56 protein-coding genes (2 of these 56 only partly in view) are annotated in these 55,200 nt (G+C 63.7%); 28 read left to right on the forward strand and 28 right to left on the reverse strand.

The window, feature by feature from the left end:
* The 3 genes from LMTR3_RS02395 to LMTR3_RS02405 form a co-directional block, all read left to right on the forward strand.
* On the forward strand, nucleotides 1-828 hold the 3' portion of the coding sequence (locus tag LMTR3_RS02395; RefSeq protein WP_065743489.1) for a FecCD family ABC transporter permease. It extends 264 nt beyond the left edge of the window; 828 of the gene's 1,092 nt are visible here — the last part of the coding sequence; its start codon lies off the left edge, out of view; its stop codon occupies nucleotides 826-828.
* Nucleotides 825-1,625 (forward strand): heme ABC transporter ATP-binding protein, encoded by an 801-nt coding sequence (locus tag LMTR3_RS02400; protein WP_065743490.1) that lies wholly within the window; start codon nucleotides 825-827, stop codon nucleotides 1,623-1,625. The genes LMTR3_RS02395 and LMTR3_RS02400 overlap by 4 nt, the downstream gene beginning before the upstream one ends.
* A 114-nt stretch (nucleotides 1,626-1,739) precedes the next feature.
* On the forward strand, nucleotides 1,740-3,092 hold the full coding sequence (locus LMTR3_RS02405) for an esterase-like activity of phytase family protein (RefSeq protein WP_065743491.1): 1,353 nt from the start codon (nucleotides 1,740-1,742) through the stop codon (nucleotides 3,090-3,092).
* 115 nt (nucleotides 3,093-3,207) lie between these two features.
* Here LMTR3_RS02405 and LMTR3_RS02410 read toward each other — a convergent pair whose 3' ends face one another.
* The 11 genes from LMTR3_RS02410 to LMTR3_RS02460 all read right to left on the reverse strand — a co-directional run bounded on the left by LMTR3_RS02410 (nucleotide 3,208) and on the right by LMTR3_RS02460 (nucleotide 14,914).
* Nucleotides 3,208-4,863, reverse strand: coding sequence for a mucoidy inhibitor MuiA family protein (locus LMTR3_RS02410; protein ID WP_065743492.1), 1,656 nt, complete (start codon nucleotides 4,861-4,863; stop codon nucleotides 3,208-3,210).
* A 159-nt stretch (nucleotides 4,864-5,022) separates the two neighbouring features.
* Nucleotides 5,023-6,612 (reverse strand): phosphoglycerate dehydrogenase, encoded by a 1,590-nt coding sequence (serA, locus tag LMTR3_RS02415; protein WP_065743493.1) that lies wholly within the window; start codon nucleotides 6,610-6,612, stop codon nucleotides 5,023-5,025.
* Nucleotides 6,613-6,780: 168 nt separating this feature from the next.
* Entirely contained in the window at nucleotides 6,781-7,953 is a 1,173-nt protein-coding gene (locus LMTR3_RS02420) for a phosphoserine transaminase (RefSeq protein WP_065743494.1), read from the reverse strand.
* 80 nt (nucleotides 7,954-8,033) lie between these two features.
* A complete protein-coding gene (locus LMTR3_RS02425; protein ID WP_065743495.1) occupies nucleotides 8,034-8,228 on the reverse strand; it encodes a hypothetical protein in 195 nt (64 codons plus the stop codon).
* A gap of 259 nt (nucleotides 8,229-8,487) precedes the next feature.
* On the reverse strand, nucleotides 8,488-8,958 hold the full coding sequence (locus LMTR3_RS02430; protein ID WP_065743496.1) for a GNAT family N-acetyltransferase: 471 nt from the start codon (nucleotides 8,956-8,958) through the stop codon (nucleotides 8,488-8,490).
* A 17-nt stretch (nucleotides 8,959-8,975) separates the two neighbouring features.
* Nucleotides 8,976-9,566 carry a glutathione S-transferase family protein gene (locus LMTR3_RS02435; protein WP_065743497.1) on the reverse strand — a complete coding sequence of 197 codons (591 nt, stop codon included), beginning with the start codon at nucleotides 9,564-9,566 and terminating at the stop codon, nucleotides 8,976-8,978.
* Nucleotides 9,567-9,629: 63 nt separating this feature from the next.
* Complete coding sequence (locus tag LMTR3_RS02440; protein WP_065743633.1) at nucleotides 9,630-10,445, reverse strand: outer membrane protein; 816 nt, start codon at nucleotides 10,443-10,445, stop codon at nucleotides 9,630-9,632.
* Between the two features lie 212 nt (nucleotides 10,446-10,657).
* Complete coding sequence (locus LMTR3_RS02445; RefSeq protein WP_065743498.1) at nucleotides 10,658-11,488, reverse strand: outer membrane protein; 831 nt, start codon at nucleotides 11,486-11,488, stop codon at nucleotides 10,658-10,660.
* 289 nt (nucleotides 11,489-11,777) lie between these two features.
* The gene (locus LMTR3_RS02450; protein WP_065743499.1) at nucleotides 11,778-13,037 is read right to left on the reverse strand and encodes an MFS transporter; all 1,260 of its coding nucleotides are present in this window, start codon (nucleotides 13,035-13,037) and stop codon (nucleotides 11,778-11,780) included.
* 144 nt (nucleotides 13,038-13,181) lie between these two features.
* Nucleotides 13,182-14,528: a phosphoglucosamine mutase gene (gene glmM, locus LMTR3_RS02455; protein ID WP_065743500.1), complete on the reverse strand. Its 1,347-nt coding sequence runs from the start codon at nucleotides 14,526-14,528 to the stop codon at nucleotides 13,182-13,184.
* A gap of 206 nt (nucleotides 14,529-14,734) precedes the next feature.
* On the reverse strand, nucleotides 14,735-14,914 hold the full coding sequence (locus tag LMTR3_RS02460) for a hypothetical protein (protein ID WP_065743501.1): 180 nt from the start codon (nucleotides 14,912-14,914) through the stop codon (nucleotides 14,735-14,737).
* Nucleotides 14,915-15,018: 104 nt separating this feature from the next.
* On the opposite strand from LMTR3_RS02460, the gene LMTR3_RS02465 reads away from it, so the two are divergent.
* The gene (locus LMTR3_RS02465) at nucleotides 15,019-16,155 is read left to right on the forward strand and encodes an alpha-hydroxy acid oxidase (RefSeq protein ID WP_065743502.1); all 1,137 of its coding nucleotides are present in this window, start codon (nucleotides 15,019-15,021) and stop codon (nucleotides 16,153-16,155) included.
* A gap of 107 nt (nucleotides 16,156-16,262) precedes the next feature.
* Here the strand turns inward: LMTR3_RS02465 and LMTR3_RS02470 are convergent, their stop codons facing one another.
* The 3 genes from LMTR3_RS02470 to LMTR3_RS02480 form a co-directional block, all read right to left on the reverse strand.
* Nucleotides 16,263-16,892: a single stranded DNA-binding domain-containing protein gene (locus LMTR3_RS02470; protein WP_065743503.1), complete on the reverse strand. Its 630-nt coding sequence runs from the start codon at nucleotides 16,890-16,892 to the stop codon at nucleotides 16,263-16,265.
* A gap of 127 nt (nucleotides 16,893-17,019) precedes the next feature.
* A complete protein-coding gene (locus LMTR3_RS02475) occupies nucleotides 17,020-17,859 on the reverse strand; it encodes a shikimate dehydrogenase (RefSeq protein WP_141686450.1) in 840 nt (279 codons plus the stop codon).
* Nucleotides 17,860-17,985: 126 nt separating this feature from the next.
* Nucleotides 17,986-20,034: an elongation factor G gene (locus LMTR3_RS02480; protein WP_065743504.1), complete on the reverse strand. Its 2,049-nt coding sequence runs from the start codon at nucleotides 20,032-20,034 to the stop codon at nucleotides 17,986-17,988.
* Between the two features lie 483 nt (nucleotides 20,035-20,517).
* Between LMTR3_RS02480 and LMTR3_RS02485 the strand changes: the two genes are divergently transcribed.
* The 5 genes from LMTR3_RS02485 to LMTR3_RS02505 are packed head-to-tail and all read left to right on the forward strand — an operon-like array spanning nucleotide 20,518 to nucleotide 26,660.
* Entirely contained in the window at nucleotides 20,518-22,881 is a 2,364-nt protein-coding gene (locus LMTR3_RS02485) for a TonB-dependent receptor family protein (protein ID WP_065743505.1), read from the forward strand.
* A gap of 44 nt (nucleotides 22,882-22,925) precedes the next feature.
* Complete coding sequence (locus LMTR3_RS02490; protein ID WP_065743506.1) at nucleotides 22,926-23,894, forward strand: ABC transporter substrate-binding protein; 969 nt, start codon at nucleotides 22,926-22,928, stop codon at nucleotides 23,892-23,894.
* A gap of 5 nt (nucleotides 23,895-23,899) precedes the next feature.
* On the forward strand, nucleotides 23,900-24,709 hold the full coding sequence (locus LMTR3_RS02495) for an ABC transporter permease (RefSeq protein WP_065743635.1): 810 nt from the start codon (nucleotides 23,900-23,902) through the stop codon (nucleotides 24,707-24,709).
* Entirely contained in the window at nucleotides 24,706-25,449 is a 744-nt protein-coding gene (locus tag LMTR3_RS02500; RefSeq protein ID WP_065743507.1) for an ABC transporter ATP-binding protein, read from the forward strand. Before LMTR3_RS02495 ends, LMTR3_RS02500 begins: the two co-directional genes overlap by 4 nt.
* Nucleotides 25,446-26,660 carry an NnrS family protein gene (locus LMTR3_RS02505; protein WP_065743508.1) on the forward strand — a complete coding sequence of 405 codons (1,215 nt, stop codon included), beginning with the start codon at nucleotides 25,446-25,448 and terminating at the stop codon, nucleotides 26,658-26,660. Before LMTR3_RS02500 ends, LMTR3_RS02505 begins: the two co-directional genes overlap by 4 nt.
* Before the next feature lie 27 nt (nucleotides 26,661-26,687).
* On the opposite strand, the gene LMTR3_RS02510 is transcribed toward LMTR3_RS02505, so the two are convergent.
* Nucleotides 26,688-27,167, reverse strand: a complete 480-nt coding sequence (locus LMTR3_RS02510) for a DUF992 domain-containing protein (RefSeq protein ID WP_065743509.1) — start codon at nucleotides 27,165-27,167, stop codon at nucleotides 26,688-26,690.
* A 452-nt stretch (nucleotides 27,168-27,619) separates the two neighbouring features.
* On the opposite strand from LMTR3_RS02510, the gene LMTR3_RS40180 reads away from it, so the two are divergent.
* Both LMTR3_RS40180 and LMTR3_RS02520 read left to right on the forward strand, forming a co-directional pair.
* A complete protein-coding gene (locus LMTR3_RS40180; protein ID WP_502686597.1) occupies nucleotides 27,620-27,742 on the forward strand; it encodes a hypothetical protein in 123 nt (40 codons plus the stop codon).
* Nucleotides 27,739-28,080, forward strand: coding sequence for a helix-turn-helix domain-containing protein (locus tag LMTR3_RS02520; protein WP_176721807.1), 342 nt, complete (start codon nucleotides 27,739-27,741; stop codon nucleotides 28,078-28,080). Before LMTR3_RS40180 ends, LMTR3_RS02520 begins: the two co-directional genes overlap by 4 nt.
* A gap of 69 nt (nucleotides 28,081-28,149) precedes the next feature.
* Here LMTR3_RS02520 and LMTR3_RS02525 read toward each other — a convergent pair whose 3' ends face one another.
* Together LMTR3_RS02525 and LMTR3_RS02530 are read right to left on the reverse strand one after the other, a co-directional pair.
* Nucleotides 28,150-28,662 (reverse strand): DUF992 domain-containing protein, encoded by a 513-nt coding sequence (locus tag LMTR3_RS02525; protein ID WP_065743511.1) that lies wholly within the window; start codon nucleotides 28,660-28,662, stop codon nucleotides 28,150-28,152.
* A gap of 223 nt (nucleotides 28,663-28,885) precedes the next feature.
* Entirely contained in the window at nucleotides 28,886-30,088 is a 1,203-nt protein-coding gene (locus LMTR3_RS02530; protein WP_057842306.1) for a pyridoxal phosphate-dependent aminotransferase, read from the reverse strand.
* Nucleotides 30,089-30,280: 192 nt separating this feature from the next.
* Here LMTR3_RS02530 and LMTR3_RS02535 point away from each other — a divergent pair, with 192 nt between their 5' ends.
* From LMTR3_RS02535 to LMTR3_RS02545, 4 genes are all read left to right on the forward strand, one after another.
* Nucleotides 30,281-31,510, forward strand: coding sequence for a glycosyltransferase family 87 protein (locus LMTR3_RS02535; RefSeq protein ID WP_065743512.1), 1,230 nt, complete (start codon nucleotides 30,281-30,283; stop codon nucleotides 31,508-31,510).
* 201 nt (nucleotides 31,511-31,711) lie between these two features.
* Entirely contained in the window at nucleotides 31,712-32,365 is a 654-nt protein-coding gene (locus LMTR3_RS02540; RefSeq protein ID WP_065743513.1) for a glutathione S-transferase family protein, read from the forward strand.
* 191 nt (nucleotides 32,366-32,556) lie between these two features.
* Nucleotides 32,557-32,730 carry a hypothetical protein gene (locus tag LMTR3_RS38310; protein WP_176721808.1) on the forward strand — a complete coding sequence of 58 codons (174 nt, stop codon included), beginning with the start codon at nucleotides 32,557-32,559 and terminating at the stop codon, nucleotides 32,728-32,730.
* 71 nt (nucleotides 32,731-32,801) lie between these two features.
* Complete coding sequence (locus LMTR3_RS02545; RefSeq protein ID WP_065743514.1) at nucleotides 32,802-33,962, forward strand: PQQ-dependent sugar dehydrogenase; 1,161 nt, start codon at nucleotides 32,802-32,804, stop codon at nucleotides 33,960-33,962.
* Nucleotides 33,963-33,983: 21 nt separating this feature from the next.
* On the opposite strand, the gene LMTR3_RS02550 is transcribed toward LMTR3_RS02545, so the two are convergent.
* On the reverse strand, nucleotides 33,984-34,334 hold the full coding sequence (locus LMTR3_RS02550) for a DMT family protein (protein ID WP_065743515.1): 351 nt from the start codon (nucleotides 34,332-34,334) through the stop codon (nucleotides 33,984-33,986).
* 203 nt (nucleotides 34,335-34,537) lie between these two features.
* Here LMTR3_RS02550 and LMTR3_RS02555 point away from each other — a divergent pair, with 203 nt between their 5' ends.
* The 3 genes from LMTR3_RS02555 to LMTR3_RS02565 all read left to right on the forward strand — a co-directional run bounded on the left by LMTR3_RS02555 (nucleotide 34,538) and on the right by LMTR3_RS02565 (nucleotide 37,120).
* Nucleotides 34,538-35,350 carry a PAS-domain containing protein gene (locus tag LMTR3_RS02555; protein WP_065743516.1) on the forward strand — a complete coding sequence of 271 codons (813 nt, stop codon included), beginning with the start codon at nucleotides 34,538-34,540 and terminating at the stop codon, nucleotides 35,348-35,350.
* A 105-nt stretch (nucleotides 35,351-35,455) separates the two neighbouring features.
* Nucleotides 35,456-35,917, forward strand: a complete 462-nt coding sequence (locus LMTR3_RS02560; RefSeq protein WP_065743517.1) for a GNAT family N-acetyltransferase — start codon at nucleotides 35,456-35,458, stop codon at nucleotides 35,915-35,917.
* Between the two features lie 264 nt (nucleotides 35,918-36,181).
* Complete coding sequence (locus tag LMTR3_RS02565; protein WP_065743518.1) at nucleotides 36,182-37,120, forward strand: aldo/keto reductase; 939 nt, start codon at nucleotides 36,182-36,184, stop codon at nucleotides 37,118-37,120.
* Nucleotides 37,121-37,191: 71 nt separating this feature from the next.
* Here the strand turns inward: LMTR3_RS02565 and LMTR3_RS02570 are convergent, their stop codons facing one another.
* Both LMTR3_RS02570 and LMTR3_RS02575 read right to left on the reverse strand, forming a co-directional pair.
* The gene (locus LMTR3_RS02570; protein WP_502686594.1) at nucleotides 37,192-38,436 is read right to left on the reverse strand and encodes a DUF1501 domain-containing protein; all 1,245 of its coding nucleotides are present in this window, start codon (nucleotides 38,434-38,436) and stop codon (nucleotides 37,192-37,194) included.
* Nucleotides 38,433-39,998: a DUF1800 domain-containing protein gene (locus LMTR3_RS02575; protein ID WP_065743520.1), complete on the reverse strand. Its 1,566-nt coding sequence runs from the start codon at nucleotides 39,996-39,998 to the stop codon at nucleotides 38,433-38,435. The genes LMTR3_RS02570 and LMTR3_RS02575 overlap by 4 nt, the downstream gene beginning before the upstream one ends.
* Before the next feature lie 98 nt (nucleotides 39,999-40,096).
* Between LMTR3_RS02575 and LMTR3_RS02580 the strand changes: the two genes are divergently transcribed.
* The 3 genes from LMTR3_RS02580 (at nucleotide 40,097) to LMTR3_RS02590 (ending at nucleotide 41,321) form a co-directional block, all read left to right on the forward strand.
* Nucleotides 40,097-40,294, forward strand: coding sequence for a cysteine-rich CWC family protein (locus LMTR3_RS02580; RefSeq protein WP_065743521.1), 198 nt, complete (start codon nucleotides 40,097-40,099; stop codon nucleotides 40,292-40,294).
* Entirely contained in the window at nucleotides 40,291-40,977 is a 687-nt protein-coding gene (locus tag LMTR3_RS02585) for an HAD family hydrolase (protein ID WP_065743522.1), read from the forward strand. The genes LMTR3_RS02580 and LMTR3_RS02585 overlap by 4 nt, the downstream gene beginning before the upstream one ends.
* 164 nt (nucleotides 40,978-41,141) lie before the next feature.
* Nucleotides 41,142-41,321 carry a hypothetical protein gene (locus LMTR3_RS02590; RefSeq protein WP_176721809.1) on the forward strand — a complete coding sequence of 60 codons (180 nt, stop codon included), beginning with the start codon at nucleotides 41,142-41,144 and terminating at the stop codon, nucleotides 41,319-41,321.
* 988 nt (nucleotides 41,322-42,309) lie between these two features.
* Here the strand turns inward: LMTR3_RS02590 and LMTR3_RS39035 are convergent.
* The 7 genes from LMTR3_RS39035 to LMTR3_RS02625 form a co-directional block, all read right to left on the reverse strand.
* Entirely contained in the window at nucleotides 42,310-42,477 is a 168-nt protein-coding gene (locus tag LMTR3_RS39035; protein WP_245319710.1) for a hypothetical protein, read from the reverse strand.
* 120 nt (nucleotides 42,478-42,597) lie between these two features.
* Nucleotides 42,598-43,365 carry a DpnI domain-containing protein gene (locus tag LMTR3_RS02600; RefSeq protein WP_065743525.1) on the reverse strand — a complete coding sequence of 256 codons (768 nt, stop codon included), beginning with the start codon at nucleotides 43,363-43,365 and terminating at the stop codon, nucleotides 42,598-42,600.
* A gap of 160 nt (nucleotides 43,366-43,525) precedes the next feature.
* Nucleotides 43,526-46,675, reverse strand: a complete 3,150-nt coding sequence (gene uvrB / locus LMTR3_RS02605; protein ID WP_084029382.1) for an excinuclease ABC subunit UvrB — start codon at nucleotides 46,673-46,675, stop codon at nucleotides 43,526-43,528.
* 117 nt (nucleotides 46,676-46,792) lie between these two features.
* Nucleotides 46,793-47,020 carry a hypothetical protein gene (locus LMTR3_RS02610; protein WP_245319711.1) on the reverse strand — a complete coding sequence of 76 codons (228 nt, stop codon included), beginning with the start codon at nucleotides 47,018-47,020 and terminating at the stop codon, nucleotides 46,793-46,795.
* Nucleotides 47,021-47,022: 2 nt separating this feature from the next.
* The gene (locus LMTR3_RS02615) at nucleotides 47,023-47,235 is read right to left on the reverse strand and encodes a hypothetical protein (RefSeq protein WP_065743526.1); all 213 of its coding nucleotides are present in this window, start codon (nucleotides 47,233-47,235) and stop codon (nucleotides 47,023-47,025) included.
* Between the two features lie 277 nt (nucleotides 47,236-47,512).
* Nucleotides 47,513-48,733, reverse strand: coding sequence for an NAD(P)-binding domain-containing protein (locus tag LMTR3_RS02620; RefSeq protein WP_065743527.1), 1,221 nt, complete (start codon nucleotides 48,731-48,733; stop codon nucleotides 47,513-47,515).
* Nucleotides 48,723-49,628, reverse strand: coding sequence for a LysR substrate-binding domain-containing protein (locus LMTR3_RS02625; protein ID WP_065743528.1), 906 nt, complete (start codon nucleotides 49,626-49,628; stop codon nucleotides 48,723-48,725). Before LMTR3_RS02625 ends, LMTR3_RS02620 begins: the two co-directional genes overlap by 11 nt.
* A 90-nt stretch (nucleotides 49,629-49,718) precedes the next feature.
* On the opposite strand from LMTR3_RS02625, the gene LMTR3_RS02630 reads away from it, so the two are divergent.
* The 3 genes from LMTR3_RS02630 (at nucleotide 49,719) to LMTR3_RS02640 (ending at nucleotide 51,504) form a co-directional block, all read left to right on the forward strand.
* Nucleotides 49,719-50,480 carry a sulfite exporter TauE/SafE family protein gene (locus LMTR3_RS02630; RefSeq protein ID WP_065743529.1) on the forward strand — a complete coding sequence of 254 codons (762 nt, stop codon included), beginning with the start codon at nucleotides 49,719-49,721 and terminating at the stop codon, nucleotides 50,478-50,480.
* A gap of 13 nt (nucleotides 50,481-50,493) precedes the next feature.
* Complete coding sequence (locus LMTR3_RS02635) at nucleotides 50,494-50,742, forward strand: hypothetical protein (protein ID WP_065743530.1); 249 nt, start codon at nucleotides 50,494-50,496, stop codon at nucleotides 50,740-50,742.
* 69 nt (nucleotides 50,743-50,811) lie between these two features.
* Nucleotides 50,812-51,504: a glutathione S-transferase family protein gene (locus LMTR3_RS02640; RefSeq protein ID WP_065743531.1), complete on the forward strand. Its 693-nt coding sequence runs from the start codon at nucleotides 50,812-50,814 to the stop codon at nucleotides 51,502-51,504.
* A 25-nt stretch (nucleotides 51,505-51,529) separates the two neighbouring features.
* Here the strand turns inward: LMTR3_RS02640 and LMTR3_RS02645 are convergent, their stop codons facing one another.
* Nucleotides 51,530-52,378: a metal-dependent phosphohydrolase gene (locus tag LMTR3_RS02645; protein ID WP_065743639.1), complete on the reverse strand. Its 849-nt coding sequence runs from the start codon at nucleotides 52,376-52,378 to the stop codon at nucleotides 51,530-51,532.
* Between the two features lie 374 nt (nucleotides 52,379-52,752).
* Here LMTR3_RS02645 and LMTR3_RS02650 point away from each other — a divergent pair, with 374 nt between their 5' ends.
* The 4 genes from LMTR3_RS02650 to LMTR3_RS02665 all read left to right on the forward strand — a co-directional run.
* Nucleotides 52,753-52,971, forward strand: coding sequence for a hypothetical protein (locus LMTR3_RS02650; protein WP_065743532.1), 219 nt, complete (start codon nucleotides 52,753-52,755; stop codon nucleotides 52,969-52,971).
* Between the two features lie 346 nt (nucleotides 52,972-53,317).
* Nucleotides 53,318-53,767, forward strand: coding sequence for a nuclear transport factor 2 family protein (locus LMTR3_RS02655; protein WP_057842225.1), 450 nt, complete (start codon nucleotides 53,318-53,320; stop codon nucleotides 53,765-53,767).
* Between the two features lie 345 nt (nucleotides 53,768-54,112).
* On the forward strand, nucleotides 54,113-54,547 hold the full coding sequence (locus LMTR3_RS02660; protein ID WP_065743640.1) for a nuclear transport factor 2 family protein: 435 nt from the start codon (nucleotides 54,113-54,115) through the stop codon (nucleotides 54,545-54,547).
* Nucleotides 54,548-54,701: 154 nt separating this feature from the next.
* Nucleotides 54,702-55,200 carry the 5' portion of a hypothetical protein gene (locus LMTR3_RS02665; RefSeq protein WP_245319713.1) on the forward strand. The gene runs 404 nt beyond the window's last position, so the window shows 499 of its 903 coding nt (coding positions 1-499); the start codon lies at nucleotides 54,702-54,704; its stop codon lies beyond the right edge, outside the window.

The raw sequence follows: 55,200 nt of genomic DNA on the forward strand, positions 1-55,200 counted from the left end.
ATCGGCGCGCTGCTCGCTGCATCGGGCGCCATCATGCAGGGGCTGTTTCGCAATCCCCTCGCCGACCCTGCATTGGTCGGCGTTTCCTCCGGCGGCGCGCTGGCGGCAGCGGCTGCGATCGTCTTCACCGACAGCCAGATCGGCCAGAACTTCCGCTTCATGCAGCATCAGTTGCTGCCGATCGCGGCGTTCGCCGGTTCGCTCGCGACCACCGTCATCCTTTATTCGATCGCGAGCCGCTCCGGGCGGACGTCGATCGCGATTTTCCTGCTGGCCGGCATTGCCATCGCCGCCATCGCCAATGCCGGCGTCGGGCTCCTTGTGTTTATCGCCGACGATCGCCAGTTGCGCGACATCACGTTCTGGCTATTGGGCTCGCTGAGCGGCGCGACCTGGCCCAAGCTCGCCACGCTGGCGCCGGTGCTGGGGTGCGCCGCGATCGCCTGCCTCTCGATCGCGCGTGGGCTCGACGTGCTGGTGCTCGGCGAGGCCGAGGCGTTCCATAGCGGCGTCGACGTCGAGCGGCTGAAGCGGATTTCGATCGTGCTGGTGTCGGCGATGACGGGCGTGGCGGTTTCGGTCTGCGGCGTCGTCGGCTTTATCGGCATCGTGGTGCCGCATCTGTTGCGGCTGGTGATCGGACCGGCGCACCGATTGCTGCTGCCCGCTTCCATGCTGCTGGGCGCGGTGCTGCTGGTGGGTGCCGATACGCTGGCCCGCACCATCGTGGCGCCCGCGGAAATGCCGATCGGCATCCTGACGGCTGCGATCGGAGCGCCGTTCTTTCTGGCGATGCTGCTCCGCCAGCGCGGGCTGGTTTCGCTATGACCGCCATTCTCGAAGCGCAATCGGTTTCAATGGTCGTTGGCGGCGCCACGCTGGTCGATGGCATCGATCTTTGCGTTGCCCCCGGCGAGATGGTCGCGATCGTCGGCCCCAACGGCGCCGGCAAATCGACGCTGCTGCGGATGCTGTCCGGCGATCTCCGCCCGACGCGCGGCCAGATCAGGCTGAACCAGCGCGACATCCAAAGCTATCCGCCGCGCCTTCTCGCTTTCCACCGCGCGATGCTGTCGCAGCATGTCAACGTCACCTTCCCGTTCACGGTCGAGGAGATCGTTCATATGGGCGCGGGTGATGCCGGCCGGGCCGCCGCGCAACGGCTGGTCGATGCGGCGCTCGGTGAGGTCGATCTGGCCCATTTCAGCCAGCGGCAATTGCCGACACTCTCGGGCGGCGAACAGCAACGCGCGCATTTCGCCCGCGTGCTGGTGCAGCTCGCCTGCGGCGAGGCGCAGCACGGGCCTGGCCTCTTGCTGCTGGACGAGCCGACCTCGAGCCTCGATATGCGCCACCAGATCGACCTGGTGGAAACGGCGAAGCGGCGCGCGCAGAACGGCACGGCCGTCATCGCCGTACTGCACGACCTCAATCTCGCCATGCGCTTCGCCGATCGCATCGTGCTCTTGCATCGCGGTAGGCTCGCCGTCGATGGCGGCCGCAACGATGCGATCACGGCCGAGACCATCCGCCGGATTTTTGAGGTCGATGTGAAGATCGACTATACTGACGCCGGCGTGCCGTTCCTGCTGCCGCAGACCATGCGGCCGGCTGCAGCGCAGTAACACCGAAGCCGCAGCCTTATCCAACGCCGTTACGCGGCTTTCACAAAACTGTCAGCCGGCTGTAACAGCCGCTGCGCAAGACACACCGCATCGCTATTCAACAGGAGATCCGCCATGCGCGTGTCATTGCTCTGCTCCGTCGCGTCCATGTTTCTGGCCGGCGCCGCCTTCGCTCAAGGCGAAGGCGAGTTTCCCGCCACGCTGAAGGGCCACGCCGTCCTGCCGGCGCAGACATTTATCGATGCGCCCGCTGATGCGCCTGACGATCTCAAGACATCAGGCAAATACACGACCGGCCGCCGCGTCGACGCTGCGGGCACCGTGATGGGCAAGTCCTACGAACGCCCGACCGGCGTTTCGCTGCCGTTCAAGGGCCAGCCACTGCAGGGCCATTCCGGCATCAAGATGATGCCGGACGGCTCGTTCTGGGTGCTCACCGACAACGGCATGGGCTCGCGCTACAACTCGGCCGACTCGATGCTCTATCTCAACCGGCACAAGATCGACTGGGCGAACGGCAAGATCGAGCGACAGGAAACCGTCTTCCTGCACGACCCCGACAAGAAGGTGCCGTTCCGCATCCTCCATGAAGACACCGCCAAGCGCTATCTTACCGGCGCGGATTTCGACACCGAAGGTTTTCAGATCATCGGCGACACCTTCTGGATCGGCGACGAGTTCGGGCCCTACGTGCTGAAGGCCGACAAGACCGGCAAGGTCCTGGCGGTGTTCGAGACCACCGCCGACGGCAAGCCGGTGCGCTCGCCCGATCACTGGTCGGTGCAGTCGCCTGCAGCTCCAGGCGCCAGCTACACCACCGTCAACCTCCGCCGCTCCAAGGGCTATGAAGGCTTTGCCGGCTCGAAGGACGGCAAGTTCCTCTATGGCCTGCTCGAGGGCCCACTGTGGAATGCCGAGAAGAAGGACTTTGAAAAAGTCGACAACAAGGAAGCCGCGCGGATCCTCGAATTCGACGTCGCGGCCGAAAAATTCACCGGCCGCTATTGGCACTATGTGTTCGAGCAGAACGGCCACGCCATCGGCGATTTCAACATGATCGACGCCTCAAACGGCCTGATCATCGAGCGCGACAATGGCGAAGGCACCCCCGACAGGGCCTGCCCGGCCGGCCAGCGCGGCGAGAACTGCTTTGCGGACCTCGCGAAATGCAAGCGTGTCTACAAGATCGAGCTCTCCGACGCCAATGTCGGCAAGCCGGTGCGCAAGATCGCCTATATCGACCTGATGAAGATCAAGGATCCCGACAAGAAGGCGCGCAAACCGCTCAATGACGGCGTGCTGACCTTTCCGTTCTTCACCATCGAGAACGTCGAGCGCGTCGACGAGGCGCATATCATCGTCGGCAACGACAACAATCTGCCATTCTCGTCGAGCCGCGATCCCAACAAGGCTGACGACAACGAGTTCGTGCTGCTGGAGGTGGGGGAGTTCTTGAAGGCGAGGTGAGACAAACCCTCCCGTCATTGCGAGGAGCGAAGCGACGAAGCAATCCAGTCTTTCTTCGCGACTCTGGATTGCTTCGCTACGCTCGCAATGACGGCTCCTTCGTTATCCGGTAACCTCAGCCCGCAGGCACCATCACCACGCCCTTGTCCTTGGGCCAGCGTATCCGCCACGCGAAACTGATATCCCTCACCTCGCTGGGCTTGGCCTCGAATGCCCATTCCAGCACGCCGCGTCTGTCGCGGATGTTGCTTGCCGTCGGCGGCGTCGTGGACGACAGCATTTCGACCTGGATTTGCTCGTTCTCGCTGACCGGCAACTGGTCCTCGATCGCGATCCGGATCGGGAAATCATGGCCGTTGCGAACGGTGGTCTTGAACGCGCGTTCGTCGGTCTTCGACGTCGTCACGATCAGGCCGGCCGATCCCTCGTTGCGCTTGAGAACTGCGCGTTCGATCTTGATCTTGTCGTCGCCCCCGAAGCCGAGCCGCACGGTCTCGTCCTTGCTTGCTGCGGCCATCTGGCCGCGGCCGACGAACACGCCGTCGCGGTAGATCGAGACGCGTCCCGGCAATAGCGGCGCGTCCTCGTTCTGCTTGAAGCTCGCTTCGAGGAATGCGGTCGGGTCCTTCACCGGCGCGGCGCGGACCGCGAGGTCGGGCGCGAGCGTTACGGTCGAAACGCGCAGGCTCTTGGCACCTTCGCTCGCACCGAGGCTGACGCGGCCAGGAATTTTGAACACCACCTGGAAGCCGCTGACATCGGCCGCGGCCTGCTGTTCGTCGGCACGTTCGGCGAGGGATTCCGCCACCTTCGCGGCAGGCGCCGCCGAGCGGAACCTATTGTCCATCGCGCCGCTGACCGACGCCTGAGGCCGCGGCGGTTGCGGGTACTGCACGATCAACGGATTGAGCTCGGGCGCGTTGCCGCCGCGCGCGGTTCGCACGGTCGACACACTGAGCGCCACGTTCGACCAGTCCTCGCCGGTGGCCTGCGTGATTTCGGCGCGGCGCACCAGTTCGAGCGCGGGCTTGCGGTCTTTCGCGCCGGTATCGAGACGGGCATCATAGAGCGGCGTCCAGCGCGCACTGCGCACCGCATAGGTCACCCGCAGCGTCGCCTTGGTCGCGGCAGCCGCTGCGAGCTCGATCCGCACCTCCAGCTTGTTCGGCGGCTTCTGGGCCTTGTCCTGCTCGAGGCGCGCGATTTCACGGTCGAGGTCGCGCTGCTTGCGTTCGGCATCGCGGATCGCGGCCTCGGTGCTGGCGACTTCTTCGCCAACCGCGGCAAAGGCCGCGCGCCATTCGGATATCGGCCGCGCCTCGCCCTTGTCGCCGATCCCGACCGGCGCGATATCCGCAAATCGTTCGGCGAACTTGCGCCGCGCTCTCGCCGCATCGATTGCGCCCTGCAGGTTGACGCGCTCGTCCTTCAGCGCCTCGATGCGCTTGTCGAGTTCGGGCAAATTGACCGGCGGCGCCGCGCGCGGCGGTTTTGCGTCGATCGCGCCGATCGTGAGCTTTGCGCCGGCCTCGCCTTCGACCCTGAGCGAGGACGGATCCAGCGTGAGCGGAAAATCCTTGAGAACAGCGGAATTCTCGCCGGCCGGCAGATCGAGCGTGACGAGGCGCGTTACGCTGGCGCCGTCGGGATAGACGGTGACAGCATCCACCGCCGAGCTCGCGGCGATGTCGGCGGCCTGCGCCTCACCGGCGGCAAGCGCCGTCAGAACGACGAGGCTCGTCGTCAAAAAGCTGTTCGCAATCAATCGCATGGATACCCTCCTGAACCGCCCGCCGGATGGCGGCGGACAAACAACGCCCACCACTTCCGGTCATGAGACGCAGCGAGGAAGGAATCGGTTCGATCGGGATTTTCGCCGCGGCCGCACCGCGGCGAAGGACCTTCCCCGGAAGGAAGGGGGATGCGCGTCTTAAAACGCCAGCGCCTTGGCCTGCTTCACCTGCGGCAGCGCCTGCACCTTGGCAAGCACATCGGCCGGCACGGGGCCGTCGATCTCGACCAGCGCGATGGCGTCGCCGCCCTGCTTGACGCGACCGAGATGGAAGGTGGCGATGTTGATCTTGGCATCGCCGAGCAGGCTGGCGAAGCTGCCGATGAAGCCGGGCTTGTCCTCGTTGGTGACATAGATCATCGACTTGCCGAACTCAGCATCGACCCGGATGCCCTTGATGTCGACCAGCCGCGGCTTGCCGTCGTGATAGACGGTGCCCGAGACGGAACGCTCCTGCCGTTCGGTGGTGACCGTCACCGTGATCAGGCTTTCGTAATCGCTCTGCGCCGCGCGTACGATCTCGTCGACCACCATGCCACGCTCCTTCGCGACGACCGGCGCGGAGACCACGTTGACCTCGCCCAGCATCGGGCGCAGCAGGCCCGACAGCACCGCCGAGGTGATCGCCTTGATCTTCATCTCGGCGACGTGTCCCTCATAGGTGATCTCCGTCTTGAGGATGCCGCTCTCGGTGAGCTGGCCCGCGAACGAGCCGAGCTTTTCGGCGAGCTCGATGAACGGCTTCAGCTTCGGCGCTTCCTCCGCCGTGATCGAGGGGAAGTTCACCGCGTTCGAGATCGCGCCGGTGAGAAGATAGTCCGACATCTGCTCGGCGACCTGCAGCGCGACGTTCTCCTGCGCTTCGGTAGTGGAGGCGCCGAGATGCGGCGTGCAGATCACGTTCGGATGGCCGAACAGCACGTTCTTGGTAGCGGGCTCTTCGACGAAGACGTCGAAGGCGGCGCCGGCGACATGCTTGGAATTCAGCGCATCGAGCAACGCCTGCTCGTCGACCAAACCGCCGCGCGCGCAGTTGATGATGCGCACGCCCTTCTTCATTTTCGCGAGCGCCGCCGCGTCGATGATGTTCCTGGTCTTCTCGGTCAGCGGCGTGTGCAGCGTGATGAAGTCGGCGCGCCTGAACAATTCGTCGAGCTCGACCTTCTCGACGCCGATATCCTTGGCCCGCTCCGGCGACAGGAACGGATCGAACGCGACCACCTTCATGCGCAGCCCCAGCGCGCGGTCGGCGGCGATCGAACCGATATTGCCGCAGCCGACCACCCCTAGCGTCTTGCCGGTGATCTCGACGCCCATGAAGCGGTTCTTCTCCCACTTGCCGGCCTGGGTCGAGGCGTCGGCCTGCGGAATTTCACGCGCAAGCGCCAGCATCAAGGTGATCGCGTGTTCGGCGGTCGTGATCGAATTGCCGAACGGCGTGTTCATCACGATGATGCCCTTGGCGGTCGCCGCGGGAATCTCGACATTGTCGACGCCGATGCCGGCGCGGCCGATCACCTTGAGCTTCTTCGCCTTATCGATGATTTTCGCGGTCGCCTTCGTCGCCGAGCGGATAGCCAGGCCATCGTAATTGCCGATGATCTCGGCGAGCTTGTCCTTGTCCTTGCCGAGATTGGGCTGGAAGTCGACTTCGACGCCGCGATCCTTGAAGATCTGGACGGCGGCGGGAGATAGCGCGTCGGAAATGAGAACTTTGGGTTTGGTCATTGGAGTGATCCTTCACACCTTCCCCTGGAGGGGGAAGGTCGGCGCGAAGCGCCGGGATGGGGTGAAACTGTCGATGCGAATTCTGCGTGCGTCGGATGCGGAGAGGTCACCCCACCCCGACGCATCCTTCGGATGCGTCGACCCTCCCCCTCCAGGGGAGGGTGACGATCAAGCCGCCTTTGGCAGCGCGGCCTTGGTCTCGGCAAACGCCCAGTCGATCCACTGCGTCAGCAACGCGACGTCGGAGGCCTCCACCGTGGCGCCGCACCAAATCCGCAGGCCCGCGGGCGCATCGCGGTAATAGGCGAAGTCGTAACCGGCGGCTTCCTTCTCCACCAGCGCAACCAGCTTCTTGGAAAATTCGGCCTGCGCGTCGGCGGTCAGCGAGGTGATCGCGGGATCGACGAACTTCAGGCACACCGAGGTGTTGGAGCGGATCGACGCATCCTTGGCCAGGAAGTCGATCCACGGCGTCTTCGCCTTCCAGTCCGACAGCACCTTGGTGTTGGCGTCGGCGCGCGCGATCAGGGCTTTCAGGCCGCCGATCGATTTCGCCCAGTTCAAGGCATCGAGATAGTCCTCGACGCACAGCATCGACGGCGTGTTGATGGTCTCGCCCTCGAAGATGCCCTGGTTGAGCTTGCCGCCCTTGGTGAGGCGGAAAATCTTCGGCAGCGGCCAGGCCGGCTTGTAGGTCTCGAGCCGCTCCACCGCGCGCGGTGAGAGGATCAGCATGCCGTGCGCGGCCTCGCCGCCCAGCGCCTTCTGCCAGGAGAACGTCACCACATCGAGTTTTGCGAAATCGAGTGCTTGCGCAAACGCTGCCGACGTCGCGTCGCAAATCGTGAGGCCTTGGCGGTCCGCGCTGATCCAGTCGGCGTTCGGCACGCGCACGCCTGAAGTCGTGCCGTTCCAGGTGAAGACGATGTCGGAAGCCGGATCGGCCTTGCTCAAATCGGGAAGATCGCCATAGCCGGCGTGCAACTTGGTGACGTCCTTGAGCTTCAATTCCTTGACGATGTCGCTGACCCAGCCCTCGCCGAAGGATTCCCAGGCGATCGTGGTGACGGGGCGCGCACCGAGCAGCGACCACAACGCCATTTCGACCGCGCCGGTATCGGACGCCGGCACGATGCCGATCTTGTAGTCATCAGGCACTTCCAGTACTTCGCGCGTCAATTCGATCGCGAGTTTGAGCCGCGCTTTACCGATCTTCGCGCGGTGCGAGCGGCCGAGGGCTGCGTCCTTGAGATTTTGGGGATTCCAGCCGGGGCGCTTGGCACAGGGGCCGGAGGAAAAATGCGGCACGTTCGGCCGCGAAGCGGGCTTCGCTACGGTCATGAATCTATCCTTCCAGATAGTAAGCCTCCCGTTGGGGGGAGGTGTCCCGCCGCGGTCATTAGGGGAATCGGGCCCGATCGTCAAGAAGCATCGGGCGCTTCACGCTCGATTGATGGCTCCTCGTCCGCGCAGGGAGCCGGCTCCTGCTGCAGAAGTTCGGCGGCATCAGTGACCAGTTTGGCGGCCTCTTGCCGGCTCGAGACCTTCAAAATGCTGGTCTCCCCTGCCTGTACGACATATTCGCTTCCGATCCGGACAATCGAATATTTCTTCATTGGAAAATCCCCAAGCTGCCCAAAGCCCCCATGGGAGAGCCCGGCATAGCGGAGACGTTTCGGTCCGTAAAATCACGGACGTATGCGTAGTTTATCGGTTGTTAACCGGATCGCACAGTGACGACTACCTCAGGCATTCGTCGCAAGGACGCTTCAACCGCGGTTGGCTGACCTTTATTCTGACGCGCTTTCTTTACGCGAACCGGATGCCATCCCGCATCAAGTGCGGGACGGGCTTCGCTCGAAAACGCTGCGGCGATCAAAATCGCAAGGTCATGCCGACATGGCTGCGCGCAAAGCCGAGCCGCTCGTAAAACCGCTGCGCGTCGACGCGGGTGTGATGCGTCAGCAATTCGACCAGTCTGCATTCCCTCGCGCGCGCTTCCACAACCGCCCACTGCACCATTTGCTCGCCGATGCCGCGGCTGCGGCAGTGGCTGGCGACGCGGACATCCTCGATCAGGCCACGCGAGGCGCCCTGCGAACTCAGCCCGGGCAGAATGCATAGCTGCAGGCAACCGACCACGGCGCGTTCGCCGTCCTCGGCGACGACGAGAAGGATGTTCGGGTCGAGCTGCAGCCTTTCAAATGCCGTGAAATAGGATTGCGGCAGTGGGTCTTCGATCCGCTCACGCGCACCGCCGAGCGGATCGTCCGCCAGCATGGCGATGATGGTGCCGACGTCCTCGCGGCGCGCGGGGCGGATGGTGACCTCTGGGATGGCAGACATGACGATTTCCGGTGAAGTCAGCGTGCCGACGGCAGGCCGAGAACTTTTTCGGTCTCGGCGATCCAGCGGCGCACCGCGGCACAGCCGTCGAGGTGAAAGCCGCCTTCGTGCGCCACGCGGGTATAGGCCAGGAGCGAGACGTCGGCGAGCGTGACTGCGTCGCCGACCAGGAACGGCGTCAGCGCAAGCTGGTGCTCCATCCGCGCCAGCGCCGCATAACCGCGCTTGACCTTTTCAGGATCGAGATCGGAGGCCGGCTTCTTCAGGTAGAACATCTGGAAGCGGCATACGGCGATGTAGGGCTCGTGACTGTATTGTTCCCAGAACAGCCACTCGTCCATCTTCGCTTCCGCGAACGCATCCTGCGGAATGAGACGAGAACCGCGGGCGAGATAGCGGATGATGGCGTTGGATTGCGCCAGCGTGCGACCGTCGTCGAGTTCGATCGTCGGCACCTGGCCGGCGCCATTGCGCTTGAGAAATTCCGCCGTCCGCGTCTCGCCCTTGAGGGTGTCGACCGCCATCCAGGTGTAGGGCAGCGCGAGATGGTCGCACACCCACTTCACCTTCAGGCAGTTGCCGGAATTGGTATCGCCGTAGACCTTCATGCGCCGCCCTCGTTAGGGCGATAGTGCAACAGGCGGCGGCAACTCTGTCAACGGCGCAGCAACTCAGAATTTATAGCCGAGGCCGGCCCGCACCGTGTTGATGCTGGTGTCAACCGAAGAGGCAAAGCGCACGTATTCCCATTCCGCGCGCATGAACAGGCCCGCTATCAGCATCACTTCCGTGCCGAGACCGAACGAATAGCCGTAGATCAAATGGCTGTACTGGCCGTCGGTCGCGCTGACATCGAATGGTACGTTCTGGAATCCCGGCGCGGCGGCCGGATTGACCTGAGTTCCGTAAACACGCGCGCTACGAATGATGTCGGCTTGCCCCAGCGCTATGCCGGCAAACATATAAGGGAGGAACGAGCCATACGCATAGCCGCCCCGGACCCGAAGCGTTCCCATGTCGGAAATATTCATCTGCGCTGACCCTTCATAGGTCGCGCCGACCGTGTACCCGGAAGGAAGCCCGAAGAACCGCGACATCCTGCCGGTCTGCGAACCGCCGAACTTGCCGTGCGTGTAATTCATTTCAACGCCCACGACGACGTCGGTCCACTGGAAATTGTAACCGACGAATCCGCCGAACCCCTCTCCGTGAGCCGAAACCTTTCCCATGACCGGCCACTCCGATATTCGCTGGACCTGCTCCATCTCCGTGCCGTCCAGGAGGCGCGCCGCGATGGTACTCGTCGAATTCGCAAAATTCATATTGGAAGTGCCATAGGCGGCATGTCCGCCGATGTAGCCGCCTTGCCAGTTCACTGTGCTGCTGCTCGGCCCGTCGATGAAGCCGCCGCGGAGATATGGCATGTCAGCCGCCTGCGCACCGCTCACCGCTCCACACATCACCGCCACCAACAAAAGACGACGCATCGCAACGCTCCATCGGAAAACTCTGAACTTGGCGCTGATCATCGCCTGTTAACCTTAACCAATGGTTGTCGCGTCTTCCGATTGGCGCAATCTTGCCGAAAAGCAGGCAAACATTATTCGCGGTCGCAGCTCTGCATCGCGATCCGTCAAAAGCAAACGGCGCGGGAAGAGCTCCCGCGCCGTCTGCAAATGTTAACGAATGAAGGTCGCGATTAACCTTTGCGGATCAGCGGCGGCGGTGCGTAGACCTGCGGAGATTCCAGATTCCAACGCACGCCGAGCTTCAGATCATGCGAGGTGATGTCCTTGATCTTGATCGACGATGCACCTGAGATGCTGTTGTCGAACGCACGGTAGTTGCCGGGGGCTGCATCGCCGAGATTCATGTAGCTGTAAGCGAGTTCGACGGTAAACCCTGGAGTGACATTGTAGGCGAGACCGGCATGGGCCGCCCAGGCCAAATTCCACTTCCCATTGTCGGCGAAGTAGGTAACGCTGTTGGTCAGGGCGCCTGCGGTGTAGCGAACGCCATCGTCGCGGAAGCCGCTGAGCTTGTTGTACGACCCACCGACACCGGCACCGATGAACGGCGTGATGCACCACCAGGTTCCGAGGTCGACATAGGCATTCGCCATGACAACCCACTCGGATTTGCTGCCGGTGTAGTTGTTGACTCCGATGTCGTCGAGACCGAGGACAACTGTGTCCGAGCCGTGAAGGTTGGCGCGACCGCGGTATTGGCCGATCACGTCCGCACGGAACCAGTTGTTGAAGCGATAGCCGACACCGAGGTCGAACAGCATCGAGCTGTCGAAGCCGAGACCCGCCGTCGTGGTTGGGAAGGTCTGCGCAGTCAAGCTGTCGATCGTCTTCGCACTCTGATTGGTCATGCCGATGTCGCCGCGCAGATACCAACCGCCGAAATCCTCGACCACCGGGGCCGGAGCGTACGGAGGCGGCGCAATCGCCATGTCGGCGGCAAACGCCGCCTGGGACAACAAAGTGGCCGCACCGGCGGCAATGAAAGACTTAACGCTACGCATGGGTTCGTCCTTTTGTCCGGTGAGGCTGACTGCAAAGGGCCCCACTTCAAAAACTCACGGACGGACGATGGCATTAAATGCTTAAACGGCGCTTAACCCTAATTTTTAAGGTTGACAATCTATGACTTTTTTCACGGCGCTGTTTGCGGACGCGCCTCACGATGCATCGCACACGACACATGAGGCGAAAGCGCCATACACCCTAACGATATATTGAGAATCAGCGTGCTGCCGCGCCGTTAAGACTTTGTTGATGCGGCGAGCTACGCCCTCGCCTCGCGATAACTCGTCAGCGCGCGTGCTTCGGCATCTTCGGCAGGAACACCGCGAGCAAACCGAGCGCGGGCAGGAATGCGCAGAGGTGATAGACGAAGGCGATGCCGGTGTGATCGGCGAGCTTGCCGAGCACCGCCGCGCCCAGTCCGCCGATGCCGAAGGCGACGCCGAAGAACACGCCCGAGATCATTCCGAAGCGATGCGGCATCAGTTCCTGTGCGAACACGATGATGGAGGACGTCGCCGACGAGATAATCAGGCCGATGATCACCGTCAGCACCGCGCTGCCGACGAGGCCGGCATAGGGCAGCGCCAGCGTGAACGGCAGCGCGCCGAGGATCGAGAACCAGATCACGTATTTGCGCCCGAAGCGATCGCCGAGCGGCCCGCCGAAAAATGCGCCCGCCGCATTGGCGGCAAGAAACAGGAAGAGGTAGAGCTGGGCCGCTTGCGTCGACACCTGAAACTTTTCGATCAGATAGAAGATGTAGTAGCTCGACAGGCTCGACACGTAGAGCTGCTTGGAGAACAACAGCGCAACCAGCACCGCGAGCGCGATTCTGACGCGCCGGGAATCCGGCAGGTCCGGATGACGTTCCACCGCCGCGGATTTCTTCGTCGTGATCTGCGGCTTGTACCAAACCCCGATCCGCCACAGGATCACGATCGCCAGAAACGCAATCGACGAAAACCAGGCGATCGAGGGCTGGCCGAACGGCACCACGATCAGCGCCGCCAGAACCGGTCCCATCGACGTGCCGAAACTGCCGCCGAGCTGAAACACCGATTGCGCGAAGCCGTAGCGCCCGCCGGACGCCAGGCGCGCGATCCGCGCCGACTCCGGGTGAAACACCGCCGAACCAAGCCCAACCAGCGCCGCCGCGATCAGGATGATCGGATAGAGATGCGCGACGCTGAGCAATAGCAAGCCGAAGAACGTAAAGCCCATGCCGATCGCGAGCGAGAACGGCTGCGCCTTCTTGTCGGTGAAGTGCCCGACGACGGGTTGCAGCAGCGACGCGGTGAACTGGAACGCCAGCGTGATCATGCCGATCTGCGCGTAGTCGAGCGCGTAGGCGTCCTTCAGGATCGGATAGACGGACGCAATCAACGACTGCATGGTGTCGTTGAGGAAATGCGAGAAGCTGATCCCGGCGAGCACAACATAGGCCGGCCCTGCCACGGCCGCTTTCGCGGCGAGCCCCGGAGCCGCGTCCGACACGACCACCGGCGCGGTCGCGGTTTCCTCGGTTACGATGACGGGCTTGTTCAACGGCGCATTCCCGAAAGGATTCGCTGACGCAATGCCGCGTTTTACGCGGCACGCCCGGTTGCGACCAGCAGCAATAGCCGATAGCTGCGATGCGCTCCTGCGCACCGCCGATCAGCAATCGCGCATCCTCTGGATAAAGCGTGCTTATGCCGCGGCGGCGTGGCCAAGCGCGTTGACGATCTGGTCGACGACTTCCTCGACCAGGAGGCGGTCGTCGCCCTCGCCCATCACGCGGATCACAGGCTCGGTGCCGGACGAACGCACCAGCAGCCGGCCGTGGCCGTTGAGGCGATTCTCGCCGTCCATGATCGCCGATTTCACCTCGGCGTGGTCGAGCGGCTTGCCGGAGCGGTAGCGTACGTTCTTCAGGATCTGCGGCAGCGGATCGAAGCGATGGCAGACCTCCGACACCGGGCGGCGAAGCTTTTGCACCACGGCCAGCACCTGCAGCGCGGCGACGAAGCCGTCGCCTGTCGTGGCGTAGTCGGAGAGGATGATATGGCCCGATGGCTCGCCGCCGAGATTGTAGCCCTGCGCCAGCATCTGCTCGAGCACGTAGCGGTCGCCGACCGGCGTGCGCACCATGCCGAGGCCTTGTCCTTCGAGGAAACGCTCGAGGCCGAGATTCGACATCACGGTAGTCACGATGCCGGGCCTGGCAAGCCGGCCCTCTTCGTTCCAGCTTTGCGCGATCACCGCGAGCAACTGGTCGCCATCGACGACGTGGCCGCGCTCGTCGACCAGGATGACGCGATCGGCGTCACCATCGAGCGCAATGCCGATATCGGCGCGCATTTCGCGCACCTTCCTGGCGAGCGCCTCCGGCGAGGTCGAGCCGCATTCCTTGTTGATGTTGAAGCCGTCGGGCTCGACGCCGATCGCGATGACGTCTGCGCCCAACTCCCACAGCGCTTCCGGCACCACCTTGTAGGCCGCGCCGTGCGCGCAATCGATCACGACGCGCAGGCCGTCGAGCGAGAGCTCGCGCGGCAACGTGCGCTTGGCGAATTCGATATAGCGGTCGTGGACGCCGTCGATGCGGCGGGCGCGCCCGAGACTCGCACTCTGCGCCAGGCGACGGTCGATCGGCTCGTCGAGCAGTTGCTCGATCTGCTTCTCGACGTCGTCGGAGAGTTTGAAGCCCTGCGGACCGAACAGCTTGATGCCGTTGTCCTCGAACAGATTGTGCGACGCTGAAATCATCACGCCGAGATCGGCGCGCATCGACTTGGTCAGCATCGCGACCGCCGGCGTCGGCATCGGGCCGAGCAGCAGCACGTCCATGCCGACCGAGGTAAATCCGGCCACCATGGCGTACTCGATCATGTAGCCGGAGAGACGCGTATCCTTGCCGATGACGACGCGGTGGCGATGATCGCCACGCTGAAATACCAGGCCGGCCGCCTGCCCCACCTTGAGCGCGAGCTCCGGCGTGATCAAACCATTGGCGCGGCCCCGAATTCCGTCGGTACCGAAATATTTGCGGCTCATGTGACCCCCAGCCGTTCCGAGACTTCTTCAAGGCCTTGCGGCCACGAATCCCGAACGTCTCCATCGTAGCGTACTGGGGGTTATAATCCTTCGCCCGCTAGAATGGCTTCAAAAAATATGATGAATCATTACGGCCATCGGCGGCCAAAAGGCAATATAACTAATTGTTATATCTGGATATTCGCGCCAGGCAACCATCGGCCGGCCTAACCGCTCCGTTTGACGTGCTGGTCGCCTTTCGAAGGCGGCGGCTGGGTGACATTGACCGGGTCGGATGCCGGAAAGGTCTCTTCCAGCCCCTCCTCCAGGGCGTCATCGAGCCGGCGCTTTTCCTCGGGGTCGGCCGGGCCGGTCTCGACGGGGGCGGCTTTGCGCGGTCCGGTCATGGGATATCCTCCCGGGAATGGCGCCGCCAGATGCGATTTGGCTGGCCATCCAACCATGCTAGATGACGACGCAGCGAAGAAGTTCAAGAAGGGCCGGGACGTCCATGAAGCATATCACCTGCATTGAGGATCTGCGCCAGTTGCACAAGCGCAGGGTTCCCAAGGCGTTTTTCGACTACGCCGACCGCGGCTCCTACACCGAGGACACGCTGCGCGCCAATTCGGAGGATCTGCAGCAGATCAAGTTCCGGCAGCGTATCCTGGTCGACGTCTCCAAGCGCGATCTCTCCACGACGATCCTCGGCGAGCCGGCAGCGATGCCCTTGATTCTTGCCCCGGTCGGCCTGCTCGGCATGCAGCATGGCGACGGCGAAATTCATGCCTGCCGCGCCGCCCAGGCCGCCGGCATTCCCTTCACCCAGAGCACGATGTCGATCTGCTCGATCGAGGATATCGCAGCTAGCGTCGACAAGCCGTTCTGGTTCCAGCTCTACGTGATGAAGGACCGCGGCTTCATCAAATCGCTGATCGAGCGCGCCATTGCGGCGAAATGCTCGGCGCTGGTGCTGACCGTCGATTTGCAGGTGATCGGCCAGCGCCATCAGGACATCAAGAACGGCATGACCGTGCCGCCGGAATGGTCGCTGTCGAAGCTGCTCGACTTCGCCAGCAAGCCGTCATGGGTCGCGGGCGTGCTGCGCGGCAAGCGCCGCACCTTCGGCAACATCGTCGGCCACGTCAAAGGCACCGAGGATCTCACCAAGCTCTCGGAATGGACCGCGTCGCAGTTCGATACTTCGCTGAACTGGAAGGACATCGACTGGATTCGCTCGATCTGGCCGGGCAAGCTTATCCTCAAAGGCATTCTCGATGTCGAGGACGCCGAGATCGCGGCCAAGACCGGCGCGCAGGCGATCGTGGTCTCCAACCATGGCGGCCGCCAGCTCGACGGCGCGCCGTCCTCGATCGAGGTGCTGCCGGAAATCGTCGATACCATCGGCTCGAAGATGGAGATCATGTTCGACGGCGGCATCCGCTCCGGCCAGGACGTGGTGCGCGCGCTCGCGCTCGGCGCCAAATCCTGCATGATCGGCCGCGCCTATGCCTATGGCTTAGGGGCCGGCGGCGAAGCCGGCGTCGCCAAGGCGCTCGACATCATCGCCAAGGAAATGCTCACGACGATGGGGCTGTGCGGCGTCAATACGATTGCCGAGATCGACGATCGCGTGCTGGCAGTTTGAGACGTTCATTGGTTACGGCGTCATTCCGGGATGGTCCGAAGGACCAGACCCGGAATCTCGAGATTCCGGGTTCGATGCTTTGCATCGCCCCGGAATGACCCTTCGGGTCACATCGGCGGCGTGATCCCGTCGCGGCCGACATTGACGCGCGCGGCTTCCAGCGTGCCGTCATCCTTCTTCACCGCGCCGAAGATGATGATCTTCGCGCCCGGCTTCAGCTCGGATTTGTCGCCGGCGACGAAGGTGACGATCGGCGTATCCGGCGGCACCACGACTTTCTTTTCGCCGTCTTTGTACTTGACCAAAATATTCTGCCCGTCGGTGCCCTTCACCGTCTGGGCGACGGTGGCGTTGGTCATGGTCGAGTTCGGGCGCTGGTCCCAGGGCCGAAAGCCTTCGGCCGCACCGCGCTGGTTCTCCGGGAAGATATGCACCGCGACCGCCTTCTGGGTGCCGTCCGGCTCCGGCATGCCGGTGACGCCGATATAGGAGCCTTCCTTGATCTCGGACAGCGCGGTCTTGGCCACGCCGAACACGGCGACATTGTCGGTGAGACGGACCTTCATGTCGGCGCCCTCGCGCGACTTGATCGACAGCACGGACCCGTCGACGGCCTCGATGGTGCCGCGAATGCGCGTCGGCGTCGGTGGCTGCTGTGCCAGGGCCTCCGCTGCAAACAGAGCGACAAGGCCCAGCGGGGCCGCGAGCATCCGCGGCAATGAAGAAGATTTCAGCATGGTAGTCCTCCCAAAGTGGATCGGCGCCCAATCCAACGCCAACACCTGGAGGAAATGCCTATTCCACGGCTGGTGCCCCGCCTGCCGATCATCAAGGCGTGATCGGGTTTAGGCGCGCCAGCGCCGATCATGTGTTCGTGAGATCGGCCTCGACGAGCGCGCGAAGTTCCGGCGTCACTTCGGGACGCCGTCCGAACCACAGTTCAAATCCCCGCACCGCCTGATGCAAGAGCATGCCGAGCCCGTCGGCCGTCTTCAGCCCGCGCGCGCGCGCCGCGGTCAGCAGCGGCGTGTCGAGCGGCACATAAACGAGATCGGCGACGACGGCGCGTGACGGCAGCCGGCCGACATCGAGTTCGAGCGGCGGCTGGCCCTTCATGCCGAGCGAGGTCGTATTCACCAGAAGCCCGGCGCGCGGCAGGAGATCGCCGAGCGCATCCCACGCCACGGGCAACACGCTCGCACCGAACTGATCCGCCAACGCGCTCGCGCGCGCCATGGTGCGATTGACGAGATGAATACGCTTGATGCCGCGTTCGCGCAGTCCAAACACGACGGCGCGCGACGAACCGCCGGCGCCCAGCACCAGCGCATCCTCGCACTTGTCCCAGCCGCCGGCACAGGCGTCGAGATTGTTGATAAAGCCTTCGACGTCGGTATTGGTCGAGCACAATTCGCCGTCCGCGAACCACAGCGTGTTGGCCGCGCCGACCGCGCGGGCGCGCTCATCCGGCTTCGACAGCGCAAGCGCGCGCTCCTTGTGCGGAATGGTGACGTTGGCGCCGACAAAGCCGCGCAGCGACAGGCGGAAGATGAAATCCTTGAACTCATCGGGCGGCACCGCCTCGATGACGTAACCGCCCTCGATGCCGAGTGTCCGCAGCCAGTAATGATGGATCAGCGGCGAGCGCGAATGCGCGGCCGGCCATCCGATCAGGCACGCGGCGGGGGGTTTAGGCACGGCAATAGCCTCCTCCAAAGACGTCGATGGCCGGGATAAACCCGGCCACGATTATCAATTTATCTTCCGCTTAAATGAGTCAAGCCGCGTACCCGCCGCCGCAGACCGAGCTGCGGCGGCCAGGCCGGCCAGCTACGCCGCGACGCGATGCGCGGCGATGATCTGGTCGGCGGCGCGGCCGGTGACCTCGGCCATGCGGTCGAACTGGCGGGTGAAACCGCCGGCGCCGGCGGTGGCCGAGCGCAACTCCACGATCAGATCGCCGATCTCCGCCTCCGGCATGGTGGCGCGGACGCAGTCCCATGCCGGCCAGCCCTCGCGGGTGTCGAAGCCGAGAATCTGGCCGCGTCGCGCCGACAGGATGGCGTTGATTTTCGCCGTCGCCTCCGTCGGGCAGACGATCTCCACCATGTGGATCGGCTCCAGCAGCACCGGCTGGCACTGCGGCAGCGCTTCGGTCATGCCAACCCGGGCCGCGGTGCGGAACGCGAGATCGGACGAGTCGACGCTGTGATAGGAGCCGTCGATGAGCGTGACCTCGACATCGATGACGGGAAAACCGAGCGGACCCTTGACGAGGCCGTCGACCACGCCCTCTTCTACCGCGCCGATATAATTTTTCGGCACCGCGCCGCCGACCACCTTTTCGTGGAACTCGAAGCCCGAGCCGCGCGGCATCGGCTTGATTTCCAGCACCACGTCGCCGAACTGGCCGTGGCCGCCGGATTGCTTCTTGTGGCGGCCGCGCTGGGTGATCGGTTTGCGGATGGTCTCCTGATAGCCGATCGCGGGCGGCTGCGATTTGACGTTGACGCCGAAGCGGTCGCGCAGACGCTCGAGCGCGACGCGCAGATGCATCTCGCCCTGCCCCCACAGCACGATATCGTGGGTGCGCTGGTTCTGGATCATCGTCAGCGACGGATCCTCCTCGTTCAGCCGCAGCAGCGCCTGGCCCAGCTTGACATCGTCCTTGCGATCGGCCGCCGATAGCGACATCGCCAGCACCGGAGGTGTCGGCGCGATCTGCACCAGTGCCGCCGGCGCGGTCTTGCCGCTGGACAGCGTGTCGCCGGTCTTGATCGCGTCGAGCTTGCCGAGCGCGATGGTCTCGCCGGCTTCCGCGGCGGCGCGCTTGGTATCGTGCGCGCCGTTGACAGCGAGAATGCCGGACACCCGCCCGGCTTCGCCGGAGGAGGATTGCAGCGTCGCGCCGTCATCGAGATGGCCGGCAAGCAGCCGCGTCAGCGACAGCTTGCCGCCGTGCTGCAGATGCAGCGTCTTGAACACATAGGCCAGCGCCTCCTTTTGCGACGATGCGCCGAGGCGTTTCGCGGTTTCAACAACGCCCGGCGATTCATGGCGCAGCGCCTTCATCAGCCGCAGCACGCCGTTCTCGCGGCTCGCGGCGCCCAGCAGCACCGGGCAGATCAGCCCTTCGCGCAATTCGCGGGCGAGATCGTCGAACACCGCATCGCGCGGCGGCTGGATGTCCTCCAGCAACTGCTCCATCAACGCGTCGTCATGATCGGCGAGCTTTTCAAGCATCGAGAAGCGCGCTTCCTTCTCGCGGTCGAGATCGCCGCCTTGCAGCGCGATCACTTCGGAAGGCTTGTGCTCGCGATAGACGAAGGCGCGTTCCAGGGCGAGATCGACAAAGCCTTCGATCAAATCGCCGTTCCAGATCGGAATCTGCCGCAGCACCAGCGGCACGCGCGAGGCCGGCTGCAGGGTTGCCAGCGTTTCGCGGATGCGCTTGTTGGCGCGGTCGATCTTGTTCAAAAACAGGAAACGCGGAATGCCGAGATCTTCCAGCTCGCGCAGGATGATCTGCAGTTGCGGCAGCTTCTTCTCGTCCGCCTCGCAGACCACGACCGCGGCATCGACCGCGGGCAACGCGGCGCGCATGTCATGCGCGAACTCGACCGAGCCTGGACAATCGATAAAGGTGTAACTGTCGCCCATGAAGGTGGTGGTGGCGGCGCTCAAGGCCACGCCCATCTTGTGATGGCGCGCTTCGGGGCTGGCATCGCCGACGGAAGTTCCGGCATCGACGCTGCCGGCACTTTTAATGGCGCCCGTTCGCGCCAGTATTGCTTCTAGAAGTGTGGTTTTACCGCTTTGGAAAGGGCCCACCAGCGCAATGCACCGTGGACCTTGGGGACTTCTGACGTCTTGTCCCATTGCCGCCTCCCTGTTTTGGAGCTCGGCCCGTGATTGGGTCGGCGACCTCTGATGCTCCGCCTGTCGCAACGATTTGGCAAGCGGGAAAACGTCGCTGCGGTGCGACGTGGTACGACGAGGCGCAGCAGCGCGATCTGGCCTCCAACCGAGCGGTGCGGGAAGTTCCGCCCAGTCCGGAGGCGCTGCTGCGTCTACCCGCATCCCGCCCCCAACAGTCGCCACGATGGCCAGCGCCCGTCTGAGTGCGCCACCGTCACCGTGGGAGATCTTTAGAACGAAAGTAATGTTGACCCAGTCGCTGTTTGCGCCAGCGCAAAGAGCACCGGGTCACACGCCTCCAGTTTGCCGGCGATCAAGACAGCCCGATTGCCATCCAGATCACCTCAAAACTCATGAGCTGCCCAGGGCGTCGCCTCGGTGACGGCCTGGGCAGACGTGACACTGTTTGCTTGGGCAAAGGAATTGTTCGTGACCAGGAGAAGTATGTTGATTTCGGCGGCACCGTCGTGCCTTTTGCCTTCGTGCGGGACACGAGGCACAAAATTGTTGTCGCGAACCGCGTCGGCATTGTTGCTGTCGACTGCGGCGGGCCAGTCTTGCTTTGCGCAATCGGCCAGCCCGGGCGCGGCGGTTGCGCTGGACCCGGTCACGGTGGAGGCCCCGCGACGCTCCGCGCCGGCGGTCGCGCGCGGACGAACGACGGGGCCGCGCCGCGCGGACCCATTGCCGAGCCGCGAGAGCGCAGCGGTTACGGCTGCTGCGGACGCCGCCACGCCGGTGCGCGCGCGTTTTGACGCTCTCGCCGGCGGCGTGGCCCTCGTCGACCGCCAGGATTTCCCCGTCACGGCGAATCCCACCGTGTCGAAAGCATTGAGCGGCGTTCCGGGCGTCGTGGTCCAGGACTTCTTCGGCGGGAACGATCAACCGCGGATTCAAATTCGCGGCTCGGGCCTTCAGCAGAATCCGGTGGAGCGCGGAATTCTGGTGCTGCAGAACGGCCTGCCGATCAACCGCGCCGACGGTTCCTACATTGTGGGCTTCGCGAACCCGCAACTCGCCGAATCCATCGAGGTCTATCGCGGTTACATGGCCAATCGCCTCGGCGCGACCGTGCTCGGCGGTGCGCTCAATTTCGTCTCGCCGACCGGCTCGACCCAGCCGGGCGCTCAGATCACGGTGAGCGGCGGAAGCTTCGGCCAGATCGGGAGCGCCGGTCAGGCCGGCTTCAAAAAGGAAAATTTCGATGGCCTCATTCAATTCGATGCGAGCCGTCGCGACGGCTTTCGCGACTACAACAGCTCCGAGCGCGTCGCCATCAGCGGCAATGTGGGCGTCAAGCACTCGGAGAATGTGAGCACGCGGTTTTTCGCCGGCTATACCGATCTTGGCTTCGACGTGGCGGGACCGCTGACCAAGAGCGCGATGTATGCCGATCCGCGTCAGGTCCATGGTGGACCGAGCGTCGTCGGCGGCGTGGCCATCAACCCGGGCCCCAATGTGCTGCGCGACAAGCCCCGGCGCGAAGCAAGCCAGTTCCTCGCCGGGTCGAGAACCACGGCGACTTTCGATGCCCACCTGGTCGACGTCGCGATTGGATACACCCATACCGATGACATGTTCCGGTTTCCGATCTCATCGGGCATCCGGACGACGGAGGGCGGTGATCTCACCGGGGTGATGCGGTACGCCTATAATCCCGGCGCTGCCGTTCTGCCACTGCTGGAGACCACGGCACAGTTCACCACGGGCTCTGCAAGCCGCGAGAATTACATCAATCAGGCCGGATCGACCGGTGCGAAATTCGGACAAAGCGAGCTCGATGCCACCACGCTTGCGCTCTACTCCGGACTCAATATTCCGATCTGGCCGGCCTTCACGCTTTCACCGGCCATCTCCTATGCCCACGCAACGCGCGACAATGACGATACCTACAGGCTCGCGACACGTCCGACCATCGCCTACAATCCAGCCAATCCCACGATGCTGTTGCCTAACGGCGCGGTGCCGACGCAGAGCACGAGCTACTCGCGCGCTTATGAGGGGTGGAGTCCAAGTCTCGCGCTGTCATACCGGCCCGACAATATCAGCACCGTCTTTGCCGCGGTGAGCCGCAGTTTCGAGCCGCCGACCCATGACGATCTTCTCGCCACCGTGAATGGCACGCCTAACTCGAGTCCCGGCCGGCCGGCACCGGGCAATCCGTTCCTCGCAGCCGCGGCGTTCACGACGCCCGACCTCAAGGCCCAGACCGCAACGACGGTCGAGGCCGGCTGGCGAGGCCGAACGGACAGATTTTCCTGGGACGCGGTGACCTACTACTCCTGGGTCGACAACGAATTGCTCAGTCTGCGTGATGCGACCGGCGCATCGCTCGGAGCAATCAATGCCGACAAGACCACGCATTTCGGAATCGAACTGGGCTTCGGCGCCAGACTGACGGAGCGGCTTTCGGGTCGCGTTGCCTACACCTATCAGGATTTCCGCTTCGACAACGATCCGTTGCGCGGCAACAATCGCCTTGCGGGCGCGCCTCGTCACCTGGTTAACGCAATGCTGCAGTTTCAGGCGACGGAAAGCTGGCGACTTCAAGGGGCCGTGCGCTGGAATCCCGAAAGGACGCCCGTCGACAACATGAACACGCTGTACGCCGACCCTTACGTCGTCGTCGACCTGCGGACCGAATACAAGATCAACAAGACCTTCTCGGTGTTCGGCGAGATCACCAACCTGTTCAACGAAACCTACGCATCGTCGACGCTGATCGTCGACCAGGCGCGTCCGGATCAGGCGGCCTTTCTGCCCGGCGACGGGCGCGGATTCTACGCCGGCATGAAGGCAAGATTCTAGCGCAGGCGACGGCGCACGCCGCTTGCATCATTGAGGAGATCATCATGCTGAACCGTCGCGCACTGATGGCGGGCCTGCCGCTGGCGGTACTTGCTGCGCCGCGCATTGTGCGAGCAGCGGAGCCGGTAACCTTCTGGGGACCGCCGGCGACCCCTTCGGTCATTCTTGCGCAAGCCATCGACAGCGGCCTGCTGAAGCCGATCGTGCCGGAAGCCACGTTCAAGGTGTGGAAGACGCCGGACGAGATGCGCGCGGGCATCAGTTCCGGATCGATGGCGGCGACCGTCGTTCCGACCTATGTCGCCGCCAATCTCCACAATCGAGGCATCGGCCTGCGGCTCGTCAACGTGTTGACCGACGGTCTCCTGTTCGTCGTGGCTCCTGCCGGAACCGTCAACGGCATCGCCGGCCTCAGGGACAAACGGATAGCCGTGCCGTTCCGCAACGACATGCCGGACTACATTTTCCGCCGCCTGCTTGCCGCCGCCGACATGAAGACGTCCGATCTGACCATCGAGTATTCGGGCACGCCGCTGGAGGCGGTCCAGATGCTCATGATGGGACGCGTTGATGCCGCGCTGCTCAGCGAACCCGCCAGCAGCGCGGTGATCGCCAAGGCTTCGACGTTCTGGAAGAATCTCGAGCGCGCCGTCGATTGCCAGAAGGCATGGCCGAGTGTTGCCGGAACGAGCACGATCGCCCAGGCCGGGCTGGCGATCACCGACCGATTTGCGACCGAGATCGGTGCATCCGGCGTTGCAGCGCTGCACGCCGCGCTGGAACAGGCGCTGCAGGCGGTGACCAAAAACCCGGCGGCGGCGGCGTCAGCGTCGGCCGCTGCGCTCGATCTCCCGGCTGCCACGGTCGAGAAATCAATCCCCTTCAGCAGGCTGGTCGTGCGCACCGCCTCCGCCGCGCGCGCAGACCTCACAAGCCTGTTCGACCTTCTTGCAAAGGACGATCCGCGCATCATCGGCGGCAAACAGCCGGATGACCGGTTCTACGCGTTGTGAAGCTGGTGCCGCGTGGCCTTGCACTGGCGGGATGGGCAGGCCGATACGTCTGGTCGGGTTGGGCCGGCGTAGCCGGTCTGTTCTGTCTGGCCGCGGCATGGCAGGCCGGCCATGAATTCTACGGCTCCTTTGTCTTGCCCTCGCCGTTGGAAACGTTGCAGGCGATCTCCGTCATCGTTCGCGAGCCTTCCTTTGCCAAGGTTGCCAGGGAGACGGCCGAGCGTTCGCTCGCGGGCTTCGTCCTGGCGGTCGGCATCGGCACCACGGCCGGTGCAATAGCGGGCTATTCCTTCGCGGCGATGCGACTGATGCGCCCGATCGTCACCGTGATCCTCGGCGTGCCGCCGATCGCGTGGATCGTGCTGGCGCTGATCTGGTTCGGATCGACCGGTGCTTCCGCCGTCATGACCGTCGTCGTTGCCGCGCTTCCGATCTCATTTGCCGGCGGGCTCGAAGGCGTCGCGACGCGCGACCGCGCGCTTGACGCCATGGCCCGATCGTTCGGTGCCGGAATCTGGATGCGCTTTCGCACCGTTACCGCGCCTCATCTGATCTCCTATCTGTTCCCGGCATGGACCACGACGGCGGGGACGGCGTGGAAAGTGACTGTAATGGCCGAGCTTCTCTCCAATTCCGGAGGAATCGGCGGCGAACTGGCAACGGCGCGTGCGCTGTTCGACATCCCAAGAGTAATGGCCCTGATTGTCGCCGTCGTCGCCTTCGCGCTGATTACGGAATATGTGTTCCTGCATCCCCTGCGCGATCGGCTTGAGCGCTGGCGCGAGGCCGGCCTGCCATGGGGTGTGAAGCGATGAAGCTCGCGCTCGAAAGCGTCGGACACGCCTTTCTCGGTCGTCCCGTGTTCGAGAAGCTCGACCTCTCGCTTGTAGAAGGCGAGGTCGTTGCCCTGATCGGGCCATCGGGTTGCGGCAAGACCACGGTGCTACAGATCGCGGCTGGCCTGATCGATCCGTTGCGCGGCCGGGTGCGTCGCGCCTATCGGCGCCATGCCGTGGTGTTCCAGGAACCGCGGCTGCTGCCGTGGATGACCGCGCGCGACAACATTGCCTATGGCCTGTGCGCGATTGGAGCCTCAGCGACCGCGCGTGTCGAGGTTGCGGAGCGCCGCGCGCGCGAAGTCGGCCTGCATCCGGAAGATCTCGACAAGTTTCCGGTGGAGCTCTCCGGCGGCATGCGGCAGCGCGTCGCCGTCGCTCGCGCACTTGCAGTCGACCCCGACGTCGTGTTCTTCGATGAACCATTCACGGCTGTCGACGTCGGACTCAAGCGGGCGCTGCAGGACCTCGTGATCGAAGCTGCGGCACGCGAGCATTTCTCGGCGCTGTTCGTAACGCACGATCTTGCGGAAGCGGTCCGCGTCGCGCATCGGCTTGTCGTGCTTTCCGGCAGCGTCGAGGGGCTGGCGGCAAGCCGTGTCATCGAAGGCAAGCCGGGCGAGCGCAACGACCGCATTGTCTTCGAGATGGTCGAGACGTGGTCGCGCGATCCGGCGTTTCACGCGTTGTTCGACGGCGAGCGGGAGCGCATCCGGTGACGTCCCGCTGTTTATCCGAACCCGGACCAACCGCTTCCAATCCGTGGCTTATAGAAGGTCTGCGTCTCTTTTTCCCCGTTGCGGCGTGCCATGCGATACTGTCGCCGCTGGTATGGGTTGCGCTGTTCGTCTTCGCGCTGCCGTTTGCACATGATATTCCCGTGAGCCAGTGGCACGCCCATGAAATGATCTTCGGTACCTACGGTGCGGCCCTTGCGGGCTTCCTCACCTCCGCGGTGCCGGAATGGACCGACACGCGCCCGCGCCAGGGCCGCGCGCTTCTTGCGCTACTATGGCTGTGGCTGCCGGGACGGGTGATCGGATTTGTCGGACTCGACGCACTCGTTGCCGTGGCGGCGGTTACCGATCTTGCGTTCCTGGGATTGCTGTTCTGGTACGTCGTCAAGGCCCTGATCGACCGTGGCAGCACGCGGCATGCGTCCTTTGCCGTGTGGACAGGCCTGTTCTGGGTCATCGAGCTCGGGGTGCGCGTCGCGTGGATGGCCGGCATGACTGATGTCGCCGCGCGATTGCTTCATGCCGCTTTGATGGTGTTCGTGGTGTTCTTCTCGCTTGCCATCGCCCGCATCAACGTCGCGATCATCAATCTTGCGCTCGACCCGAGTGGCGAAACCACGCCGTACCGGCCGCATCCCGGCCGGCAGAACCTGACGGCCGGACTGGTCGCACTCTACGCCGTGGCGGCGCTCGCCGCTCCGGCTTCGACCGTGCCGGCGTATCTCGCGCTTGCCGCCGCAGCGGCCTTTTTCGACCGCCTGGCCGAATGGTTCGTCGGCGCCGCCGTTTTTCGGACGCATGTGCTTGCGCTTGCCGGCGCCAATCTCTTCGCAGGTGTCGGGTTTCTGTTGATCGGCCTGGCGGGCCTGGGATCTCCGCTCGTTGCCACAACTGGGTTTCACGTGTTGTCGGTCGCCAGCCTCGGCCTCGCCGTGTTGAGCGTGTTCATCATCGCGGGGCTCCGCCACACCGGCCGGGCGCTTCATCTGCCCTGGCAGGCGCATGCGGCGGTCATCGCGATGATAGCTGCCGGTCTCGTCCGGGTGCTGCCTGAAATCGGGATCGGTACGTTTCTCCTGGGCAAGCACTATGTCTTGAGCGGCTGTCTCTGGTCGTTCGCTTTCGCGATCTGGCTCGTTGGCTTCGTGCCGCTGCTGAAACGCCCGCTTTACGAAACGGCACGTCAGGCTTGACGGCATTGTTGTCGATCACGGCCTTCGCTACCTTCCCGGCCGCAGCTCCAGACTTTCCAATCCGGCGGCGATGCTGACGCCGACCTGGCCTTGCAGGCTGAGCGGCTGCAGCGCGATCGAGTTCGCGGAGCCGCCGACCAGCACGTTGCCGCCGACGCCGACGCCAAGCGTCGCGCTGCCTTGCGCGCCGACATAATCGCCGGAAAGGCCGCCCGGCCCGAGCCGCGCGACGGGTGCGAACACGCCCCAGGCCAGTGCCGATTCCTGGGTGATGCCGAGATCGAGTCCGACTTTGCGGATGGTGGCGACATAGCGATCTTCCGGCATCCCTTCTGCGCGCAGCACGCATCCGAGGTGAGTGACGGAACCGACGACGAAACCGACGCTGGCGCCGCCGCGACACTCCAGCACGCCGACCTGCACGCGCTGCTGCTGTGCGCCGGCGCCGCCGATCGACGAAGCCAGCGTGGCGAGCGCGGCAGCGGCAAGAATGAGAGAACGACGCATGAAGTAAGCTCCGGAAAGAAAGCGATGCGAGCAAAGAATGGAAATCGGCGCGCCGTGCCCGCGGCGCTCGCCGTTCTATGCCACAACATCACAGGTCATGCCAGAACAGCGAAAGCTGAAGCCAGCCGTCTCCATTCGCTCGTCATACCGGGGCTGACGAGATTCTCGACGCTGTAGTTCGATGCTGCGCAGCGCCGACTGGAAGCACTTGACCATAGTGGCGTGAAGGATTTGCTCCGCGCTATCAAACCTGCGGTTTTCGTGGGCTCCAGCCGAAAGGACTCGCAAGGATTTCCGGCGGCTGTCCGCGGCGGGATCGGGCAAGCCCTTTTTGAAGCGCAGATCGGGGAGCATCCGCACAACGCCAAGCCATTGAAGGGTTTTAGCGGGGTCCTGATGGCGATACCTATCGCGCCGTCTACACAATACGTCTCGAGGGCGTCTTATACGTCCTGCATGCGTTCCAGAAAAAATCAACCAGAGGAATAGCCACCCCTCAACGGCACATGGATCTGATACGCCAACGCCTACGCGACGCCGAAGCCATTCACAAAGCAACCAGGGGAGTTCGATGATGAGCGCAAAGAGACTACCCGCCCACGAAATCGGCAGCGGCAATATCTTCGCTGACCTTGGTCTACCCAATGCAGAGGAGCATCTGCTCAAGGCAGCACTGGTGGTGCAGTTGAAACGACTGATCGCCGAACGTGATCTGACCCAGATCGCGGCGGCCAAGCTGATAGGAATGAAACAGCCCGACCTGTCGAAGCTGCTGCGTGGCCAGTTACGGCTGGTTTCCGTGGAAAAGCTGATGCGGATGCTTACCGCCTTCAATCAGGATGTAGAGATTACCTTGAAGCCGCATCGCAAACGCGGCGAGGCGGGCCGGATCACCTTCATTCGGGCCGCGTAAGCCAACCGCGCTGAACGAAGCGAGTAACAAAAAGGCCCGCTTGCGCGGGCCTTTTCCTTAACGTCATCCTCAACCGCGGCGGTGATGCCGGCGATGGTGCCGGCGCGGGCCGAACTGCACCGGCTGCAGCTCGAGGCCGGCGATGCCGGCGGCGACGTTCAGTCCGGTCTGGCCTTGCAGGCTGATCGGCTGCAGCGCATAGGCATTCGCCGGACCCCCCACCAGGAAGTTGCCGCCGCCGCCGACGCCGATCGATGCATTGGCGCCGACGCCGCCATAGCTGCCGGCGAGTTCGCCGCGCCCGAGCCGGCTGTTCGGCGCACTGACCGCCCAAGACAACTGGGTCTGCTCGGTGACACCGAGGTCGAGGCCGATGCGCTGCACGGTGGCGATGTAGGGTTCAGGCCGGCGGCCTTCGCTGCGGAACACGCATTCGAGGCTCGTCACCGAACCGACCACGAAGCCGACATTCTGGCCGCCCTGGCATTGCAGGATGCCGGCGCGAACCGGCGGCGCCGCGTCGGCGCTTGCGATCGGCGCGATCAGTGCCGCCGCGGCGAGTGTCAATGTCAGGAGTCGCATGTGTCCAAGTCTCCGCATGTTGATGAACAAATTTAGCGGAGCGGACAGGATGGAACCGCCGTGTCGAAAACATGGCGCTTCATCAAGAAGCCGTCAAAACATTGCGTGTGTTAGTTCACGCGCGATGTGATTTGACGGCCGTCCTTTTGACGCGATTGCTTGTTGCGAACCGCGACCCGTCCCGCATCAACGGCGGAACGGTCGTGTGCCGCGAAAACGCTTCTTATCGCAAATTGCCGCAGAAGCGTTGGATGCGCTTGCAGGCGTCTTCGAGATCGGAGGTCTTGGTCGCGTAGGAGATGCGGAACGCCGGGCCGAGGCCGAACGCGGAGCCCTGCACGACGGCGACGCCTTCGCTCTCGAGGAGCTCGGTGACAAAATCCTCGTCATTGGCAATCACCTTGCCCGAAGGCGAGGTCTTGCCGATGGTGCCGGCGCAGGACGGATAGACGTAGAACGCGCCTTCCGGCCGCGGGCACTCGATGCCCTTGGCCTGATTCAGCATCGAGACCACGAGGTCGCGGCGCTCCTTGAACATCTTGTTATGCACCGGGATGAAGTCCTGCGGACCGTTCAGCGCTTCGACGGACGCCCACTGCGCGATCGACGACGGGTTCGAGGTCGATTGCGACTGAATGGTCGCCATCGCCTTGATCAGGTCGGCCGGACCGCCGGCGTAACCGATGCGCCAGCCGGTCATGCAATAGGCCTTCGACACGCCGTTCACCGTCAGCGTGCGCTCGTAGAGTTTCGGCTCAACCTGCGCAGGCGTGGCAAACTGGAAGTCGTCATAGACCAGGTGCTCGTACATGTCGTCGGTCATCACCCAGACATGCGGATGCTTCACCAGCACGTCGGTGATCGCCTTGAGTTCGGCGCGCGTGTACGCGGCACCGGTCGGGTTCGACGGCGAGCACAGGATGATCCATTTGGTCTTCGGCGTGATCGCCTTTTCCAGATCCTCGGGCCGCAGCTTGAAGCCGCTCGACGCCGGGCAGACGACGGGGACCGACTCGCCGCCGGCCAGCGCGACCATTTCCGGATAGCTGACCCAGTATGGCGCCGGGATGATCACCTCGTCGCCGGGATTGAGGGTTGCCATCAGCGCATTGTAGAGCACCTGCTTGCCGCCGGTGCCGACGATGATCTGGTTCGGCTTGTAGGTCAGGCCGTTCTCGCGCTGGAACTTGTTGATGATGGCTTCCTTCAGCTCGGGAATGCCGCCGACATCGGTGTACTTGGTCTTGCCGGCCTCGATGGCGCGGATCGCCGCCAGCTTGATGTTGGCGGGCGTGTCGAAGTCCGGCTCGCCGGCGCCGAGGCCGATGACGTTGCGGCCCGCCGCTTTCAGCGCGCGCGCTTTGTCCGTGACCGCGATGGTCGCGGACGGCTTCACACGGGCGAGCGAGGCAGACAGGAAGGGCATCATCATCTCCTGGCAAACGTCGTGACTTCTGAAATTCACGACTCTTTTTGATGGGAACGCCGCACCCTAAGGCGCAGGGCGCTGCATCGCAAGAAGCTTGGCCAAATAACGGCGAACTTTAGGGAACGTTAAAGCTGGCTCGGTACGGTCGGAGCAATGTCGGCGCAATAATCGTAAAAATTCCGCGGTGAAATGACTCATATCTGGCAAGGGTTGCGATCCGGCGAGTGGCTGACGGCTTCGCGCATGCGCGCCTACAGCCTGATCCTGCTCGGCCTCTCGGTCCTGATCTTCGCCGGGTGGATCGCTGTTTCCGACGGCCTCATTGACCGCACGGGCCAGCCGATCGGAACCGATTTTTCGAACGTCTATGCGGCAGGATCGCTGACCTGGCAGGGCCGCGCCGCGGACGCCTATACGCCCGCGCTCCAGCACGCGGCAGAGATAGCGGTGTTCGATGGCCGCGACGTGCCGTTCTATGGCTGGCACTATCCGCCGTTCTTCTTTGCGATCGCCGTTCTGGTCGCCGCCCTTCCCTATGCCGGGGGACTGGCGCTCTGGCTGGTCGCCAGTTTTGCCGCCTATCTCGCAACGATCCGCGCCATCCTGCCGCGTCAGGAAACGTTGCTGGTCGCCGCCGCCTTCCCCGCCGTGCTCGTCAATGTCGGCCATGGTCAGAATGGATTTCTCACCGCAGCCCTGCTCGGCGGCGCGCTGCACTGGCTCGACCGGCGGCCATGGCTTGCCGGCATGCTGATCGGCTTGCTCGCCTACAAGCCGCAATTTGGCGTGCTGATTCCGATCGCGCTTCTGGCGGGCGGGCGCTGGCGCACCATCGGTGCCGCGACCGCCACCGTCGTCGCGCTGGTCATGGTAAGCTTCGCGATGCTCGGCAGCGGCATCTGGCATGCCTTTGCCGATTCACTGAATTTCACGCAGACCGTCATACTCGAACAGGGCGGCACCGGCTGGCAGAAAATCCAGTCGATCTTCTCGGCAGTCCGCGCATGGGGAGCGAACGTGCCGACAGCCTATGCGGCGCAGGCCTCGTTGTTCGCCTTGCTCGCCTCCAGCCTCGCCTGGCTGTGGCACAGCGATGCCGCCTTCGAGCTCAAGGCGGCCGCGCTGGCGCTGGGCAGCCTGCTCGCAACACCCTATGTGCTCGATTACGACCTCGTGGTGCTCGCGGTCGCGATCGCATTCTTTGCGCGGCACGGGCTGAACAACGGCTTTCGCGATTTCGAGATCAGCCTGCTCGCCGCGGCCTGGATCGTGCCGCTCTTGTCGCGCAGCATCGCCGGCGTCAGCTACATACCCTTAGGGCTCTTCGTGGAGCTGGCCTTCTATGCGCTCGTATTGCGGCGCGCGGCCCTCGACCGTGCGAGCCATGCGCTTGGTGCGACTCGCGTCGCGCAAGCGTGATCTTTGTTGTTCCGGCGTGTTGATGGAATCATTCTGCACGTGTGCAGTGCGGCAGAGGTTTTCGACTTTTTCCATTCCGCTGGACTTGCGGCGCAGTGATATCGGCATCATTGTTTAGCCGCGTTGCGGTGCGAACCGCTGACAGCGCGGGCGCGCAACTGCGGCGTGCGTGCTTCCTCGATCGGGGTGAAATCCAGGACGATGTACAAGCTCTATTCGATGCAGCGCTCCGGCAACAGCTACAAGGTCCGCCTTGCGCTGGCGCTGCTCAACGCGCCCTATGAGGCGATCGAAATCGACATTCTCCGTGGCGAAAGCCGCACGCCGGAGTTTCTGGAGAAGAATCCGAGCGGACAGGTGCCGCTGTTGGAGGTCGCCGAAGGACGCTACCTCGCTGAGTCCAACGCCATTCTCTGGTATGTCTGCGGCGGCACGTCGCTGGCGCCGGAGTCGCGGGTCGAGCGCGCCGAAGCGCTGCAATGGATGTTCTTCGAACAGCACGCGCTGGAGCCTAATATCGGCGCCGCTTATTTCTGGCTGTCGCTGGTCAAGGGTGGCCGCGACCTGCAGACCCATGCGCTTGAGGACTGGATGGAGCGCGGCTATGCCGCGCTTCAGGTGATGGAAAACCATCTCAAGACCCGCGCCTATTTCGCGGCCGGACAACTCACGGTCGCCGATATCGCACTGTACGGCTACACCCACGTCGCCGAGCGCTGCGACTACGACCTCGCGACCTTCCCTGCCATCCGCGCGTGGCTGCGGCGGGTCGAACAGACCCCCGGTTTCGTGACGATGGACTGGCGGCCGGAGACCGAGGTCGACGACCAGGCCGGCATCGCCGCCGGTGCATAGCCACCCTCGCCCTTCTCACTTTCGCGCGAGCACCCCGCCAAAAGTTAACAATAGCGGGCATAACGTTAACCTTTGCCGCGATTCCGCCATTTTCAGCCTCCGATCGCCGCAATGTTGCCGGTGATCGTTGCAAGATTTTCCTGACGTCGTGAGTCGCGGGTGATTCGTCCCGCGTTACAAGGATTTAGGCTATGATGCGGTCACCCGGCGCGGTCGGCTTCGAGAGCAGCCGCGCGCCCGTCGCTTCTTCCCGGTTGCTTGGTGCCATCGCCACCTCGCTTGCGATCGGCACACTATCGCTTTGCCTCGTGGTCACCCTGACGGTGCTATCGATCAAGGCCACCGTCGCGATGCCCATTCCGTGACAGGTCCAGCCTTTTTGTTTGCATCATTGGACTAGCGAAGCGCGATGATCAGCATCGCGATGTAGACAAAAATGAAGACACCCGTCGGCCTAGTTACCGTCGCCTTGACGGTAGCGATCCTGCTCGCCGTCTCCTTCCTGATCGCCACCGGCACGCGCGGCGAAGAGCCGGCGTTCGACTCGTCGGCGGGCGAACTCGAGGTTCGCACCATTGCGAGGGGCCTCGTCAATCCGTGGGCGCTGGCATTCCTGCCCAATGGAACGATGCTGGTGACCGAGCGTCCCGGCCGCATGCGCCTCGTCAGCGCGGAGGGCCAGGTCTCGCCGCCGCTCAAGGGACTGCCTGACGTGTGGGCCTCAGGCCAGGGCGGCCTGCACGATGTCGTCACCGACAAATCCTTTGCACAGAACCGGACCATCTATTTCTGTTACGCCGAACGGACCGCGGGTGGCGGCCGCACCACGGCCGCGCGCGCGAAACTGAGCGACGACAATGGCCGTCTCGACGAGGTCAAGATCATCTTCCGCCAGCAGGGCCCGCTATCGTCAGGCAATCACTATGGCTGCCGCATCGCGCAGACCGACGACGGCAATCTGTTCGTGGCGCTCGGCGATCACTTCACCCATCGCGACCAGGCGCAGAATCTCGGCAATCATCTCGGCAAGCTGATCCGGATCGCGCCCGACGGTTCGGTGCCCCCAGGCAATCCGTTCGCCGGCCGCAGTGATGCCAAGCCGGAAATTTGGAGTTACGGGCACCGCAACGTGCAGGCGCTCGCAATCAATCCGGCGAGCGGCGAGCCCTGGGAAATCGAGCACGGACCGCGCGGCGGCGACGAGGTCAATGTCGTCGGCAAGGGCAAGAATTACGGCTGGCCGGTGATCGGCTACGGCATCGATTATTCCGGCGCGAAAATCCACGAGAGCACGGCGAAGGACGGCATGGAGCAGCCGGTCAAATATTGGGTGCCGTCGATCGCGCCGTCAGGCATGGCCTTCTACACCGGAAAGCTGTTTCCGAAATGGAACGGCAGCCTGTTTACCGGCGCGCTGCGCGGCGCGATGCTGGTGCGGCTAACGCTGAACGGCAACGCGGTGACGTCGGAGGAACGCCTGCTGCAGAACCTGCACGAGCGTATCAGGGACGTGCGTCAGGGGCCGGACGGCGCACTGTGGCTGCTCACAGATAGTTCGAACGGACGGGTATTGCGGGTGGCGCCGGCCGTGAAATGACGACGATCTGAACAAAAGCGCTCACCATTTGTGGAAGATCAGAAACGCACCCGCGGCGATGAGGAGAAAGCCGAGTGCGTGATTCCACCCTAGCGGCTCCTTCAGATAGAGCACCGAGAAGCAGGCGAACACCACCAGCGTGATCACCTCCTGCATGGTCTTGAGCTGCGCCGCCGAGTACACCGCGCTGCCCCAGCGGTTGGCCGGCACTGCCAGCCAGTATTCGACGAAGGCGATCCCCCAGCTTGCCAGCACGACCATTGGCAATGGGCTTTCCTTGAATTTCAGATGGCCGTACCAGGCAAAGGTCATGAAGATGTTGGAGGCAAACAGCATCAGGATCGGCAGCAGCGTCGGCGAAACAGTGGGCATCGATGTCCTCTTGCAAAAATGTCGAGCAGCTCAATGGTCGGGGGCGGTACCACGTTCCTTAACTCGATATCATTTGATTTCAAAAATGCGAAAGTCTTACGCATGCGCGCAACGCTCTCTTAGGACTGGCGGCAGAAAGGTGTGCACAATCGCAACAATCAGGCATGCTTGCGTCTTATTCCCGGCAAGTAGCGAGAACGGGCATGCAGTTAGACTGGCGCGCAATCTCCGGTCCGGCTCTCACGGCAGCGACGGCGATGATCGCCTTCGTTGTCGACCGACACTTCGTTGCAGTCCCCAATCCCGCGCCGCTATTCGTCTGCATCGTCGCCTTTGCCGCTTCCATCAGCGGCATCGTCTCCGGCATGGCCAGCGCCATCATAGCGGTGGCGTCGTCAGCGCTGTTCTTCCTCAACCATCGCGCTACGCCCGGTTACGACATGTCCGACCTGGCGCGCATGCTGCTGCTGGCGGCGACTGCCGGCGGCACTGCGCTGATCACAGGCTTGTTGCGGAAAAGATGGGTCGATGCGTTCGCATGGGAGAAGAAGCATCACGCTACCGCGGACCGCCTGTCGGCCGCGCTCGATCAGGTCGATATCGGCATCGTGCTGCTCGATTCCGCCACCCGCGCCGAATTCATCAGCCGCGCGTTCCGCGATTATTTCAAGCTGTCCGACGAGCAGGCCGACAGCAAGCCGCCCTTCATTGCGCTGATGTATCACGGCCGCGACACCGGCGCCTGGCAACTGCCGGAGGACGAGTTGAGCGCCTTCATCGCCAAGCGCACCGAGATGATACGAACGGGCGATTCCACGCCGATCAACCTCGATCTCGCGGATGGACAGGTGCTGCGCTTCACCTGCACGGCGCTTCCCGACGGCGGACGCATGCTGAGCTACACGCCGGTCACCGACCTCGTTCGCCACACCGACGATCCCGGCAGCACGGAGTATTATCGCGCGCTGCGCGGCAGCCATCGCAGCCTCGCGAAGCACCTCGGCGCCGCGGAGTAGCGAAGCGACAAGTTGATCGTCTCCTGTCACATCTGTAATAATCAACAGACATCCCTCCTTCCGGCGTCCCTGACGCGCCATCTCTCAACCAAAACGGAATCGCGCATGCCCGGCGATCTCACCATCCGCTTCGTCACCCGCCAGGACTACGCGCAATGGCTTCCGCTATGGGACGGCTACAACGCCTTCTATGGCCGTTCGGGCGCGACCGCGCTGGCGCCCGAGATCACGGCGATGACATGGGCGCGCTTCTTCGATGCTTATGAGCCGATGCATGCGCTGGTGGCCGAGAGCGGCGGAGAACTGCTCGGCCTGACGCATTATCTGTTTCACCGCTCTACGACCATGATCGAGCCGAACTGCTATCTGCAGGACCTCTTCACCAAGACGGCAGCGCGCGGCAAGGGCGTCGGCCGTGCTCTCATCGATGGCGTATACGAGCAGGCCAGGCGCGCAGGATGTTCCCGCGTCTATTGGCATACGCACGAGACCAACCACACCGCGATGCAGCTCTACGACAAGGTGGCAGACCGCTCCGGCTTCGTCGTGTACCGAAAGATGCTCTGAGGCATGGCTTTCGGCCGGCCTGTGGATAAGTTCTGCTGTCACTCGCGCGTAACAAAGCGCAGCTAGCCTGCCCCTGCGTCTGATCAGGCCCCCCGTCTCAGATCACGCGCCCCAGCGGTCCCCGTCAGTCGCCGCGTCTGACCGGGGCCGCATCTTTTTGCGCCGCATGGCTGCCAAGCGCGGGCGCTGGTCCGCTTTTCTTGCGGGCCGAAGCCGTGCGCGCCACAATGCGCCCTCCTCCCGCTCTTCCCACAGGATCGATCCATGCAAATTCGCAACCTCGGCGGCTCCGGCCTGCGTGTCTCCGCCGTCGGCCTCGGCTGCAACAATTTCGGCCAGCGCACCGATCTGGAGACCTCGCGCAAGGTCATCCACAAGGCGATCGACCTCGGCATCACCCTGTTCGACACCGCCGACATCTATGCAGGCATGGGCGGCTCCGAGACCGTGCTCGGCACCGTGCTCGGCGATCGCCGCAAGGATATCGTGCTGGCGACGAAATACGCGAAACCGATGGCGGCCGACGGCACCAGGCAGGGCGCCTCGCGCCGCTACATCATGTCCGCGGTCGAGGCCAGCCTGAAGCGGCTGAAGACCGACTACATCGATCTCTACCAGCAGCATGAATACGATCCCCTGACGCCGATGGAAGAGACGCTGCGCGCGCTCGACGATCTCGTGCGCCAAGGCAAGGTCCGCTACATCGGCAATTCGAACTTCCCGGCCTGGCGCATCGCGGAAGCCGAAATGATGGCGCGGCAGATGAACGTCAACCGCTTCGTCTCCTGTCAGGATGAATACAGCCTCGTGGTGCGCGGCATCGAGAAGGATTTGCTGCCGGCGGCGCAGGAATACAAGCTCGGCCTGCTGCCATTCTTCCCGCTGGCGAGCGGCCTCCTTACCGGCAAGTACAAGCGCGGCACTAATGCCCCCGCCGACACCCGCTTCGCCAAGGCGCCGGCGCTGAAGGACCGCTACGTCACCGCGCGCAACGAGGACATCGTCGAGAAACTCCAGGCGTTCGCGATGGAGTGCGGCCACACCATGCTCGAACTCGCCTTCTCCTGGCTGGCCCAGCGCCCGCAAGTCGCCAGCGTCATCGCCGGCGCCACCCGCGTCGAACAGGTCGAGCAGAACGTGAAAGCGATCGGCTGGACGCTGAGCGCGGAGGAAATGGCGGAGGTGGATCGGATTACGAAGTAGGTCTCGTCATTCCGGGATGCGCCGAAGGCGCAGGCCCGGAATGACGGCATTCTTCCAGGGCCGAGAAGAGATTAAGCAACCAGCCCGTGCATCGGCTTCACCTTGGCGCTCTCCGGGAACACGCTCTCCGCCAACACCTTCTCGGCCAGCCCGAACTGATCCTTCAGCACGCCTTTCATCACCGCGCGCAGATCGGTGGTCGGCGCGAGGTCGCGGCCCTGATGGAGGCTCGCCGGCTTCAGCCCCGGCCAGTCCGCGATCACCCGCCCGCCGTTCACCGCGCCGCCGGCGAGCAGCGCGACCGTGCCGGTGCCGTGATCCGTGCCTTGCGTGCCGTTGATGCGCGCGGTGCGGCCGAACTCGGTGGCGACCACGATCACCGTGTCGCGCCAGCGCGGTCCCAGCGCAGTTTCGAATTCGGCGAGTGCGCCGTCGAGCCCACCGAGCAGTTGCGCCAGCCGGCCGATCGGGCCGCCTTCATTGGCATGGGTGTCCCAGCCGTCGAAGGCGAGCGCGCCGATCCGCGGGCCATTGTCGGCCGCCATCAATCGGGCCGCGCCGCGCGCCGCCAGCCGCATTGCGGCCACGCCGCCGGTGCCGGGCTTTGGTTTCATGTCGTCGCCCTGCGCGGCCTTGTCGAACGCGATGCCCTGCTTCAGCGCCGAGCCCAGCGCGGCGTCGCGGTGCTGATAGAGGTCGAGCAACCGCATCGCGGTGTCCTCGCTGGCCTGCGGCAACGCGAGCGGCGCCCAGCCGACGGTCGGCGCCGCGCCGCGCAGCACCAGCGGCGTGATCGGGCCGACTGCGAGCCCGCTCGCCACCCGCTCGCCCTTCGGCAGGCCTTCCAGCGCGCGGTTGAGCCAGCCGGACTGTACCCGGCCGGGGCCGGCAAAGCCGCTCTCGAGCACGTCCTGCCCGTCGAAATGCGAGCGGTCGCGATAGGGCGTCGCCACCGCGTGGATCACCGCGGCCTTCTTCTCGCGATACATCCGCGAAAATTCCGGCATCGCCGGATGCAGCGAGAAGAAATTGTCGAGCGGCAGCGCCGCGTTCGGCCCGCTCGTCGACAGCGCGATTGCGCCGTGCAGGCCGGCGTAGTCAGGATCGGCTGTTGGAGCGATGGTGGCGAGCCCGTCGAGCGCGCCGCGCAGGATCACGAGCACCAGCCGCGGATCGCGGCCGTCGGCTGCGCGCGCGAACTTCGGCAGGTAGGCCCACGCCGCAAAGGAGGCGCCGCCGAGCAGCAAGGCACGCCGCGTCGTCGGCAATGATCGCATGTCTTCACAGCAACCCATCCTCGTTTCCATGGACGTCATCTCCTCTGGAATTCCGGCGACATCAACAACAGCGCCAGCGCCTGCTGCCGCGATTCCGCGCGCTCGACGGTCCGCCGCGTTTCCACTGACGCGGTGTCGGCGGCTGCGAGCTCGAGCAGGTCGCGCGGATCGACGCCCTCGGCGAGCCTTGATGCAATCTGGGTAGAGATATCGAGGCGCAGTTTCATGCCCTCCGGCGCCAGCCATGCCGCGTTGCTATCGGGAAAACCGTTCGGCCCGGCCGGCGACCATAATGGCTGACCGAGCGCCCTCAGGCCGGCGAGATAGAGGTTGGGATTGTTCGGAACCTGCGCCAGCAGCCGGCCGGCCGCGACGAGAAATTCGTAAGGCGAGCGGATCTTGCTGAGCGGCGCGCTCCAGGCCTCGTCGGAATCGACCAGCGCCAGCGCCAGCGCCTTTAGATCGCCGCCGGTTTTCGTGAAGACATCGGCGAGCCGCGCCACCAGCGCGGCCGGCGGATCGTCTGATACGAAATGGCGCGCGAATTTTCCCGCGATGAACTTCGCCGTCGAGGGATGCCGCGCGATATCCGCCAGCACCGCCTCGCCCTGCGCCACGCCTCCGGCATCGTAGACCTTGCCCATCACCCGCTGCGCGCCCGGCTGGTGCGCATTGGCATTGAACACGAAGGTGCCGGGCGCGCCGAGCTGGCCCAACCTTCCCGCATAGGTCCAGCCCGTGATGACGTTCGCCAGCGACGTCACGTCATCCTGCGAATAGCCGCCGCCGACGCCGAGCGTATGCAACTCGAGTATCTCGCGCGCGAGATTTTCGTTCAGTCCGCGGTTGCGGTTTTTCCCGGCGCGGGAATCCGGGCCCAGCGATTGCTGGTTGTCGAGGAAGAACAGCATCGCCGGATGCTGCTCGACCGCCTTCAGCATGTCGGCGAAGCGTCCGAGCACATGCGGCCGAATCGCCTCGCGCTCGAACGAGCCGGCCCACATCCGCGCCGGCCCGCCCTTGTTGGCGGAAATGCAGAAATGATTCGACCAGAACACGACAAGCCGCTCGGCAAATCCGCCATCGGCGATGACGGCGCGCTGCAGCCGCGCCAGCGCCTCGGCGCGAAAGGTTTTCTGGATGATGTTGAGCGGTTGTGGCGCAGGCTTTGGCGCATTGGGCTGCATCGCTTCCGCCGGTGCCATTGCGCCGGGATTCTCCGCCGGCTTGGCCTGTGGCTCCCTGGGTGACTCCTTGGGCGCCATCTCCATGGCGATGCCGTTGAGCGACAGGTTTCGCCGCTGGCCCTTGGCCTCCAGCCGCGGCGATGCGCCTTCGCCTGCCGCCGGCGGCGCGGCCGATTTGGCGGCCTCGCGCGCCTGCTGGATTTCGAACTGATAGTCGAACACTGCCTTGCCGAGCGCGGGCGTCGACTGCAGCCCCGGCACTTCGAGCAGCACGCGATTGGGACGGCCGAGTTCCGCCTTGACGAAACCGCGCGGATCGGACGCGGCGTCGAGAACATCGCCGGATGCTCCGCCGCGCGCGCCGAAGCCGAAGCGATTGAGCGCAACGAGGGCTGCTTGCGAATCGCGAGCCATCGGATTTCCCTTAGAATTTTCCAGGCGTATAGTGGCGAAGTATAACGCGCCTCAGTGTGAACCCGGGATTAATTCCGCGTCAGGATTCAGCCTCGTTAATGACAGATCGTTTGCAAAATGCGCCCTCGCGCCGCCTCGCCTGCGCAGGCTGCGGCAACGAATTCGGCTGCAACCTGTCCGGCCCCTGCTGGTGCAACGACGAGAGGTTCCGCCTGCCGATGCCGGTGGACGGCAGCGATTGTCTCTGCCCGGACTGCCTGCGCAAACTCGCCGGCCAGCGCGCGGGTGCGGCGTGAGCGGGAAGTGGAACGTCGGCGCCGTCCTGCTCGACATGGACGGCACGCTGCTCGACACCGAGCGGGTCTATTTCGACAGCCTGGTCGCAGCGCTCACCGCGCATGGCTACACTGACGACGCCGTAACGCTGTGCCAGGCGATGGTCGGCCTGCCCGGTCCGGAGTGCGAGGCCCTGCTGCATGCGCGCTACGGGGATGGCTTTCCGCTTGCGGAAGTCAGCCGTGCCTTCGTCAGCAACCGCAATGACATTCTCGGCGCAGGCCTGCCGCTGAAGAGCGGCGCGATCGAACTTTTGGATGCGCTGCGGGCGGCGGAATGTCCGATGGCGATCGTCACCTCCTCGTCGCTGCGCACGGCGAATGCGCATCTCAAGCTCGCCGGCATCCGCCACCGTTTCGAAACGCTGTTGACCTGCGACGACGTCGCCCGCGGCAAGCCGAGTCCGGATCTGTATCTGCTCGCGGCGTCGCGGTTCGGCCTGAAGCCGGAGGCTTGCGTGGCCGTGGAGGATTCCAACCACGGCGTGGCCGCCGCGCATGCCGCGGGCGCGATTACCATCATGGTGCCCGACATGGTGACGCCGACTGAGGAGTCGCGCGCGCGATGCGCGGCAGTGGTGCCGGATCTGAACGCGGTACTGGCAATGCTGCGCGAGCGTGGCGCGCTAACGCGAAGCCGCTAGCAGCCGTCATCGCGAGCAACGCGACTTGTCCGCCGAAGCCTTGGCGAAGGCGGAAACCGCTACCCATAGCGCCACAAGCGGAGGCATGGATTGCGCCGCCGCTCCCCGCGGAACGATTTCGCCAAGGCCAGCGTTGTCCTTTTCCGTTGATAACGGAGACCATGATGACAAAGACCGCGCCTCCGATTCCCCCGGACAATCGGAGCCCCAAGGGCCCCGGCAGCGCGCCCCAAGTGCCGCTCGATACCACCAAGGGCCATCGCGACGACGAGAAGAACAACATCCGCGAACAGGCCGCGCACGGCAATCTGACGCAGAACACCAGCCACCGGCGGTCGGGGTAAGGGCCGATCCCTGCTGCATTCTCGATGTCGTCCCTGCGAAAGCAGGGACCCATAACCACCGGCAGAAGTTTTACGAAAGGCGTCTTCCAAGCTGCCCTATCGAGAGATCACGCGGTATGGGTCCCTGCGTTCGCAGGGACGACAATCAGTGTGCCGCGCTCGATTTCGAAATTTCAAACAGCCGTCACCCGTGAAGGTGATCCCACAAGACACGCCTCCACGCTCTCGCGGCGCGAAGCGCCCGAAGTCATGCGATCGGCGATGCCCTCGAAATCGAAGAGGGCGCAGGGAAAGCCGGGTGCCCAAACACCCGCAGTCGTGCGCAAAAATGCACACGGCGGACTGCAGGTGCGCCGGAACACCCGGCCTTCCCTGCGCAATGGTTTTACGGCTTATACCGCGCTCTCCCCGGAGCCGAATTCCTCTGGCCTCCGTCGCTGACGGATTGACGATCGATCGAGACCCGGTTGTGTCAGATCAATCTCCGCCAGCTTGACACCAGCAACGGGTGCCAGGACCACACGGCTTTGCCGTCCGCGGCTTCCTCGACCAGAATGTTTCGATCGGCCCGTATGCTGCCAAACCGAAGTTCTGGTCGAAGCGTTTAAGCGCCGGTCGTCTGCGCGCCGTTCTTTTCGCTCACAGGCCAAAGCCCGCCCTGCGACCACGTGCGCGCCCGACGCTGCCGCGTCCATCGCCTCCCGCGCCCAACGTCCGTGACGATCGCGATACGCCCCTCTAGCGGGTGCGGGATGGCGGAAGTTGTAGGCGTGATTTGGGGTAATTGCGAAGCGGTTTATTTTTGCGGGCAAGACTGGACCAAGCCATGCCTGATTTGCCCGGCCAGCAGCGCAATCGGTAGTGGTGGCCTCCAGTAGGCGTTGCTAGTTGGCTTTCTCCACCCGTCATTCCGGGGCGAGCAAAGCTCGAACCCGGAATCTCGAGATTCCGGGTCTGGTCCTTCGGACCATCCCGGAATGACAAAGCGTCATTGGTCGGCGGCCAGAAACTCCAACGCCTTCTCTCGGGTCGGAAAGCGGCCAAGTTCGCGATAGTCCGGATCGTGTTCCGCTGTTTCCGGCGACCACAGGACGACGAACTCCTTGCCCTCTTGCTCAGTAAGCGTGGTCAGTTCCTCGCTTTCATAGGGTGTCATATCCCGCGCGCCACAATGCGGGCATGTGTCGTCGCACATGCAGGACCATTCATCGGCCCATCGACGTCTGCAACGGTCGCATCTGTAGTGATTCAGAAACCACGCCATGGGCCGACTTCCCTAATACCGCAGACGATAATTCCCGCGCGAAACGAATTCAATAAACCCGCGGTCGCGCAGATATTGAAGCTGCTGCCGAATCTTCGGCCTGACGTTCTGGTTGCCGGGGTAGAGATCGCCGAGGTGCCGTTCGAAAGCGTAGACCTCATCAAGCGTGAAGTCTCGCTTGCCAAGCGACTCCACGCACTTCATCACATCCAGCAACCAGCCGCGCGTTTCCGGAGATTCGTTTCTGAGGAAGAGGGTCTTTTGCCATTCTTCGAGGACGGTGTCCTTCGGACGAATGACGCCATCCTTCACGATATGAATCTTGCCGGATTCGGGTACGCGAGACAGGATGATATTCGATCCTATCCAGCCAGCCCGTCTGGCCGTAGCGGCAAGAGGCTTCCGCTCTTCGATAATCTCGCGGACGAAGAAGTGCTTCGGTACGATCAGGAGATTGACGACGGAAAATGATCTGGCATCGTAGTTCATCAGCAGCAAATTCGGATTGTTGCTGGCCGCCAGCCGTTCGCATTTTGTCTTGTATGCGCCGTCGGCGACCTTCGCGCCGAACTTGCCCTTCTGGCTTTTCAGTTCGAATTCCTCGCTGCACGATCCGCAGAGGAAATCGGCGAGCGGGCTGTTATTCGGAAATTGCGACATCTTCGTATGGCCGCAGTGCGGGCAATACGCCCAAGCGCTGACCCATGCTTCGGTCCATGCACGCGCCTTCTGCGTGCCGCTAGTGTAGGCCAATTGGGATTCTTCGAAGCCGAGTTTCATGCGCGGAGGGTAGCGCATTTAGGCCTGATTGCCAGAGCATCTCGACCCTAGACTGAAGGTTGATGTTACGTCATTGCGAGGAGCGATAGCGACGAGGCAATCCATGCGTCCGCTTGTGCTGAGATGGATTGCTTCGCTGCGCTCGCTATGACGGCCGACCCTACCTCTTCTTCCACCCGCCCCGATGCCCAGGCGCACCTCCGCTCGAACGCGGCGCCGGCCCGAACTCCGGCCCGGACTGCCGCGAATCCGTTGGCTGGAAGATTTTGCTGCCGCTGCCGATCTCGGGCTTGCGCGGTTTGGCGCCGCTGGGGCGGTAGGGCAAGGATTCCGGGCCGTGCATTTCGTCGAGGTGGGGTTTGTGGATTTTGGAGGTGCTGGCACCGCCTTGTGGAGAGAACCCCTCACCCCGCCCCTCTCCCCGTGAAGGACGGGGAGAGGGAGAAGAACCGCGGCTGGCTTTGAGGGCTGACTGCACGCCTTTCTTTTTCATGGCGCTGACGGGGAGGTTCGCGGCCTCGCCGTATTTCCGTGTACCCGCATAAGCGCCAGCCTTGCCCTGCACGGCGCGCTGTTTGGCGGTGGGGTCGTCGACCACGGCCATTTCCGTCGCGCGGAGGCGCTTGACTTCGTCGCGCAGTCTCGCCGCTTCCTCGAAGTTCAGATCGGCGGCGGCTTCGCGCATGCGGGTTTCGAGGTCGTTGAGCACGGCCTCGAAATTGTGGCCGATCGAGATGACGTCGTCCGCCATGCCGCCGTCGCCGATCTCGACCAGCACGTGGTCGCGCTCGTAGACGGAGTTGAGGATGTCGCCGATCGATTTCTTCACGCTCTCCGGCGTGATGCCGTTGGCGGTGTTGTATTCGACCTGCTTTTCGCGGCGGCGGTTGGTTTCGGCGATGGCGCGTTCCATCGAGCCGGTCATCTGGTCGGCGTAGAGGATCACCTTGCCGTCGACATTGCGCGCGGCGCGGCCGATGGTCTGGATCAGCGAGGTCTCGCTGCGCAAAAAGCCTTCCTTGTCGGCGTCGAGGATCGCGACCAGCGCGCATTCGGGAATGTCGAGGCCCTCGCGCAACAAATTGATGCCGACCAGCGCGTCGAACGCGCCGAGACGCAAGTCTCTGATAATCTCGATACGCTCAATCGTGTCGATATCAGAGTGCATGTAGCGCACGCGAATGCCCTGCTCGTGCAGATATTCGGTGAGGTCTTCCGCCATGCGCTTTGTGAGTACCGTGATCAGCGAGCGATAACCCGCGGCAGCGGTGGCGCGGACTTCGCCGACGAGATCGTCGACCTGCGTGCGCGCCGGACGAATGTCGACCGGCGGATCGATCAAGCCCGTGGGACGGATCACCTGCTCGACGAATACGCCGCCGCTTTCGTTCAGCTCCCAGCCGCCGGGCGTCGCCGACACCGCGACCGATTGCGGGCGCATCATGTCCCATTCCTCGAACCGCAGCGGGCGGTTGTCCATGCAGGAGGGCAGCCGAAAACCATATTCGGCGAGCGTCGCCTTGCGCCGGAAGTCGCCGCGGAACATGCCGCCGATCTGCGGCACGGTGACGTGGCTTTCGTCGGCGAACACCAGCGCGTTGTCGGGCACGTATTCGAACAGCGTCGGCGGCGGCTCGCCAGGGCGGCGCCCGGTGAGGTAGCGCGAATAGTTCTCGATGCCGGCGCAGCTTCCGGTCGCTTCCATCATTTCGAGGTCGAAGGTGGTGCGCTGCTCCAGCCGCTGCGCTTCCAGGAGACGCCCCTGGTTGTTGAGCTCGTCGAGCCGCAGCTTCAGCTCGGACTTGATCGACTTGATCGCCTGCACCAGCGTCGGCCGCGGCGTCACATAGTGCGAGTTGGCGTAGATCTTGATGAATTCGAGATCGTCCTGCTTGTGGCCGGTGAGCGGATCGAACTCCTCGATATTTTCGACGGTGTCGCCGAACAGGTTCACGCGCCAGGCGCGGTCCTCGTAGTGCGCCGGGAAGATGTCGATGACGTCGCCGCGCACGCGAAAGGTGCCGCGGGTGAAATCGGCCTGCGTGCGCTTGTATTGCAGCGCGACGAGGTCGGCGATCAACTGCCGCTGGTCGATGCGCTCGCCCTTCTTCAGCGCAAAGGTCATCGCGGTGTAGGTTTCGACCGAGCCGATACCGTAGATGCACGACACGGACGCCACGATGATGACGTCGTCGCGCTCCAGCAGCGCGCGCGTCGCCGAATGGCGCATGCGGTCGATCTGTTCGTTGATGGACGAGTCCTTTTCGATGTAGGTGTCGGTGCGCGGGACGTAAGCCTCGGGCTGGTAGTAGTCGTAGTAGGAGACGAAGTACTCGACCGCGTTGTCGGGGAAAAAGTTCTTGAACTCGCCATAGAGCTGCGCGGCCAGCGTCTTGTTCGGCGCGAGAATCAGGGCCGGGCGCTGCGTCGCCTCGATCACCTTGGCCATGGTGTAGGTTTTTCCGGAGCCGGTGACGCCGAGCAGCACCTGGGTGCGGTCGTTGCGGCTGATGCCCTCGACCAGTTCGGCGATCGCGGTCGGCTGGTCGCCCTTCGGCTGGTATTCGGATTTGATCTCGAAACGCACGCCGCCTTCGGATTTCTCCGGGCGCGGCGGCCGGTGCGGCGTCCAGACCTTGAGCTGGCCGTTATCGCCGCGAAATTCGGGACGGCCATCGCGGATCAGGCTCTCCAGCGCATCGGCAGTGGCTTTGACGCCGAGCGCTTCCATCTTGTTGCGCGGCGGGCGCGCGAGCGCTTCCTCGTCGTCTTCCGCGGTCGGCAGGCCGAGTTGGCGCGCGAGCTCAGGATCGAGGGTCGGGATGGTGGCCGCGGTGCCGTAGTTGGCTTGGGGGGATTCGTCGAGTTCTGAATTTGCGGAGGCACCCCCACCCCGACCCTCCCCCGCACGCGGGAGAGGGGGCGCTGGTGGCGCGTTCACGGAATCATTCTCGCCGCTTGTATCTGGCGCTTGACGCCTGGAGCCCTCTCCCGCTTGCGGGGGAGGGTTGGGTGGGGGTGCCTCCACGAGTCGCGGCCGCGCCGTATCGCGCTTCGCAACTTGTGAACTCGTTCCCTTGGTCGACGCGCGCGCGCGATGCGCGGCGGCCTCGCCGCCGGCGCGGCGGTCCCAGGAATTGTCCGGCGGCGGCTGCAGGCCGGTGCCCGAGCCCATGCCGGCATCGCCGCGGTTGATGGCGGGATTGAGCAGTTCCGCCAGCGCCGGTCCGATTGGTTGCACCTCGGGCCGGTGCGCCTTGGATTTCGGGGTTTTGCCTGATTTTCGGGGAGCGTCTGGTTTCTTCGCCATGCGGCGAATATGGGACGAGTCAGCCGGTGAGAAAAGGGCAAATGGCCCGCGCGAAAGCGCGCGCTTCCGCCTGTCAGCAGATGTCAGCAAGACCGCAATCGGGAACCGTCGCGCGCCTCAGGCGCGAAGATCGCCATTATCCGCTCTGGCCGGCGCCGCCTTGACGATATCCAGATGAATCCCGCCGCAGCGCGTGCATCGCATGGTCCAGTACTCGGCACCGGCGCGGCCGGGAATGATACGCAAGACCGCGAGCGCGGCCGAGCAATCCGGGCAGGTGGACAACACCGGCGTCGCCTGCAGGGTCTGTTCGGGAATGGGTATCGAGTTTCGGCCGGCCGGCACGCTTACCGATTCGCGAACCGCGGCATGAAGCGATCGATATGGGCTTTCGCATCCGCGATCGCCGCTTCCGGATCCGACCAGGCGAAGCCGACCTCGAGCGTCGGAAACGCCATGCCATCGATCACCACGGGCTCCTGGTCGGCCCGTTGAATCCTGGCGTGCCATAGCCCTCTCCCTGCTTCGAACGACTGAATTTCAAAGCCACCATAGATCATGGCGCGTCCCCCGGAATTGCGCATGGCGCGAGCAGAGCACGGCGCGGCGGGGGCAGATGTGAAGGGGTTCACATGTCGCGGAGGTTTTTTCAGCAGAAGAAACTGTCATCGACCGCCAACGGGTCGCGCGAATGCGCGCCCGATGACAGGCTCCGGCGGGCGATCCAGTATTCCAGAGCCCTTGAGGTCTAGTCATTGCTGCCGCGGCGTACTGGATACCCCGCTTTCGCGGGGTATGACGACGTGTTTGGATTTGCGAGCACCGAGGAACGAAAAATCACCGCCGCGCCAGAATATGATCCGCGAGCACCACGGCATCGTCGCCGACGCCTGACAGGAACGAGGAGTTCATCTTCGACAGCCATTGCAGGCCGAGGAAGTACAGGCCTGATACGGCCGAGATGCCGTTGCGGTGAACCGCTTCGCCGCGGGCGTCGAGGACCGGGATATCGATCCAGCCGAAATCGACGCCGTAGCCGGTCGCCCAGATGATCGAAGAGATGCCCTCCGCGGCGAGGTCGAGTCGCGCTTGCGGCGCGGTCACGCAAGGAGGGTCGGGAAGCGTCGCGCGGGCGCCGGGTTCTTCCGGCAGCTCGAGGCGGCGCCGTTTGACATATTCATCGACGGTGTCGAGGAAGGTGGTGAAGGCGATGTCGCCGTCGCCAAGGCTTTTGTCGAGGCTAGGTGCGATGTCGAGCACGCCGCCATCGGCAGCGTCGAGACGTCCGAGCAAAATCATGCCGCGGGCGGCGAAGTCGCGGAAATCGATGCTGCGGCCGCCATAGGCGCCCGAAATCACCGGGCCGAGGCGCGCTTGCCCGCGCTCCTCCGGGGTGATCTGGTCGAACTGCATTTCGGCGAGCCACCAGATCAGATCGCGGCTGCGGTAGCGGCGCGGCAGGCGGCGGTGCCGTCCGACCGAGAGATAGACGCGCCGGCCGGCCTGCAGCAACTCCTCGGCGATCTGCGCGCCGGACGCGCCGGCGCCGGCCACCAGCACCGCGCCCGGCGGAAGCTGTTCGGGATTCTTGTAGTCGGCGGCACACACCTGAAACACCGGATGATCGCGCAACAGGTCCGGGATGACGCTGCGCTGATAGGGTCCGGTGGCGACGACGACATTGTCAGCTTCGATCGTGCCGTCCGTGGTCTCGGCGATAAAGCGCCCGCCGTCGCGCTGCGACAGCCGCGTCACCGCGACACCGCAGCGGATCGGCGGCGCGACGAAATCCGCATAGGCCTCGATGAATTTGATGATGGTGGCCGTATCCGAAAACCCATCCGGATCGCTGTGCGGAAACGGAAAGTCCGGCAGCCGCACCGACCAGTTCGGAAACTGGAATATCAATCCGTCCCAGCGTTCGCTGCGCCAGCGCTCGGCGATCCGGTGGCGCTCGAGCACCAGATGCGACAGTCCGCGCTGCTTGAGGCGGTGGCTCATCACGAGGCCGGCCTGGCCGCCGCCGATCACCAGCGTTTCGATCTTCTCATCCGGCATGTCTGTGGCCCCTGCGGCGCGTGGCGGGCTCCGCTGCCGCGCGAACGATCCAGCGCCGGAACGCGGCGAAATCGCGCTGCCCGGTGCTGAAGCCGCGATAAACCAGATACCAGCGCATGCCTTTCGGCACACTTAACGCAAACGGCGCGACCAGCCGGCCGGCCGCGATGTCGTCGTCGATATAGGGGCGGATGCCCATGGCGATGCCGAGGCCGTCGACGGCGGCCTGCAGCGCCTGGCCGTAAAACTCGAATTCCGGTCCGCGGGCGCTGATGCGGGCGGTGCCGGCGGCCTCGAGCCATGACGGCCAGTCGTCGGGCGAATGCGCCACCCGCAGCAGCGTCGGCCCCTTCAGGTCGCCGGGACGTTTGAGCGCGTTAGCAAGGCGCGGCGCGCAGACCGGAAGCAGATCGGCGGCAAACAACGGCTCGGCGATCAGGCCGGGCCATTCGCCGTCGCCGAGCTTGATGCCGCAGCTCCAGTCCTCGCCGAACGGCACGGCGGCGCCGCCGGTGGTGATACGGACGTCAATATCGGGCTCCTCTTTCCGGAAATCCGCCAGCCGCGGGATCAGCCATTTCATCGCAAAAGTCGGCCCGACGCCGATGGTCAGCACGCGAACGCTTGCGGGCGCCGTCACCTGCGCGGTCAGGCTCGCCAGCGCGTCGAAGATCGGCGTCAGCCCGTTCTGATAGGCGCGCCCCGCCGCCGTGGTGATGAGGCGGTTGGCCTTGCGCTCGAACAGCGCCACGCCCAGCCGCTCTTCCAACAGATGCACCATCCGGCTGACGGCGGCGGCCGAAACGTTGAGCTCGGTCCCGGCGGCGGCGAAGCTGCCGGTGCGCGCTGCCGCTTCGAACGCCTTGATGCCGTTGAGAAAGAGCAGCCGCCGCACATGACCCTCAGGAAAACTGATGCCAGAGCAAGATAACTCGGTTTGCGTAGCTGCGACAAGCGAGGCACAAGGGAAGAAGGAGATTCCCCAATGACGCCGCTGATGATCGCAGCCCTCGGTGCGTTGATGGTCGCGACGGCCTTCCTGTCCGGCCTGTTCGGCATGGCCGGCGGGATGATCCTGATCGGCGTGCTGTTGATGCTGATGCCGCTGCCCACCGCCATGGTGCTGCACGCGATCACGCAGATGGCCTCCAATGGCTGGCGCGCATTTCTGTGGCGGGCGCATATCCGCTGGCGGCCGGTGTTCGTCTATCTGATCGGCTGCGCGCTGGCGCTCGGTCTCTGGTCGCTCACCCGCTACGTGCCGGACAAGCCCATTGCCTTGCTGCTGCTCGGGGCCACGCCGTTCATGGCGCGGCTGATGCCGAAGAATCTCAAGCCGAACCCGGACAGCATCTGGCAGGGCTCGTTCTACGGCTTCATCTGCATGGGGCTGATGCTGATGACCGGCGTCTCCGGCCCGTTGATGGACACGTTCTTTCTCGGCGGCAATTTTGACCGCCGCGAAGTGGTCGCCACCAAGGCAACCTGCCAGGTCGCCAGCCATCTCACCAAGCTGATCTATTTCGGCGGCATCATCGATCAGGCCGCGACGCTCGATCCCGTGCTGGCTGCAGTTGCGATCGCGGCCTCGATGCTCGGCACCACACTGGCACGGCGCATCCTGGAAGCGATGAGCGACGCGCAGTTTCGTACCTGGGCCAACCGGCTGATTACGACGGTGGCCGGCTATTACATTCTCTACGGAAGCTGGCTGCTGCTGGTTCACGGTTCGGTTGCTTCCTTCTGAAGGGAGAGGGCTGATGTCGGATGCTGCAGATCCACTGGTGCTCGACTTCGTCGAATGGGTCGCCCGCGAGCCGCGGAATTACGCAGAAGTGGTCGCGACCTGGCGGACCTCCTGTCCGCGCCTGACGATCTGGGAAGACGCTTCCGATCGCGGCTACGTCGTGCGCGAAACCATCGCCGGAACCGGGCTGATGGTGACCGTCACCGCATCGGGCGAAAAGCTGCTGCGCGAGCACGGCCGCATCGGCGTGCCGCAACGCTGATCCCGCGTCGCGACCGACAGCAATGACGGAGAGCTTGCGCGGTGGCTGCTGTTCGCACAGAATAGCGCCATGTCCCTCAAACTCTACGAACTCGTCGGTACCGATCCATCCCGTCCGTTCAGCCCATTCTGCTGGCGAACGCGGATGGCGCTGGCGCATAAGGGGCTGTCGGCGGAGACGATTCCCTGGTGCTTCACCGAGAAAAGCGCGATCGCGCCGCATGGCTCGGAAAAGGTGCCGGTGCTGCTCGACGGCGACAGCGCGGTCGTCGATTCCTGGACCATCGCCAACTATCTCGAAGACAAATATCCGGACCGGCCGTCGCTGTTCGGCGGCGAGGGCGGCCGGCCCATGGCGCGGATGCTGAACTGGTGGGGCGACGGCGTGATCGGCAGCATGTTTCCGCTCATCATCGCCGACATCCCGCTCCACCTGAAGCCGGAGGACGCCGCTTACTTCCGTCGGACGCGCGAGGCGCGGTTCGGCAGGAAGCTGGAAGACATCATGGCGAACCGCGACGAGGCGGTCGAAGGTTTTCGCAAAAGCCTCGACCCGCAGCGGCTGACATTGCGGACGCAGCCGTACCTCGGCGGCACGGCGGCGAACTATGCGGATCATATCGTGTTCGGCGCATTCCAGTGGGCGCGCGTGGTCAGCCCGTTCAAGCTGCTGATGGAGGACGATCCGGTCTATGCCTGGCGCGAGCGGCTGCTCGACGCGTTCGATGGGCTCGCGCGCAAATCGCCGAGCTATCACGGCTAACGCAGGCGGAGCGAGCACGGCATTGTCACGGCTGCGGGCCGGACAGGTTCATTTCGCGCTCGGCCCGAAAAACGTTGCTGTGCAGGTTTGCTATCCATTGCCGTCCACTCGATGTGACATTGAGATAGCGTATTGCCGTCTGGATTTGTGGAGCGACGTTGTTCCAATAGAACTGCGGATATTTGTAAACGACGTCTGCCGGCGTCTCGTAGCCGAGCGTTTTGTTCATGCCGACTTCTTCAAATTCGTAGAACAGGGCATTGGCTTTTTTCAGGTAGTTGGGGTCGCCGAGCTGCCCGATGAGGTCGGCCGCGCGCAGCAACAGGCCTTCTTCTTCGATTAGCTCGTCGTTTGACGATGAAGCAACATAGGGAAACCGCGTATACTCGATCGCCCTGGCTATCCGGCTCGCATCAACTTCCTCGGCGGTGTCGAGCCGCTCGAACACGAACAGCTTCGAGCGGTCGACATGGTAGGCTCCCAGCGCAGCGTCGGATGAACCTCGCGCCAGGCGGATGGTGCGGCCGCTGAGATCTGCGACATAGGACTCCCCGTCATCGCCCTGGACAATTCCACGAACGTAGCCGATGTCGTGGCTGAGGCACGCCAGTATGAAATTGGCGTAATCGTCCGCCGTCGTGTGCCGTAGCATCGACCGGCCCATGAGGATGTCGTGCCCGGCAAGGGTCACGAGCATGGTGTGTTCGACGTTGTGATACAGGGCGTCGCTGTTACCGATGCATTCCAATGTGAGCCTGGCTGCATAGGGGAGAAATTCAGCCAGCCGGGCTTGGGAGGAGCCAAACCTGCTTCTGGTATCCGAAGCCAGAAATGATCCCAGGGCTTGCGCCACCAGTTCCGGGATTGTGATCATGTGAGCACCGCGTCTCATGTGCGACGTCGCCGCTCGCAGCATAACACATTGCCGTTCTTTCCGGTGGCAAATGTCTGCTCTCGCCACCGGCAGACGCGACCCAATCTGTATCAGGTGCACTGCACTCAAAGCGCCCGTTGATCGGTTGAGAGCCGGCGCTCCTCGGCGCGCCTCTTTCCGGATAGCCGGCCAGGAGGCTTTGCCTCGCTTGGGAATGATTGACGTTTCCCGAGACAAGCTACCAGGCAATGATTGCCGGAGCGTCCGCGCAATCGCCGAGGCTGTAAATTAGTTCTATCCAATAACGATGTTAGCCGTGACGTAAAATGAAGGCGTAAGCTGATCTCCTTGGTGGCCGTTAGGGGAGACGCGTCATGACCGACCTTGAAGCCAAATTGGAGCGGTTCGAGACTCTCGCTGCCGAATGCGATTTGATCGGCAAGTTGACGTCGGATGGGGCGAAGCGCGAGCTATACCTGCGCCTCGGCTTGCATTACCGCGAACTGGCCGACGACATCCGGGCGGTGATCCAAACCAAGACGCCGCCTAGCCGGCTGGACGGGAGCGGCAGCAGTATCCTGGCCTGGCGCTAATCTTGCCGTGTCTAAACCCTCATGGTGAGGAGCGCCACCGGGTCCGCGCGTAGCGCGGCCCGATGACAGGCTCCGCGCGTCTCGAACCATGAGGCCCCGTCTGTGGCCTACATCCTTCGGGACGCCCGCTTCTCTCGGGCTCCTCAGGATGAGGGTTTGAGTGTGATCCATCACCCTGCAACAGGTCCGTGCGTCTTCTCTGTGTAGTCGCATCGCGAGCGGCAGTGAACCTTTTGGAAACCACCACGTCACATACTGTAGGTTGCTTTGCTGATTGATCCCTCCGCCCTTCCCTTCACGATGGACTGGGCCGCAGAGCCGGATCGAACCCAGACGGGGTGGACGAATGACCGAGGAATCTCATCGTCAGCGCGTACTGGATTTCCTCAACATCCTGTATTCCGGCGACGTCGAAGGCGCGCTGGCGCGCTGCACCGACGACATCGAATCCCTCGCCAACGCCCCGATCGACATCCTGCCGCATATGGGCCATCGCCGCGGCAAGGCCGAAATGCGCGAGATGTGGAACGCCGTCCGCGCCCGCTATTCCGAACTGCGCTGCGAGGTGCCGATCCTGGTCGTCGAGGGCGACAAGGCGGCCGCGTTCATCCGCGTGTTCTTCCGCAAGAGCATCAACCAGCGCATGGTGCAGTTCGACATCGCCGGCTTCTACACGCTGCGCGACGGCAAGATCAGCCAGATCAGGGAAATCATCGACACATTCGATCTGGTCCAGCAACTGCTCGAACGCGACGTCGCCGCGATCCTGACCGGTAGAAGGCCGGAGCCGATTTAGCTGTTGCGGGCTGTCATTCCGGGGCGCGTCGAAGACGCGAACCCGGAATCTCGAGATTCTCAGGTGCGCAATTGCGCACCATAGTTCGATGCTTCGCATCGCCCCGGAATGACGAATGGACGTTCCGCACACCATCCACCGCGCGAGCCGGTGCGCCGCCACGACCGATAATGCGGCCAAAGCAGCCGCATTTGTGCATTGCAAAAACGACAATTGTGTTTTGGCGAAACTGCTCTATTTCTGGCTGCAACGGTGAAAGTCCGGCATTTCGGCCCCGGCGTCGATGAAGACGCCCGATTGGGCGCGATTGCCGTTTTGAAATCCAGTTTTCAGGACCAAATCAAAATGACAGAGCATAGTCTCTGGCGTTTTTCGCGCGCGTTGCATCGTGCGATCAATGAACGCCAGCCCGCCGACCTCGAAGCCCTGCTCGACGAGGAGGTCGACTGGGCGATCTATGGACCGATCGATATGTATCCGTTCTTCGGCCAGCGCCGCGGCAAGGCGGCCGTGATGGAGGTGATCAGGCAGATCGCGGACAATTTCCGCGTCCACCGCTTCGACCGCGAATCGATCATGCTGGGAGTGGATACGGCCGCCTCGATGATGCGCTACTCGCTGACCGCGCTGGATTCGAACAAGCCGATCAGCCTGCGCATCGCCCATTTCGCCCAGTTCAGGGCCGGCCACCTGACCAATCTGCGCGTGCTGGTCGACACCTTCGATCTGGTCGAGCAGACCGTGGGCTACCCGATTCACCTGCCGCGGATGGCGGTGTAGCTCACAGATGCCGTCATTGCGGGAGTTCGCCTTCGCTCTTCGAGCTACGGCGGACAAGTCGCTTCGCTCGCAGCGAAAGCCCCGTCATAATTTCGCACTAAAGCGAACGCATTCTTGGCGCGACTTGGAATGCGGGCGGGCAATGATTCCGAAAATGCGGTTTGGCTGGGCGCGGCTGCCAATGCTGGTGGCCGGCGTAAGTTTGGCTTCGATATTGGCGGTGGCGGCACAAACGCCGCCGACCGACGACGAGCCGGAGATGCAGGAGGCTGAAGAAGCCGAGGCGGCTCCCAGCGTCAACGATGCCGACATCATGAAGGACATCGACGTCGAAAAGCTCGACTGGAGCCAACTCAACGTCGATGCATCGACCCTGACCTTTCAGGCGCCGAAGGAAGGCAATTCGTCGAAAGGCGCTGCCAGCGCGGATGCCTCATGGTCCGCCAACGAAAGGCCGAACGGCACCTCCGCGGTATCGGTCAAGCAATCCATCTCGCCGTTCTGGGATGCGCGGATCGGCGCCGACATGACGGTCGCGCGGCAAGGCACGGTGACGACATCCGAACTGCTCTCGGAAAAACTTGCCAATGGTGGCAGCCTGCCGCAATCGTCCGGTACCGCGTGGGCTGCGATTACGGCCCCAGGCGTTGGCT

It is taken from the genome of Bradyrhizobium sp. LMTR 3, assembly GCF_001693485.1.
Lineage (GTDB): Bacteria > Pseudomonadota > Alphaproteobacteria > Rhizobiales > Xanthobacteraceae > Bradyrhizobium.

What these genes read in the sequence shown, in the direction of transcription:
- LMTR3_RS02400 (WP_065743490.1), top strand. Translation starts at nt 825, where the DNA reads ATGACCGCCATTCTCGAAGCGCAATCGGTTTCAATGGTCGTTGGCGGC.
- LMTR3_RS02405 (WP_065743491.1), top strand. Translation starts at nt 1,740, where the DNA reads ATGCGCGTGTCATTGCTCTGCTCCGTCGCGTCCATGTTTCTGGCCGGC.
- LMTR3_RS02410 (WP_065743492.1), bottom strand. Translation starts at nt 4,863, where the DNA reads ATGCGATTGATTGCGAACAGCTTTTTGACGACGAGCCTCGTCGTTCTG.
- serA (WP_065743493.1), bottom strand. Translation starts at nt 6,612, where the DNA reads ATGACCAAACCCAAAGTTCTCATTTCCGACGCGCTATCTCCCGCCGCC.
- LMTR3_RS02420 (WP_065743494.1), bottom strand. Translation starts at nt 7,953, where the DNA reads ATGACCGTAGCGAAGCCCGCTTCGCGGCCGAACGTGCCGCATTTTTCC.
- LMTR3_RS02425 (WP_065743495.1), bottom strand. Translation starts at nt 8,228, where the DNA reads ATGAAGAAATATTCGATTGTCCGGATCGGAAGCGAATATGTCGTACAG.
- LMTR3_RS02430 (WP_065743496.1), bottom strand. Translation starts at nt 8,958, where the DNA reads ATGTCTGCCATCCCAGAGGTCACCATCCGCCCCGCGCGCCGCGAGGAC.
- LMTR3_RS02435 (WP_065743497.1), bottom strand. Translation starts at nt 9,566, where the DNA reads ATGAAGGTCTACGGCGATACCAATTCCGGCAACTGCCTGAAGGTGAAG.
- LMTR3_RS02440 (WP_065743633.1), bottom strand. Translation starts at nt 10,445, where the DNA reads ATGCGTCGTCTTTTGTTGGTGGCGGTGATGTGTGGAGCGGTGAGCGGT.
- LMTR3_RS02445 (WP_065743498.1), bottom strand. Translation starts at nt 11,488, where the DNA reads ATGCGTAGCGTTAAGTCTTTCATTGCCGCCGGTGCGGCCACTTTGTTG.
- glmM (WP_065743500.1), bottom strand. Translation starts at nt 14,528, where the DNA reads ATGAGCCGCAAATATTTCGGTACCGACGGAATTCGGGGCCGCGCCAAT.
- LMTR3_RS02460 (WP_065743501.1), bottom strand. Translation starts at nt 14,914, where the DNA reads ATGACCGGACCGCGCAAAGCCGCCCCCGTCGAGACCGGCCCGGCCGAC.
- LMTR3_RS02465 (WP_065743502.1), top strand. Translation starts at nt 15,019, where the DNA reads ATGAAGCATATCACCTGCATTGAGGATCTGCGCCAGTTGCACAAGCGC.
- LMTR3_RS02470 (WP_065743503.1), bottom strand. Translation starts at nt 16,892, where the DNA reads ATGCTGAAATCTTCTTCATTGCCGCGGATGCTCGCGGCCCCGCTGGGC.
- LMTR3_RS02480 (WP_065743504.1), bottom strand. Translation starts at nt 20,034, where the DNA reads ATGGGACAAGACGTCAGAAGTCCCCAAGGTCCACGGTGCATTGCGCTG.
- LMTR3_RS02485 (WP_065743505.1), top strand. Translation starts at nt 20,518, where the DNA reads ATGTTGATTTCGGCGGCACCGTCGTGCCTTTTGCCTTCGTGCGGGACA.
- LMTR3_RS02490 (WP_065743506.1), top strand. Translation starts at nt 22,926, where the DNA reads ATGCTGAACCGTCGCGCACTGATGGCGGGCCTGCCGCTGGCGGTACTT.
- LMTR3_RS02500 (WP_065743507.1), top strand. Translation starts at nt 24,706, where the DNA reads ATGAAGCTCGCGCTCGAAAGCGTCGGACACGCCTTTCTCGGTCGTCCC.
- LMTR3_RS02510 (WP_065743509.1), bottom strand. Translation starts at nt 27,167, where the DNA reads ATGCGTCGTTCTCTCATTCTTGCCGCTGCCGCGCTCGCCACGCTGGCT.
- LMTR3_RS02520 (WP_176721807.1), top strand. Translation starts at nt 27,739, where the DNA reads ATGATGAGCGCAAAGAGACTACCCGCCCACGAAATCGGCAGCGGCAAT.
- LMTR3_RS02525 (WP_065743511.1), bottom strand. Translation starts at nt 28,662, where the DNA reads ATGCGACTCCTGACATTGACACTCGCCGCGGCGGCACTGATCGCGCCG.
- LMTR3_RS02530 (WP_057842306.1), bottom strand. Translation starts at nt 30,088, where the DNA reads ATGCCCTTCCTGTCTGCCTCGCTCGCCCGTGTGAAGCCGTCCGCGACC.
- LMTR3_RS02535 (WP_065743512.1), top strand. Translation starts at nt 30,281, where the DNA reads ATGACTCATATCTGGCAAGGGTTGCGATCCGGCGAGTGGCTGACGGCT.
- LMTR3_RS02540 (WP_065743513.1), top strand. Translation starts at nt 31,712, where the DNA reads ATGTACAAGCTCTATTCGATGCAGCGCTCCGGCAACAGCTACAAGGTC.
- LMTR3_RS38310 (WP_176721808.1), top strand. Translation starts at nt 32,557, where the DNA reads ATGATGCGGTCACCCGGCGCGGTCGGCTTCGAGAGCAGCCGCGCGCCC.
- LMTR3_RS02545 (WP_065743514.1), top strand. Translation starts at nt 32,802, where the DNA reads ATGAAGACACCCGTCGGCCTAGTTACCGTCGCCTTGACGGTAGCGATC.
- LMTR3_RS02550 (WP_065743515.1), bottom strand. Translation starts at nt 34,334, where the DNA reads ATGCCCACTGTTTCGCCGACGCTGCTGCCGATCCTGATGCTGTTTGCC.
- LMTR3_RS02555 (WP_065743516.1), top strand. Translation starts at nt 34,538, where the DNA reads ATGCAGTTAGACTGGCGCGCAATCTCCGGTCCGGCTCTCACGGCAGCG.
- LMTR3_RS02560 (WP_065743517.1), top strand. Translation starts at nt 35,456, where the DNA reads ATGCCCGGCGATCTCACCATCCGCTTCGTCACCCGCCAGGACTACGCG.
- LMTR3_RS02565 (WP_065743518.1), top strand. Translation starts at nt 36,182, where the DNA reads ATGCAAATTCGCAACCTCGGCGGCTCCGGCCTGCGTGTCTCCGCCGTC.
- LMTR3_RS02570 (WP_502686594.1), bottom strand. Translation starts at nt 38,436, where the DNA reads ATGACGTCCATGGAAACGAGGATGGGTTGCTGTGAAGACATGCGATCA.
- LMTR3_RS02575 (WP_065743520.1), bottom strand. Translation starts at nt 39,998, where the DNA reads ATGGCTCGCGATTCGCAAGCAGCCCTCGTTGCGCTCAATCGCTTCGGC.
- LMTR3_RS02580 (WP_065743521.1), top strand. Translation starts at nt 40,097, where the DNA reads ATGACAGATCGTTTGCAAAATGCGCCCTCGCGCCGCCTCGCCTGCGCA.
- LMTR3_RS02590 (WP_176721809.1), top strand. Translation starts at nt 41,142, where the DNA reads ATGACAAAGACCGCGCCTCCGATTCCCCCGGACAATCGGAGCCCCAAG.
- LMTR3_RS39035 (WP_245319710.1), bottom strand. Translation starts at nt 42,477, where the DNA reads ATGACACCCTATGAAAGCGAGGAACTGACCACGCTTACTGAGCAAGAG.
- LMTR3_RS02600 (WP_065743525.1), bottom strand. Translation starts at nt 43,365, where the DNA reads ATGAAACTCGGCTTCGAAGAATCCCAATTGGCCTACACTAGCGGCACG.
- uvrB (WP_084029382.1), bottom strand. Translation starts at nt 46,675, where the DNA reads ATGGCGAAGAAACCAGACGCTCCCCGAAAATCAGGCAAAACCCCGAAA.
- LMTR3_RS02615 (WP_065743526.1), bottom strand. Translation starts at nt 47,235, where the DNA reads ATGATCTATGGTGGCTTTGAAATTCAGTCGTTCGAAGCAGGGAGAGGG.
- LMTR3_RS02620 (WP_065743527.1), bottom strand. Translation starts at nt 48,733, where the DNA reads ATGCCGGATGAGAAGATCGAAACGCTGGTGATCGGCGGCGGCCAGGCC.
- LMTR3_RS02630 (WP_065743529.1), top strand. Translation starts at nt 49,719, where the DNA reads ATGACGCCGCTGATGATCGCAGCCCTCGGTGCGTTGATGGTCGCGACG.
- LMTR3_RS02635 (WP_065743530.1), top strand. Translation starts at nt 50,494, where the DNA reads ATGTCGGATGCTGCAGATCCACTGGTGCTCGACTTCGTCGAATGGGTC.
- LMTR3_RS02640 (WP_065743531.1), top strand. Translation starts at nt 50,812, where the DNA reads ATGTCCCTCAAACTCTACGAACTCGTCGGTACCGATCCATCCCGTCCG.
- LMTR3_RS02645 (WP_065743639.1), bottom strand. Translation starts at nt 52,378, where the DNA reads ATGATCACAATCCCGGAACTGGTGGCGCAAGCCCTGGGATCATTTCTG.
- LMTR3_RS02650 (WP_065743532.1), top strand. Translation starts at nt 52,753, where the DNA reads ATGACCGACCTTGAAGCCAAATTGGAGCGGTTCGAGACTCTCGCTGCC.
- LMTR3_RS02655 (WP_057842225.1), top strand. Translation starts at nt 53,318, where the DNA reads ATGACCGAGGAATCTCATCGTCAGCGCGTACTGGATTTCCTCAACATC.
- LMTR3_RS02660 (WP_065743640.1), top strand. Translation starts at nt 54,113, where the DNA reads ATGACAGAGCATAGTCTCTGGCGTTTTTCGCGCGCGTTGCATCGTGCG.